Genomic DNA, 55,094 nt, shown 5'->3' with positions numbered 1-55,094 from the left:
CGCACCATGCAGGAGAACCTGGAAAACGTGGTGTCGGGCGTGCGCAGCAACGCCGAGGGCGTGGCCAGTGCCAGCGCCGAGATTGCCCAAGGCAATGTGGACCTGAGCATGCGTACCGAAGAGCAGGCCTCGTCGCTGGACGAAACCACCTCTTCGATGCAGCAGCTGCAGGCCACCGTGCAGCAAAACGCCTCCAACGCCCAACGTGCCAGCGAGCTGGCCAAGAGCGGCGCATCGGTGGCCCAGCGCGGTGGCGACGTGGTAACGCAGATGGTGACGGTGGTTCAGGGCATTCAAGACAGCTCACGCCGCATTTCCGACATCATCGGCGTCATCGACAGCATCGCGTTTCAGACCAACATCCTGGCGCTCAATGCTGCCGTGGAAGCAGCACGCGCCGGCGAGCAAGGACGCGGCTTTGCCGTGGTGGCCAGCGAGGTGCGCAACCTGGCCACCCGCAGTGCCAGCGCCGCGCGCGAGATCAAGGCGCTGATCCAGACCAGCGTGGAGCGCGTGCAGGCCGGCTCTGACCTCGCCCGCAACGCGGGCAGCACCATGGGTGAAGTCGTCTCGTCCATCCAGGGCGTGAGCGCGCTCATGGACGAAATCAGCCAGGCGAGCGCGGCCCAGACCTCCGACATGCTTCGCGTCACCCAGGCCATCGTGCGCATGGATGAAACCACCCAGCAAAACGCTGCCCTGGTGGAAGAAAGCGCCGCCGCCGCCGGCAGTCTGAGCGGCCAGGCCCGCCAGCTGGTGGAGGCCGTGGAGGTGTTCCGCCTGCGCCACCAGAAGCCGCAGCTTCAGAACCTTCACCACCACCCGGCAGGGCAGCGCGCCCTGACGGCACCGCAGGGTTGATGAATCGCTATAAAAAACATAGCTACCAGCGCTTGTCAAATAAGCGCTAGCGTCCAAAAATATTCAAATTGCGGCTTGGCCGAGCGCAGCCTGACCCGGCAGACGACCTCATGCGGGGCGACGGCGCGTTACGCCCTTCGGGCAACCGCACCCCACACGGCAGCCCCGCGTCAATCCATCGTCACGTTGGCGTTTTTCACGACCTGCGCCATGCGCGCCACCTCGGATCGAAAGAACGCGGCTGCTGGCTCCGGAGGGGTGAGCTTGATTTCGTAGCCCTGGGCGATGAGCGCATCGCGCGCCTCGGGCATTTCCATCGCGGCTTTGAAGGCGGCATACAGGCGTTGCAGCTCGGCCTTGGGCAGGCCGGCAGGCCCCACCGGGGCGATCCAGCCGTCGAGCTCGTAGCCCGGCAAGCCCTGCTCCGCAATGGCAGGCACACCGGGCAACGACGGCACGCGGCTGGCCGTGGTCACGCCCAGGGCCCGCAACGCTCCCGACTTGATGTGCGCTGCCGCAGGCGCTACCGCCACCACGGCCAACTGCACCTGGCCGCCCAGCACATCGTTCATGAGCGGGCCCATGCCCTTGTAGGGAATGTGCTGAATCGACACCTTGGCCTGGTCCACGAACATGGCTGCGGCCAGATGCAGGATGGTGCCGTTGCCCGACGAGCCGTAGTTGAGCACGCCCGGTTTCGCCTTGGCCAGCGCAACCAGCTCTTGCACCGTCTTGGCGGGCACCGAGGGGTGGGCCACCAGCACGAAGGGCGTGGCGCCAATGATGGTGATGGGCGTGATGTCGACGAGCGAGTCGAACGGAATGTTTTTGTACACACTGGGGTTGACCACGTGGTTGTTGGACACCACGCCGATCACCGAGCCGTCCTTGGGCGCCCGCACGATCTGCGTGGTGCCGGTGATGCCGCCCGCGCCCGGCAGGTTCTCGATGACCACGGGCTGGCCCAGCGCCTTGGCCAGGCTGGTGCTGATGGCACGGATGGCGCCGTCGGCCCCCGAGCCCGCCGACAGCGGCAGGATCACGCGCAGCGGCTTGCCATCACCCTGGGCACGGGCCAGGCGGGGCAGGCCCCAGGCGGCGGCGCCCAGCGCGGCCGCGCCGGTTGCCAGCGCCTGGCGGCGCGTGAGCACGCCATGGCCGGCGGGCGAGATGCGGTGCATGTCAAAAGCAGGGGTGGGCTGGGGCACGGTTGTCTCCGGTAGTGGGGTTGGAATCCGGGGCCTGCGGTCTGCGCCGCGTGGGTTGCCCCGGTCGTCAAGGAAAAATCAGGCAATGGCCCCGGTGGCCTGCAGCGCGGTCACCTCATCGGCCGTGTAGCCCAGACCCTGCAGCAGCTCTGCCGTGTGCTGGCCCAGGCGCGGCGGGTCGCAGCGCACATCGAGCCGCTGGCCGTCCATGCGCAGCGGCATCAGCGTGATCTGCGCAGTCTGCCCGGCACGTTCGCCATCGGGCAGCGTGATGTCGGCCAGTCCGCCCGTGGCTTGCAGGTGCGGGTCGTCAAACAGTTCTTCGGGCCGGCGGATGGGTGCAAACGGCAGGCCGTGGCGTTCGAAGATGGCCGCCAGTTCGTCGGCCGTGTGCTGCGCCAGCCGCTCGCGCAGCACGGGCATCAGCGTGGGGCGGGCGCGTACGCGGTCGTTGTTGGTGGCCAGGCCGGTGTCGGCCTTCAGGTCGGCATAGCCCATGGCGTCGCAAAAGGTCTGCCACTGCGCATCGCTCACGGCGGCCAAAAAGATCTGCCCGCTGTCCTTCACGCTGAACACGTCGTACACGGCCCAGGACGAAATGCGGTCGGGCATGGGCGCCGCCGGTTTGCCGGTAACGGCGTACTGCATCATGTGCTGGCCGACCAGGAAGACGTTGTTCTCGAACAGGGCCGAGTCCACCTCTTGCCCCCGCCCGGTGATGCCGCGCTGCATCAGCGCCGCCATCGCGCCAATCGCGCCGAACATGCCACCCATGATGTCGTTCACGCTGCTGCCCGCGCGCAGCGGGTCGCCGGGGCGGCCGGTCATGTAGGCCAGGCCGCCCATCATCTGCACCACTTCGTCGAGCGCTGTGCGGTGCTCGTACGGGCCGGGCAAAAAGCCGGTGTGGTTGACGTAGATGAGGCGCGGGTTGAGCTGGCTCAGCGCCGCGTAGTCCAGGCCGTATTTGGTCATCACGCCGGGCTTGAAGTTCTGCGCCACCACATCGGCCGATGCCGCGAGCTTGCGCGCTGCCGCCAGGCCCTCGGGGCTGCGCAGGTCGAGCGCGATGCTCTTCTTGTTGCGGTTGAACATGGGGAAAAAGCCCGCGCCCGCGCCCAGCAGGTGGCGCGTGCGGTCGCCGTCCACCGGCTCGACCTTGATGACCTCGGCGCCCAGGTCGGCAAGCACCATGCCGCAGGTGGGGCCCATGACCATGTGGGTGAACTCCACCACGCGCAGGCCTTCCAGCGGCAGGCGGGGGGATGGTGGGGTGGCGGGTGTGTCGTCGTTCATGTTCAGGGCGTTCCGAAAAGGGGTTCAGGCGGTTGCTGCTTCGTGCAGCGCGGCAGGTGCGGCATTCTGCGGCAGCCCTGCCTGCCACAGCGTGCCATGCAGGGTCTCGCCCGCCAGCCATCCGGCCACGCGCTGGCGCAGTGCGAGCAGCGCAGTCACGTCGATGCCAGTGGCGATGCCCATGCGATCCAGCATGAACACCAGGTCTTCGGTGGTGACGTTGCCACTGGCGCCCGGCGCGTGGGGGCAGCCGCCAATGCCGGCCAGGCAGGCGTCAAAGCGGGTGATGCCCGCCTGCCAGGCGGCATAGACGTTGGCCAGGCCCATGCCACGCGTGTCGTGGAAGTGGGCACAGCAGAGGCGGTCCCCCACCAGGGCCCGCGCTTTTTCAAACAGGCGGGCCACGGCGGCAGGGTCGGCATAGCCCACGGTGTCGGCCAGGCTCACGCGGTCGGCGCCCGCATCCAGCAGCGCTTGCATCAGGCGCAGTACTTCGCTCTCGGCCACCTCGCCCTGCAAGGTGCAACCAAAGGCCGTGCCCACGCCACCTTCGATCAATGTGCGGGTGCCGCTGGCGTCGCGCAGTGCGCGGATGCGGGCCACCTCGGCCACCACCTCGTCGGGGGTCTTGCGCAGGTTGGCTAGGCTGTGTGCGTGGCTGGCGGACAGGGGCACCACCATCAGGTCAGCGCCGCATTCCAGCGCACGCTCTGCCCCCTTGAAGTTGGGCACCAGCACCGAGGCCACCAGGCCCGGCAGGGTTTTGGCGTGGGCCAGCACCTCGGCCGTATCGGCCAGCTGGGGCAGCAGCCGGGCGGGCACGAAGGAGCCCACCTCGATCTCGCGCTGGCCAGCGGCGTAGGCGGCGTTGATCCATTCGATCTTGTGCGCGGTGGAGACCACGGTGGCAATGCTTTGCAGGCCGTCGCGCAGACCCACTTCGCGGACGGTGGCACGCGCCGGGGTGGTGGAAGCGATAGAGGGGGTAAGCACTGCGTTGTCTCCGGCGGGTGGTGTTCTGCCGTCGATTCTAGAAATTCCCAACAGAATCAGAAAATACATTTTGGAAGCCATATGATTCCAAGCAGGAATATCAAACACCTGGAGTCAAGCCCATGCGCGATCTGGACCTGCAGACCCTGCGCCTGTTTGCCGCCGTGTGCGAGCAGCGCAGCATCGCGCGCGTGGCCGAGCAGGAGTCCATCGTGGGCTCGGCCATCAGCAAGCGGCTGGCGCAGCTGGAAGACACGGTGGGCACGGCGCTGCTACTGCGCAAACGCCGTGGCGTGGTGCCCACCCCGGCGGGCGAAACCCTGCTGGAGCACGCGCGCACCATGCTGGCCAGCGTGGGCCAGATTGAACGCGACATGGCGGCCTATGCCACCGGCACGCGGGGCCATGTGCGCATGCTGGTCACGGCCTCGGTGATGGCCGAATCACTGGCAGACGACGTGGCCGCTTTTCTGCAAGACCCGGCGCACCGCGACATCCAGGTAAGCCTGGAGGAGCGCGTGAGCCCGGACGTCGTACAGGGCATCCGTGACGGCAGTGCCTCCATCGGCATCTGCTGGGACGCGGCCGACCTGACAGGCCTGGAAACCTGCGGCTACCGTACCGACCACCTGGCCGTGGTGGCACATGCGCTGCACCCGGTGGCCCAGCACCAGAGCGTGCGTTTTGCCGACGTGCTGGACCATGAATTCGTCAGCATGCCCGCACTGAGCGCCGTGCAGGTGTTGCTGGCGCGCGCTGCGGCCGTGGAGGGAAAGATGCTGGCGCACCGGGTGCTGGTGTCCAACTTCGATGCGGCACTTCGGGTGGTGCGGGCCAACCTGGCCATCAGTGTCGTGCCGCGCGAAGTGGCCCTGCCTTTTGCCCAGACTGCGCCCATCCGGGTGGTTCCACTGAGCGACCCTTGGGCCCGACGGCGCTTCGCCATCTGTTACCGCAGCGCCCAGATGCTGGCCCCGGCCGCACAGTTGCTGGTCAGCCACCTGGCAGGGCTGGGCCGTCAGGAATGACCGTCTAGGAGCCTGTCAGGCTTGGCGAATGGACCGCAGCGGTCCATTTTTGGCTTCGCCGCTCTTCGAGAACACCGCCTTTTTTGCCCCATAGCCGGGCTATGGGGCTGCAAATCCGGCAAAAACTGTCCTCGCTGGGGCCAGTTTTCGCTTTCGACGCTCCAAGTCCTACAGGCTCCCAGAACCGTGGCCCTACCGCAACAGTTTGACTTGTAACACAGGTTTTTCGGGGTGTAGCGCATGTGTGGTGTGCGTTCTGAGCTACCAAACTTGTAGCAAAATGGGTTCCGCGCTATAGTCTCAGCGCATCACCGGGCCCGGCATTCGCCCACCCGAATGAATATTTGATCCAACACTTGCGCGAGGAGAAGCGTCCATGAGCTCCAAAGAAAATGCCGCCATCAACCAGTTGTTCGAGCGGCTCGAATGCCGTTACGCACTGCGCGTGCTGTGGGCCCTGAAGGACGGTCACCCCCAGACCTTCCGCCTGCTGCAGGACAGCGTGGGGGGCATCACCCCCAACACGCTCAACACCCGCATCAAGGAACTGCGCGAAGCCGGTTTTGTAGACCACGGCAGCGACGGCTACACCGTCACCCCCTCGGGCGCCGACCTGCTCAAGCGCCTGTCGGACGTGCAGGCCTTCGCCACCCGCTGGGTCGCTGGCCGCGCCAAAAAAGCCTGACGCCAAACAGCCCCCCCCGCCCCACTCAGGGAAAAGCCCCGCCGGACCTCCGCGCGGGGCTTTCGTTAAAATAGGGGTCAAAAATGCTGCTAGCGCTTAACCATCAAGCGCCAATAGCTCTTTTTTTAATAGCAAACAAGGAATTTCACCCATGGCACTGACCACCACCGCATCCGGCCTGCAATACGAAGACACCACCGTGGGCGAAGGCACCGAAGCCACCAAGGGCCAGAACGTGTCGGTGCACTACACCGGCTGGCTCTACAACAACGGCGAGCAAGGTGCTAAGTTCGACTCCAGCCGCGACCGCAACGACCCCTTCGAGTTCTCGCTGGGCGCGGGCATGGTCATCAAGGGCTGGGACGAAGGCGTGCAAGGCATGAAGATCGGTGGCCAGCGCACCTTGATCATTCCTGCCGCCCTCGGCTACGGCGCACGCGGCGCGGGCGGCGTGATTCCACCGAACGCCACGCTCAAGTTCGATGTGGAACTGCTCAAGGTCGGCCGCTGAGCACTGCGCCCTGTGACGCACTAAACACAAAGCGGCCTGGGGCCGCTTTTTTTGTGCCAACACTTCACGCATGAACCTGGTGCGCCTCTCGGGGGAGAGGATCCGGGCGCCTCAATCAAAAAGCGCTTCGTCCAGCCGCTTGAATTTGGCGTCACCCACCGCCTCGCGGATCTTGGGTGCCAGCGCCGCCAGATCCTCGAAGCTGCCCGCCCCTTCCACCGCCAGATTCAACCGGAACCCACGCAGCCCCAGCCCCGCTGTCAGTTCGGTGGCGATCGGGTAGGCCGCCTGGTAACGCTCCTTGGGTGAGCGCCCGGAGCCCTCCAGCGGCGACGCCACCGTCCCCAGATCGGTGGCCGGTGCAGGCTCTGCCGTCGCATCATGCGGGGTGGCAAAAGCTGCAGGCAGAGACTGCCCCGGCAGCGGAGCCAGCAGTCCCTGCGCAATCATGGCCTGGACATCCTCCTGCGTGATCCCCATGGCTGCCGTGGCCGCCAGTATTTCGCCCGTAGAGCGCTTTCCGTCAAAAAGAATAAAAGCCGAGCGCTGGCGTGAGCTGAGGCTACCGCGCCGATCCTTGAGCGCTTCCTGCCCTGCCTGCGTTTTGACGAGAACCATGAATCTCCTTGAGCTGAACCATTGTGGCGTGACCGAAGCTCACCCCGACAGGTAAGCTTTTACGCTCCAGATTCTCACGTTTGCGCAGGCTTGGTAATCGGGGTTTACGCATAACCCATTAGCAGGCGCAGGGACAGGGCACTCCAGCCTGCCAACCCAAGTCCCCCTACATCTCGGACCGGATGCGCGGCAGCGCCGGGGCAGGCCGGGTCAACCAGCTCACCACCACCGTCGCTACCAAGCCGGTGGGCACGCCAAACACCCCGGCAGAGACGGGCTGAATACCAAACCACAGCCCGTCTGCCAGCATCCAGCTGGGCAGCGCGCGCATGGCGGGCACATGCGACAGCAGGTAGTACACCGCCACGCCAAGCCCTGCCAGCATGCCCGCCACCGCCCCCTGCCGCGTGGTGCCGCGCCAGAAGATGCCCAGCACCATCACCGGCACAAAGGCCGAAGCCGCCAACGAGAACGACGCCGACACCATCGGCAGAATCTCAGAGGGTTTGAGCGCCGCTACAAATGCCGCCGACAAGGCCACGGACAGCAAGGCAAACTTGCTCAGAATCACACGCTGCTCCGGCGACGCCTGGCGCTTTGCGTCCTGAAAATACAGGTCGCGCACCAGGGCGTTGCTGATGGTGAGCAGCAGCCCGTCAGCGGTAGACAGCGCCGCCGCCAGCCCGCCAGCCGCCACCAGGCCCGACACCACATAGGGCAAGCCCCCCAGCTCCGGCGTGGCCAACATGATGAGGTCGGCCCCCAGCCGGATCTCTCCAAACTGCACGATGCCGTCAGCGTTCACGTCTTCCACCGACAACAGCGAGCTGTCCACCCGCGCCCATTGGGCCATCCAGGTGGGCAAAGCCTCGAAACTGCTGCCCACCAGGTTTTGCATGACCTCGAATTTCACCAGCACCGCCAACGCGGGCGCACTCAGGTACAGCAAGGCGATGAAAAACAGCGACCACGCCACCGATGCCCGCGCCGCCGACACCGTGGGCGAGGTGTAGTAGCGCGTGAGCAGGTGCGGCAAGCCTGCCGTGCCCACCATCAGGCAGAACATGAGTGCCAGGAAGTTGCGGCGCGTCAGCTCGTAGTCGCGTTGCTCGTCGGGCGTGCCCTGCGGGTCACCCACATACGCCTGGCTGTGCAGGGGCAAGCCGCCCAGGGGACGCGCACGCTCGTAGTTCTCGCGCATTTCGCGGGTCCAGCGTTCGCGCGCCGCTGCGGCATCGCGCGGCAGGGCCGCCAGCTCGCGGCTGGCCGTGACGATCAAACCTACATCAGCGTTCTGGGTGCGCAGCGCGCGAATGCGCTCCCGCCCTTTCTCGCGCTCACGCTCCAGGGCGCCTTCCACATCACGCAGCCGCGCCTCAAAATCCTGGGCGCGCCGCAGGTAGGTCTGCACCACCTGATGCTCTGCGGGGGAATCGAGCAGCTGCGCTTCCAGGTCGGCGATCTTGCTGATCTGCGCGCCATAGACTGCGGGCGCCAACGGGTTGCCCAATTGTTTGTACGCCAGCCAGGACACCGGGATCAGGAACGCCAGCAGCACCACCACATACTGCGCCACCTGCGTCCAGGTGATGGCGCGCATGCCACCGAGGAAGGAGCACAGCAGCACCCCGCCCAGGCCCAGCATGATGCCGATCTCGAACTGCACACCGGTCAGGCGCGAAGCGATCAGCCCCACACCGTAAATCTGCGCCACCACGTATGTGAACGAACAGAGCACCGCCGCCAGCGCCGCAATCACACGCGGCCACCGGCCGCCAAAACGCACATGGAAAAAATCGGGCACGGTGTACAGGCCCATGGCGCGCAGGTGCGGTGCGATCAGCATCGCCACCAGGCAAAAGCCTCCCGTCCACCCCAGCAGATAGGCCAGCCCCCCGGCCTGCCCCGGTGTGCCGGAAAAACCCTGCAGGTAAAGCGCCCCCGACAGACTGATGAACGATGCGGCACTCATCCAGTCTGCCGCTGCCGCCATGCCGTTGTACATGGGCGGAATGCGCCGACCCGCCACGTAGTATTCCTCGGGGTCGGTGGTACGGCCATAGACACCGATGCCCGCGTAGACCATCACCGTGAGGAACAGAAAAATCGGCCCGATCCAGTGCCGCGAAAGCCCCTGGTGCTCTGCCCAGGTCATCAGCGCCAGAAAGGCCAGCACACCGGTCACATACAGCGCCAGGATGCGGTGCAACCGCCACAGATAGGCCCGATCGGTGTCGGAAGAATTGTTTTCAGCCATGGTCAGCCGTGGGGGCGGTTCGCGTCGTCCGAAAGGGCTGCTGCATCCGCTGCGAGGCGCTCCGCATCCTGCCGTTCGAAGCGGTTCATGGCCCAGCCATAGACCACCACGATGCCAATGAACACCAGCACAGCCCCCTGCGCTGCGATCCAGTAGCCCAGGGGCCAGCCGCCAAATACCAGCACCTGCAGGTCCCGGGCGAAGTAAGTGGCACCAAACGACACCAGCGCCCACAGCAGCAGCAAGCCGGCCTTGAGCTTCAGGTGCCGCACATCGTGCAGATCGGGCGGAAAAGGCCCCGCCAACTCGATGTCGGCAGAACGCGGGGGCTGCTGCGGGGGCTGCATCACAGGCACGGCATCAGGGACGCAGTGGCGGGTGGTGCAGTCGGCACATGGCAGCCCGGTCGGAGCGTCAGCCTGCCAGTTGCTGCCAGGTGGCGATCACGCTGTCGGGGTTGAGCGAGATCGACGAGATGCCTTCCTTGGCCAGCCACTGCGCAAAGTCAGGGTGGTCGCTGGGGCCCTGGCCGCAGATGCCGATGTACTTGCCCTGGGCCAGGCAGGCCTTGATGGCCTGATGGATCAGTGCTTCGACAGCAGGGTCACGCTCATCAAAGTCCTGCGCCAGCAGCTCCAGGCCCGAGTCGCGGTCCAGGCCCAGCGTGAGCTGGGTCAGGTCGTTGGAGCCTATGGAGAAGCCGTCGAAGAACTCCAGGAAGCGCTCGGCCAGGATGGCATTGCTAGGCACCTCGCACATCATGATGACCTTGAGGTCGTCCTTGCCGCGCTGAAGGCCATGGGTGGCCAGCAGCTTGGTCACGCGCTCGGCCTGGCCCAGCGTGCGCACAAACGGCACCATCACCTGCACGTTGGTCAGGCCCATGTCGTTGCGCACGCGCTTGAGCGCCTCGCACTCCATGGCAAAGGCTTCACCGAAGTCTTCGCTGATGTAGCGGGCTGCGCCACGGAAGCCGAGCATCGGGTTTTCTTCCTCGGGCTCGTAGCGGCTGCCGCCGATCAGCTTGCGGTATTCGTTGGACTTGAAGTCCGACAGGCGCACGATGACGGGCTTGGGCCAGAAGGCGGCGGCAATAGTGGCCACGCCTTCGGCGACCTTGTCCACATAGAACGCCCTGGGGCTGGCATGGCCACGGGCCACGGACTCCACGGCCTTCTTCAGGTCGGCATCGATCTGGGGGTAGTCCAGGATGGCCTTGGGGTGCACGCCAATGTTGTTGTTGATGATGAACTCCAGCCGGGCCAGACCCACGCCTTCATTGGGCAGCTGGCAGAAGTCAAAGGCCAGCTGGGGGTTGCCCACGTTCATCATGATCTTGGTCTTGATGGGGGGCATCGCACCGCGCTGCACTTCGGTCACCTCGGTTTCAAGCAGGCCGTCATAGATCTTGCCCGTGTCGCCCTCGGAGCAGCTCACCGTGACCAGCGTGCCGTCCTTCAGGCGCTCGGTCGCGTCGCCGCAGCCGACCACGGCCGGGATGCCCAGCTCGCGCGCAATGATGGCGGCGTGGCAGGTGCGGCCGCCGCGGTTGGTGACGATGGCGCTGGCGCGCTTCATCACGGGCTCCCAGTTGGGGTCGGTCATGTCGGTCACGAGCACATCGCCGGGCTGGACCTTGTCCATCTCGGAGATGTTGTGCACCAGGCGCACCGGGCCGGTGCCGATCTTCTGGCCAATGGCGCGGCCCTCGGCCAGCACGGTGCCGTGGCCCTTGAGCTTGTAGCGCAGCTCGGCCTGGCCCTTGGCCTGGCTTTTCACCGTCTCGGGGCGGGCCTGCAGGATGTAAAGCTGGCCGTCGGTGCCGTCCTTGCCCCACTCGATGTCCATGGGGCGGCCGTAGTGCTGCTCGATCACCAGCGCGTAGCGGGCCAGTTGCTCCACATCAGCGTCGGTCAGCGAGTAGCGGTTGCGCTGCTCGGTGGGCACGTCCACGGTCTTGACCAGCTTGCCGCTGGCGGCTTTTTCTTCCGCGCTGGAGAACACCATCTGGATCAGCTTGCTGCCCAGGTTGCGGCGGATCAGCGCCTTCTTGCCGGCCTGGAGCATGGGCTTGTGCACGTAGAACTCGTCGGGGTTCACGGCGCCCTGCACCACGGTTTCGCCCAGGCCGTAGCTGCTGGTGATGAAGACCACGTCTTCAAAGCCGGATTCGGTGTCGATCGTGAACATCACGCCGGCAGCGCCCAGGTCGGAGCGCACCATGCGCTGCACACCGGCCGACAGGGCCACCACATCGTGCTCGAAGCCCTTGTGCACCCGGTAGGAAATGGCGCGGTCGTTGTACAGCGACGCGAACACTTCCTTCATCTTGTGCATGACTTCGTCGATGCCCACTACGTTCAGGAAGGTTTCCTGCTGGCCTGCAAACGAAGCGTCGGGCAGGTCCTCTGCCGTGGCCGACGAGCGCACGGCAAACGAGGCGGCGGGGTTGCCAGCGCTCAGCTTGGCAAATTCATCAGCAATGGCCTTTTGCAGGTCGGCCGGGAAGGGCTGGGCCTCGACCATGGCGCGGATTTCTGCACCGACTTGTGCAAGCGCGCGCACGTCTTCGGTGTCCAGGCTCTTGAGCTTGGCGCTAATGCGGTCGGCCAGGCCGTCGTAGGCCAGGAACTCGCGGAACGCGTGGGCGGTGGTGGCAAAGCCCGTGGGCACACGCACGCCCTGCGGCAGCTGGGAGATCATCTCGCCGAGGCTGGCGTTTTTACCGCCAACGACCTCGACATCGGTCATTCTCAGGTTTTCAAACGGTACGACCAGGGCGGTCGGGCTGAAAAGTGCAGACATGGGAAAGCTCCAGAAGTTGAAACCGGGTCTGCGTGCCGGGCCCTGGATGGCTCCTGACAGGCGGCCATGCACGGCCTGAGGCTTTGTCGTTGTGGTTGTGGGCCGACGCGGTGCATGGTGAGAATTGGATAATTGTGACAATTGTAGGCCCGAGCATCTGGCAGCGGGCTGACGCTTTCACGCGACTGACGCAAAACGGGGGTGCCTCCACTTTTTCGTGGTGTCCACCCGTCTGGCGCAAACCGCATCAAAAAAGGGCCTCCATGCACTCGCGCACCGTATTTTTTGTCTCTGACGGCACCGGCATCACTGCCGAAACCTTCGGCAACGCCATCCTGGCCCAGTTCGAGATGAAGCCGCGCCATGTGCGCCTGCCCTTCATCGACACGGTGGACAAGGCCCACCAGGCCGTGCGGCAGATCAACCACACCGGCGAAGTCGAGGGCAAAAAGCCCATCGTCTTCACCACGCTGGTCAACATGGAAGTGCTCAAGGTCATCCAGGACGGCTGCAAGGGCATGCTGCTCGATATGTTTGGCACCTTCGTCCACCCGCTGGAGCAGGAGCTGGGCATCAAGTCGCACCACCGCGTGGGCCGCTTCAGCGACGTCAGCCGCAGCAAGGAATACACAGACCGCATCGAAGCCATCAACTTCAGCCTGGCCCATGACGACGGCCAGAGCAACCGCGACCTGGCCGGTGCCGACGTAATCCTGGTGGGCGTGAGCCGCAGCGGCAAGACCCCCACCAGCCTGTACCTGGCCATGCAGTGCGGCCTGAAAGCCGCCAACTACCCCCTCATCCCCGAGGATTTCGAGCGCCGCCAGCTGCCCCCCGCCCTGGTGCCGTTTCGCAGCAAGATCTTTGGCCTGACCATCAGCCCCGACCGCCTGGCCGAGATCCGCGCCGAGCGCCGCCCCAATTCGCGCTATGCCAGTCTGGAGAACTGCCGCATGGAGGTCTCCGAAGCCGAGGCCATGATGCGCCGCGCAGGCATCCGGTGGTTGTCCACCACCACCAAGTCGATTGAAGAGATTGCGACGACCATCCTGCAGGAGATTCGGCCGGAGAGGCTGGTGTATTGAGCAGCGTTGCATGGCAAGTACGGCCCAACCTCCCTCGGGGGCCATGGCGGATTCATGCAAAAACAGGCTCTACCGCCCTACTGACAAGCGCAACACGCTATAAATAATATAGCAATGTTCTCTCAGGACCGGCGGTGCAGTCTGGCTTGCGCCGCAGACCCCACCCACCGATCACGCCAAACCACCGCCAGCGGGGCCATCGCCCCCAAACAATTCAAACACCATGCTGCGCAGCCATTGGTTCACCGGCTCGCGGTGCACCTTGGCATGCCAAAACACGCTGATGGGCGCGTCAGGCAGTTTGACGGGGTGCGTGCGCAGCACCAGGCCAAAGGGCTCGACCAGCTTGAGCGCCAGCCGCTCGGGCACCGTCGCCACCAGCGCCGTGCTTTGGAGGATGTGGCCCACGCTCACAAAGTGCGGCACGCTCAGCCGCACCAGGCGGTCGATGCCGGCCTTCTGGATCAATTCATCCACCTTGCCGTGCCCCGTGCCCGCCGACACGATCACCAGATGCTCTGCCGCCTTGTAGTCCGACAGCAGCAGCTTGGGCCGGTCCAGCGCATGGCCCTTGCGGAACAGGCACACATAACGCTGGCGGAACAAGCGCCGCTGGAAAAATCCCGCTTTCAGCTGCGGCAGCAGGCCGATGGCCAAGTCCACCTTGCCAGCCTCCATGTCTTCGCGCAGATGGGCCGCGTTGTTGCGCACGGTGTTCAGCGTGACGCCCGGCGCCTCCCGCCCCAGGCGCTCCAGCAGCGCGGGCAGAAAGACGATCTCGCCAATGTCTGTCATGCCGATGGTGATGGTGCGCTTGAGCGTTGCGGGCGTGAACTGTGTGCGCTGGTTCAGCCCGCTGTGGATCATGCCCAGCGCATAGCCCACGGATTCGCCCAGTTGCTCGGCAAAAGGCGTGGGCACCATGCCGCCCGAGGTGCGCAAGAACAACTCGTCTCCAAAAATGCGCCGAAGCTTGGCCAGCGCGTTGCTGACCGCAGGCTGAGTCAGCCCCAGGTTGTCGGCCACCTTCGACACGCGCCGTTCGACCATGAGTTGCTGAAACAGCACCAGCAGGTTCAGGTCGATATCCGATAGCTCCATCGCCACTCCATCAGCTCGGGTGATATGAAGTGGCGATGGTATTGCAGCCAGTGATTCGCAGGCGCTTTCGTGGGCACAATGGGCTGGATGAAATCGACCGCAGCCCGCCATGGACATCCTCGTTCAGCCGCTTAACCGCGTGATCCGCGCCGAGCCCGGCGTGAACCTGCTCGACGCCCTGCGCGCAGCGCAGGTTCCGATGTCGTATTCATGCCTGTCGGGCCGCTGCGGAATCTGCCGCTGCCGGGTGCTGTCTGGTGAGGTGCTCGATGGCGGGCGCGAGCAGCAGCGCCCGCTGGACGGCGTGGACGGTGCCGTGCTGGCCTGCCAGACCTATGTGACCGAGCCCTGCACCATCGAAGTGCCAGCCCCCGGCGAAGCCGTGGTGCACCGTGCGCGCGTGGCCAAGGCCACCGTGGTGGCCATCGAGCCGCTGGCGGCAGACATCCGGCGCCTGCTGCTCAAGGTGGCAAAACCGATTGCGTTTTCACCGGGGCAGTACATGCAACTGGGGTTCACACCGACGCACGTGCGCCCCTACTCCATGGCAAACCTGCCGGGCGAGCAGCTGCTGGAGTTTCATGTGCAACTCATGCCCCAGGGCCGGGTCAGCGGCTACATCGCCGGGCAGCTCAAGGTGGGGGACAAGGTCAAGGTCAGCGGGCCGCTGGGTGCGGCGTATCTGCGCCAACAGCACACGGGGCCCATGCTGTGCGTGGCTGGGGGCACCGGGCTGGCATCGGTGCTGTCGGTGGTGCGCGGCGCAGTGGCTGCCGGAATGCGCAACCCCATTCACCTGTACTTCGGCCTGCGCTCGCCGCGCGAGCTGTATGGCCTGGCATGGCTGGACCATTTGCGCAGCGTGCACCCTGCCCTGCAGGTGCATGTGGTGGTGGCCTCGGGTGCCGACTCTGCCACGCAGCGGCGCGGGCTGGTGACCCAGGCCATCGAGCAGGACCACGCGAGCCTGCAAGGCTGGCAGGCGTATCTGTGCGGCTCGCCGCCGATGGTGGAAACCACCACACTGCTGGCGCTGGGCAAAGGCCTGGAGGTGGCCCACCTCCATGCCGAGGCCTTTTACATGCAGGGCGACTGAGGGGTAAGTTCCTTCAGGCGCAGCCCGCATCCGGCTGCGCGCTCGGCGCCGCCTTGCGAAACGCTTCCAGCTGCGCGCAGGCCGCGTCCACTGCCTGCAACAGCGGCCAGCGCGACAAGTCCACCTTGAAGCGGCGCGCGCTCTCCACCTGCGGCACCAGGTACACATCGGCCAGCGTGGGGCTGCTGCCAAAGCAGAAGTCACCGCGCTGCGGGTCCTTCGACAGCAGCGCCTCGATGGCGTCAAAGCCCGCGCTGATCCAGGTGCCGCACCAGTCGTTCACGGCAGCCTCGTCGGCACCAAAGCGATGGCGCAGCGCCTCCAGAATGCGGCGGTTGTTGATGGGATGGATGTCGCAGCCCACGATGGCAGCCAGAGCGCGCACCTGGGCGCGATCGCCTGCATCGCCGGGCAGCAGCGGTGGGGTGGGATAGCGCTCTTCGAGCCACTCGATGATGGCGGGCGACTGGATCATCAGGCGCTCGTCGGCCTCCAGCACGGGCACGAACTGCTGCGGGTTGATGGCCTTGAAGGTATCGCCCAGATGTTCCTCACGCCGCAAATCGACCGCAACCTGTTCGTAGGCCAGCCCCTTGAGGTTGAGCGCGATGCGCAAGCGGTGGGATGTTCCGCTGCGGAAGAAGGAATAGAGCTTCATGGTCAGTCCAGGGCAATCTTGGCGCGCTTGACGACTTCACCAAACGTGCGCGAATCGCGTTCGATGGCCTTGGTGAGTTCGGCGGGCGGGCCGATGTAGGGCTCAAACCCGAAGGTCGCCAGGCGCTCCTTGACCTCCGAGGTGGCCAGCACCTTGCCCACGTCGGCATTGATCTTCTCGATGGCGGCCTTCGGCGTGCCAGCAGGCGCGAACAGGCCCACCCAGGTCTTCACTTCAAACCCGGCCGGGCCGCCCGCTTCGCCCATGGTCGGAATGTCGGTGAAGCCCGCCAGACGCTGGGGTGCGGCCAGGGCCAGAAACTTCACCTTCTTGGCCTGGTACATCGGTCCGGCCGTCGCCGCCGTGCCAAACGCCCACTTGATGTCGCCCGTGGCCACAGAGGTGTAGACGCTGCCCATGTCCTTGTACGGCACATGCATCATCTTCGTGCCCGTTGCTGCCTCCAGACTCGCCGCGCCCACATGGGCCACGCTGCCGATGCCCCAGGAGCCGTAGGTGATGTCGCCTGGCGCCGCCTTGGCCGCCTTGATCAGATCGCCCACATCCTTCCAGGGCGAGTTGGCCGCCACCACCACAAAGAAGTTCGTGAAATACACCGGCGCCACGGGCTCAAAGTCCTTCAACGGGTCATAGGGCAGTTGCTTGAACACATGCGGCTGCAAAGCCATGTGGGTGTTGTCCACCTGCAGCAGCGTGTAGCCGTCTGGCGTTGCGCGCTTGGCATCGCCGATGGCGATGAAACCGTTGGCCCCTGGTTTGTTGTCGATGACAAGTTGCTGCCCCCAGTTGCGCGACAAGCGCTCACTGAGGATGCGCATCACCGCATCGGGGCCACTGCCGGGCGAATACGGCGCGACGGAGCGAACGGGTTTGGCGGGGAAGGTCTGCGCCACGGCGTCGGGCACGCTCGCGGCGGCCACAAGGGCCAGCGCGCAGAGCGCCAGGGCAGGTCTCAAAATCTGTGAACGAATGGCGGTCAGCATGGGGGGTGTCTCCTTGGTTTTATGAAAGCCGAATCCGGCTGGTGAGTGATGGATCAAACAGTGACTTGCGCACGGTGGCTGTGCAGCGCCTCAAAAATCGGCGCATCGCTGAAGCGGAACAGGTCGAGCGCGCCAGCGGCCGATGCCTGGGCCGAGAACGGTTGCCACGACGGCACCACAAACAAGTCGCCCCGCGCCACCTGCCAGGTGCGCTCACCCACCGTGACGGTGCCGCTGCCGTCAAACACCTGGAACACGGACGAACCCACCTCGCGGTGCACCCGCGTCGCGCCGCCCGCGCGCACGCGGTGCATTTCGGTCCGCATCGTGGGCAACACATCGGCGCCGGTGGTGGGGTTGGTAAAGCGCACCGCCGCATGCCCGGGGCTCAGCGTGCCCGCCTGGCCTTCGTCTTCCAGCGCGAGCTGATCGGCCAGCGCACGGTCTGTGTCCACCCAGCGGTAGGCCAGCAGGGGCGTGGCGGGCTGCGCCTGCACCATCGATACCGGGCGCAGGCCCGGGTGGCCCCACAGCCTTTCGGAATAAGAACGCTCGGCGGTGGTGCGCTCGGCAGGCGGGAGCTTCTCGCGCCCCACTTCGAAGAACTGGCTCTCGGTGTAGTACGAGAACGGAATGTCCAGGCCATCGATCCAGGCCATGGGCTCGGTGGCAGCGTTGTGGTGGGCATGCCAGTTCCAGCCGGCCTGGGGCAGAAAGTCGCCCCGCGACATGCGCACGGCATCGCCATTCACCACGGTCCACACGCCCTCGCCTTCCACCACAAAACGAAACGCGTGCTGCGTGTGCCGGTGCTCGGGGGCGTCTTCGCCAGGCATCAGGTACTGAATGGCGGCCCACAGCGCGGGCGTGGCAAACGGGCGCCCACCCAGCGCAGGGTTGGCCAGCGCAATCGCACGGCGCTCGCCGCCACGGCCCACAGGCACGATGGCGCCCGCCTGTGCGGCCAGGGCCTTCAAGCGGTCCCAGCGCCACAGATGGGGCACGGCCTTGGATTGGGGCTGTCGGGGCATCAGGTCGCCGATCTGCGTCCAGAGCGGTACCAGCAGCTCTTGCTCAAAGCCCCGGTACAGCTGCTCCAGCTCGGGCGTCGGATCGGGCTGGCCATTGCCCGCAACGGCGTGCAGCCGCACGGGGGAAGGCGTGAGGTCGGTGGTCATGGTGGCTTGTCTCCTGGATGTGGCTTTTTTTCTTATTCCGCCGGGCCAACGTGGAGCACGATGCTGCCCACGCCTTCAATGTGGCCTTCAATGCGGTCGCCTGCCAGCACGGGGCCTACGCCCTCGGGCGTGCCGGTGAAGATCAGGTCACCCGGCTGCAGGTGGTAGAACTTGGACAGGTCGGCAACTAGCTCGGGGATGTTCCAGATCAGCTTGGACAGGTCGGACTTCTGGCGCACAGCGCCGTTGACCGACAGCTCCAGGTCGCCCTGGCCCAGCACCACCTGCGGCATGGGCACGATCTCGGAGACCACGGACGACTGCTCCACATCCTTGCCCAGGTCCCAAGGCCGGCCCTTATCCCGCGCCACCAGTTGCAGGTCGCGGCGCGTCATGTCCAGGCCGCAGGCATAGCCATAGACAAGGCGGGGCGCATCGGCCTCGCTCACGCGAAAACCGGGCGCACCAATGGCCAGCACCAGTTCCATTTCGTGGTGGTAGTTCTGTGTGCCGGGTGGGTAGGCCACGGTCGCGCCAGACTCGACCAGCGTGGACGGCGCCTTGGTGAAGTAAAACGGCACTTCCACCGCCTTGTCCACCGGGCGCCCCATCTCAACCGCATGCGCGTGGTAGTTGCGGCCCACAAAGAACAGCCGGTGGATGGGCAGGTGCTCGCTGCGGCCACGCACAGGCAGCGAATAGACGGGGGGCGGGGTCCAGAGGTAAGTGGTTGACGTGGTTACGGTCATCGGCGGTTTCCTTAGCGGGTTGTCGTGTTCGGTTCTGGTGAGCTTGGGTGCGGGTGCGGGCTTCTGTGCTGCGTGGCATCCATGCGGGTTCACAGCTTTGCCATCGGCGTGTTCAGGTCGGCCAACCGCTCGGCATCCACCGGCTCGCGCTGCTCGATCAGCCTGCGGGCAAAGCGCAGGTCGCGCGCTGCGTTGGCCCCTACGGCGGCCTGCACCACATCGCCCGCCAGGTAAAACAACACAAAGCTGCCGCTGGCCGGGTCGCCGCGCTGCACCACGCGTTGCGCAGGCGTGGGCATGCCGTAGATCTGCAGGTTCATGCCGTACTGGTCGGACCAGAACCATGGCAGCGGTTGGTAGTCCACGGCCTGGCCCAGGGCGGAGCGCGCAGCGGCCATGCCCTGCTCCTGCGCGTTCTGCCACGACTCCAGCCGCAGGCTGCGGCCCGCCCAGGGGTTGGGTGCCACGGCCACATCGCCTGCGGCCAGGATGTGGGGGTCGGACGTTCGGCATTGGGCATCGACCAGCACACCACCTTCGCAAGCCAGGCCCGCCTCACGCGCCAGCTCGTCGTTGGGCACCAGGCCAACACCCAGCACGATGGTGTCGCACGCCAGCGCGCTGCCATCGGCCAGCAAGACCTCCGAGCGGCCATCTGCAGCGCGGGCAAAGCCCCGCACCCCCGCGCCCAGCAGCACGCGCACACCCTGGGCGCGGTGCAGCGCCAGCAGATACGCCGACACCTCGGCGGGCACGGTGCGTTCACACAAGCGGCTTTGCGTCTCCACCACCACTACTGCCGCGCCCTGCTGGCGTGCGGTGGCTGCCACTTCCAGGCCGATCCAGCCGCCGCCCACCACCACCACGCTGCGGCCAGGCCGAAGGGCCGGGGCCAGCGCATGCGCATCTTCAATGGTGCGCAGCGTGTGCAGCGGCACCTGGTCTGCCCCCGGCAAGGCAAGCCGCCGGGCGCGCCCCCCGGTGCACAGGATGAGCTTGTCGTAGGGCTGTGCTGTGCCATCCGACAGCAGCACCTGCTTGGCAGCGCGGTCAATGCGGTGCACCTGCACGCCGGGCCGCCATTGCACCGCCAGGGCGTCAAAGGCCTCGGGCTTCATGAGGCGCGTGCTCTCCGGCGCTGCTGCGCCCGAGAGCACCGCCTTCGACAGCGGTGGCCGCTCGTGCGGCGGATGGGCTTCGTCACCGATCAGCACCACGCGGCCCGCAAAGCCTTCGCTGCGCAGCGCCTGCGCCGCCCAGCCGCCCGCCTGGCCCGCACCGACGATCACGATGGTGTGGGCCGAGTGGGCGTTAGCGCCTTCATGCGGCAATGCAGCAGCCTCGACCTCAAGTCGTTCGGCAGTCATGGGGGTCTCCTTGAAAGGGGTTGCTGCGCTCAGAGACTCTCAGTCCAGGGCCAGCCACACTCGGCCGCCCTCGATCTTCACGGGGTAGCTGCGCAGCGGCTCGGTCACCGGCGCGCAGGTGGGCTGGCCTGATCGCACATCAAATTTGCCCTGGTGCAAAGGGCATTCGATCTCGTGCCCCTCCAGAAACCCATCGCACAGGCGCGCATGGCCGTGGGTGCAGATGTTGTCGGTGGCAAACACCTCGCCGCCCACGCCATACAGCGCAATGTCGCGCCCGGCCACGGCCAGGCCCATCACGTCATCCTCTGGCACATCGTCCCGCGCTGCGGCGTCAATCCAGTTTGTCGTCATCGTCGTCATGGCGGCTCCTCAGATGGGGTAGATCAGCGAGTTGGGGATCATCTCGCTGTCGTAGACGACGAGGCGCGATGCGAACTTCAGGCCCTCGGGCGTCGGCACCACCTCATCGAGCGTGCGCCCCACGTTGAACACCGTCGACTCCTTCGACAAGCGCGTGCGCAGCACCGCATAGTTGGCCTCGCAGTGGATGCGGCCATCTGCATCCACCTTATGCACCAGCGGCGCACCCACCACATGGCGCTGGTAGTAGGGGTCGTGGAACAGCGTCTCGCGGATGCCGTAGACGCGGTCTTTCAGCATGCCCTTGCTGTCAAACGCCAGTGTGGCCAGCGGAAACCCGCGCTCGTGGTTCTCGCGCGGCTGCAGCTTGTACACGCAGTGGTCGATGAAAAATTCAGGCCACGCCTCCCAGTCCGCTGCGTCAAGTGCGCGGGCGTAGCGGGCGTAGAGCTGGTTCAGTTCAAAGTAGGTCTGGAAGTCCATCATGGTCAAGCCTCCGCCTCCATCACCTTGCGCCAGTATTCGTACATGCCCCGGATCAGCGTCTCGGTCACCATGTGGTCTGTATCGCCCACATCGCGCCCGCCCAGCTCGGCCAGCGTGCGGTGCGCGGGCTTGGTCTCAAAGCCTTCTTGCGACCACTCGATCACCTCTCCATCGTCGGCCGACACAAAGCCCGCCGGGCCGAACAGATTGGCCTGGCGCAGGCGGCGCTGCGTCATCTCTTCGCTGTCATCTTCAAAGCCAAAGTGCGTCCACACAAAATCGAACGCGCCCTTGCCATCGGGCTGGATGTGGCGCGTGGACACGCTGTTGACCTGCTGCTGAAAGATCACGCTGGGGAACACAGTCATCATCACCGCCGTTGGCACCGACGCCCCCGCGCTCGGCGCCGCAGCGCCCTCCCCGCTGGCTGCGGGGGCCGGGCCCGCCCACCAGTCCTCCTGCGCAATGTCGAGAAAGCGCGGGTCGTTCAGCTCCATGCCCGCCTTGAAGCTGGACACCTGCGTCACATCCGCCGCCTTGCCCGCCGCGCCACGGGTCGAGACCATCGCCGCATGGCGGTGCTGCGCGTCCATCAGCAGTTGCGACTTGTTGTCCGCACGCCAGAGCCCAAAGGTAACGAACCAGGTGTGCAGCAAGCCGGGGTGGTACGGGTCCTTGATGTTCTCTTGCATCAGCTTCCAGTTGCCTGGAATGCGCTGGCGGTTGTAGCCCAGGATGGTGAGCTTGCGGCCATTGAACAGCCGGTCAAAGTAACCCAGGATGGTGGGGCCCAAGAATTCCTCCAGCGGCTCCACGCTGTGGTCAAACGACGCAAACACCACGCCGCCACGCGTGGCCACCTTGAGCTTGGTCAGCCCATGCTCGGCCGGGTTGAATTCCGCAGGCATGCCGCCATTGACCTTGCCATCCTGCTTCACGCCACGCCGAAACGGCACACCCTGCAAGTCACCCGACAGGCTGTAGTTCCACTGGTGGTACGGGCAGGTCAGGCTCTCGCGGTTGCCATGCCGCTCGCGGCAAAACGCCATGCCCCGGTGGGCGCAGACGTTTTCCACCACATGGATCGAAGCATCCTTGTCTCGCACCAGCAGCACCGAACGTTCGCCGATCACGGTGCGCTTGAAATCCCCCGCGTTGGGAATCTCCGCCTCCAGGCCGACATAACACCAGTGCCCGTTGTAGAACAAACGGTCCAGCTCCTTGCGGTACAGCGCCTCATCGGTGTAGGCCTGAAAGGGAATGCGGCTGGTGCCGTCCGTCTCCCAGCGGATCTGCTGCGGGAACACGGTCACGGGGCATTCATGCATGGGCGTCTCCTTTGTTTTTGTCATTGCGAGTCGATCAATCAGTCTGTGGGGTCGATGCGAATGCACCCAGCGCCTGGGGACCGATCATTCGCGCTGTAGCAATATCAGTCAATGGAACGCTGGTGATGTTTCACATCACTGGCGTGAATATGACTTTGACGGCGGTGCGGGAGATTGCAGGGCCATGGGGCGGTGCAAGGCGCGCGAGGCCGCGCCGCACGCAGGTTGCGTGAGCGGGACAAACGGGAGCGGGTACGGGGGCGGTCGGCCGAGAACCATCTACCGATGGGTCTGGGCCGGGCGGACAACCTGCGTGGCAGGGAGGCCGTTGAGGACAATGCTCAGCCGATGGGTGGCTGGGCCATGCGAGGGCATTTCAAATCAGCTCAGATCAGCAGGGGCTGCTTTGCAGCGATTGCTGTCGGTCACGACAAGATTTTGGTCGACCGCTACCTGGCTAGGAGCTGACAGAGAAACCGCATGGAGCAGCGCGCCCTACTCATGACGGGTACCTTTACATGGCTGCAGCGTTTTAGGCGGAACTTTCCCCGCTGATCTTGTTCATTGAAGGTTCTATGGCTAGCGCCTCCATTTTTGCTGCAGCGACAAGCCAATGCCCCCTCGCCGTCTTTCTTCCCCCCTTCGCGGCAATCACTCAAGCTGGCTCGTAGATCCATCTACTTTTGAACAGCCGTCGCGGGGCAGGCTCCGGCGAAGGCGGCTGGCGCTGCTAGTGGTACTGCTGCTGTCTATGCTCGCAGTGTTGGCTTGGTGGAGGCTACCCTTCACCCCCGCTTCGCGACCTCCAGACGCTTCACACGCTAACACCCAGGCACACCCCGTGCGGCCACCTGCGCCTGTGAAAGAGGACTCCCCCGTCGCGCCGGACGACGGACCGATGCCGCAAGCCAATCTTCCAGCGTTTCTGAGCGACAACACCAATCTTTCGTTCGCACGGCGCGCAGGCCTGCACCGCGCTGAAAACCCGCTGGGACTCACTGCCACTGCCGTGATTGCAATCGATGCACAGACAGGGGAAACACTCTTCTCGCGCAATGCCACGGTAGCCCTACCCATTGCCTCGCTGAGCAAGCTCCTGACGGCTATGGTGCTGCTCGACTCTGGCGTCCCGCTCAGTGCACGGATCGCAATCACCAGCGACGATGTGGATAGACTGAGAAACAGCCGATCACGCCTGCAAGTCGGCACCCGCCTCTCCCGCTCCGAGGCGCTGCGTCTGGCACTGATGTCCAGCGATAACCGTGCCGCGCATGCGCTTGCCCGGACCCACCCCGACGGGATCGACGAATTCGTACAGCGGATGAACGTGAAGGCACAGAATGTCGGGGCAGTTCAGGCGACTTTTACCGATCCCACCGGACTTTCAAATGCCAACCGCGCCACCGCGCGCGACGTCGCAGCTCTCGTCGCGGCCGCGGCGAAGTATCCTCTTCTACGGCAGTTCACAACCACCTCAAAGTATCTGGCTCGGTTCGGCAAGCGACGGTTGACCTACCTGAACTCGAACCGGCTAGTACGCCTCGCCCGATGGCCGATAAGGTTGCAGAAGACTGGGTACATTGTGGAGGCAGGTTGGTGCTTGGCAATGACGTTGCGTGTATCGCGCCGGTCTATCAACGTGGTGCTGCTCGATTCTGGCAGCGTTGCCCAGCGTGATGAGGACGCCCGAAAGCTGCGGCGCTGGCTTAAAACGCAAGCAAGTAGAAAGTAGGGGTGGCCGCCGTTGTGCAACCAGCTCACCGAAGCTTGACTTCGTCATGCAAGCAATGGCCGTTGCTACTCCTATTCCGCCAACAGTGCGCGGTAGGCAGAGCAACACTCTTTCCATGCAGACGCGAGCAGAACTCTTGGTGAGAAGCACGTAAAGTGAAGCATCGCTGCGAATCGAAGCTCCATTAGCGTGAAAGACCCGAAGAAACAATTTCGCGCGAAACGTTCGTCCAAGCCAGCATCATTGTTCTTGTAGTGCTTGCGGCGATGCTGCTGCTGCATGCAGCGGAGGCATTTCTCGCAATTTTTCGGGGAATCCTCTTCGCACTTCTGTTCAACAGCGCCGCTCGCTGGACTCGAGTTAAGACCGGCCTGCCCTACAGTGGCGTGCTCGCCTTTTCAATCATTGCTCCCCTGACCGTTCTTAGCCGTGGAGTCTGGTTAGCTGCGCCGGCAGTTTCGGAACAAACGGCGCGGCTTGTCGAACGTGTGCCCGAGGCACTGCGACAACTTCAAGGACAGCTGCGGGAATGGACATGGACCAAACAGGCTCCACGGAACAGGGCGATTCATTTTTTTTCGGCCGCTCGGCATTGATGCAAGCGTCAGCTGCCGAAGCTTTCAGGCATTTGAATGGCCACCACTTCACCGCGTGCCGTGGCCACGTCACCCGCAAACACCGTGGTCTCAATCACCACCTTGCGGCCCTTGATCTCCTTCACGCGTCCGCGGATCACCAGTTCGCCATCGATGGGCGTGGGCTTCAAAAAATCCACGTGCAGCGATCCCGTCACGAAGCGGAACGCGGGCAGCGAGTCCATGTCGCGCCCGGCCTGCCGGTACATCGCGGCTGCAGCGGTCCCGGTGCTGTGGCAGTCGATCAGCGATGCGATCAGGCCACCGTAGGCGAAGCCGGGCACCGAGGTGTGAAAGGGCTCGGGCTTAAAGCGGGTGACGGTCTCATCGCCGTCCCAGAAGGTCTTGATCTGGTGGCCGTGCGGGTTGTGGCTGCCGCAGCCGTAGCAGTGCGACACGTTGTCGGGGTAGTGGTCTTGAAAAGCGTCCATGGGGTCTCCGGTGGTTTTAGAACCTGTTCTTACAGTCCCAGCGCGCTGCGCAGCTGGGCGTCAGTCTTGAGATATTCGAAGTGCGTCACGCGGCCGCCTTCGAGGCGAATTAGCGTGACGGCGTCGTTCTGGCGCGGCCAGTCGGCGAGCTGCTGCTCGTCTAGCGAGACACCCACGTCGAAAGGCTGCTCGCGCAATGAGGGCAGCGCGAAGGTGCGGGTGATGAAGCCCGGCATCTTGCTCATGTCGGCCAGATAGACCGCCTGGCGCGCAGCAAGAAAGCCCTTGGGCTGGGTGCCCAGCACCGACAGCATCAGGTTGGAGGCCTTGCGCCCTGCCGCGAAGAGCACGGTGCGCGTATCTGCAGGGATTTGCCATTCCTGATCGTGCTGGTTTTTTAGCGTGAGCCGGGGCAGGAAATGCCCTGGCTCCACGGGGGCCGCCAGGCTGGCGAGCGGGAACGCCAGCAACAGGGCGAGGGCGAGCTTCTTCATCGGTCGGGCTTTCAGTAGGATGGTAGAACGGTGCGCCAGGCTCAGGCAGCGCAGGCCTGGCCGCCGGTTTCGGCGTGGCCGCCGCCACAGCCTGCGCGGTCCCCGGTGTTGACCATGTGGTCGGCCATTTGCGCGAAGGTGTGGATCAGGCCGTCGCGCAGTTTCTCGTCGGCCACCTGCTCGGTGAGCGCGGTGCGCATGCACAGCATCCATTCGTCGCGCTCGGTGGGCCCGATCGCGTAGGCCACATGGCGCATGCGCAGGCGCGGGTGGCCCTTCTTTTCGATGTAGAGATTGGGGCCGCCGAACCATCCGGAGAGGTACTCGAACAAGCGTTCGTTCGCGCCAACCAGGCTCTCTGGGTGAATGCGGCGCGCCGCGTAGGCCTCAGGCAGCTCGTCCATGAGTTCATAGAAGCGGTCCACGAGCCGGTGCAGCGCGGGCGCGCCGCCCAGGGCGTCGTAGGGTGTGACAGCGATATCGGAGGTCATCGGTACTTTCTCAGATAGGTGTGTTCAAAGAAGCGCTTGGCCCAGTGAAACAGGCGGGTGGACGGCAGGATGATCTGGCGCTGCGGGTTGCGGAACACCAGCGTGCCGTGGTCGATGGCGTCAATGATGCAAATGAGCTCAACCTTGAAGGTGGCGCTCGGCGTCTTTCCGCGCAAACCTGCTACCAGGTTCTCGGCCGCAGCGGCGGCCTGCAGGTCAGCCATGTGGGCCTGCTTGGGCATCCAATCGGGCCCCGGAAAGCTGCCCGAATCGCCCACCACGTACACGTGCTGGCTGCCTTGCACTCGGCACTGGGCATCGGCCTTGAGCAGGCCGCCGGGGGAACGGGCCAGATCGGTCTGGTCGAACCAGGCGTTGCCTGTCATGCCTGGCATGAACAAAATGAGGTCGGCGGGGAACTCGCCGCCTTCGGTCACCACGCGGTCGGCCTCGAACCGGACCATCTTGTGACCCAGGTGCGTCTCTATGCCGCGGCGCTCCATCTCGGCCAGCAGGTGCTTTACCGCCTTCGGGCCCAGCCGGTTGCCTGGTTCGGCCGAGGGGTTGAAGAACACGAGTTTGAAGCGGTCGCGCCGGCCTTCGCGTTTGAGCTGCTCGTCGATCCCAAACAGGAACTCGAACATCGGCCCGCCGCGCACTGCGCTGGGCTCGTTCGGGTTGCCGGCGAAGCCCACGGCAATGGTGCCGCCGTTCAGGGTGCTCAAGCGGTCTCGGATCTTTTCCGCCGCAGCGATGCCTTCGCAGGGGGTGATCGCGTGCTCGATGCCCGGCAACTTCTTGATGAAGCGCCCGCCGCTGGCGATCACCAGCGCGTCGTTCGTCTCTTCGCCCGCCGTGGTGTCCACCACGCGGCCGCCCTCGCGCAGACCCGTGACTTCGCCTGTGACATGGCGCACGTTCATGCGCCGGAAGAAGTTGGCCAGCGGCACGATCAGCTGCTCGCGCGTGCGCAGGCCGCAAGGGATCCAGATGATGCCGGGCAGGTAGTGCAGCTCGGCACGCGGTGCGATCAGCGTGATCTCGGCATGGTGGTCGCGCTGCCGGATTTCACGCACAGTGGACAGGGCGCCAAAGCCGGAGCCGATGACGGTGATGCGGTGGGGGGTACTCATACTGCGTAGGGCTCCTGGTGAGTGGCGGCGTGAAGGCTGGCGACACGGGCCAGAAATCCGTCGCGTGTTTGGCGAGCAAAAAACGGGTGCCAGCGGCGCTGCTCCAGCACCGTGCTCACCGCGCGTGCCTGCCGCTCGTGGCCGGCGAACAGCAGGGTTTCGTCGGGCAGGGTGAAGATGCGCCCGGTCACGCTGTCCCACAGCGCGGCCGGTTCGGCGGGGACGGGCTGGTGCGGGCAGGCGTCTACCGCGAGCAGGCCGCCGCAGAACACGCGGTCGCGCCAGACGAAGCTCAGGCAGGCGGCGGTGTGGCCGGGCGTGGAGAGCACGCGCACGCGCTCGTGGCCAAAGGGCAATTGGGCGCCTTCGGCCACCGCCAGTGCGCCCTCGCGGGCTTCGCCCTGCACCAGCGGCGCGCCCAGTCGGCCCAGCAGGGAAAACTCCATGGGGTGCAGATGATCGTGCTGGTGGGTGCGCAGCACCCAGCGCAGACGCAGCCCGCGCTCGTCCAGCAGGGCCAGCAACACCGGCAGGTCGCGGCTGTGGGGGTCCACCAGTACGGCCTCGCACGCATCGGTGTCGGCCAGCAGATAGCTCAGCTCGCCGCTGCGTTCGTCGTGCAGGATGCGAAACAGCACCTCAGGCTCCCCAGCGCAGCCAGGCCGCCAGCAGCAGTCCAGCCGCGCAGGCCCAGCCCGAAAAGAGCCAGCGCCACACCCCGAAGCGCGGCACGAAACCGACACCACGCACCAGCCCCGCGCTCATGGCCCAGAACAGGGCCATGGCCAGGCCGTGGTCGGCTTTGCCTGCGGCATCAGCGAAAAGCAGCGGGTAGACGCTGCCCACCAGCATGATGGCCAGCGCAGCCAGCAGGCTGGGGAGGTGCACACGGCTGGTCGTTGGCACGGCCGCCGCGCTGAGCGGCGCTGCAGGGGGTGCGGAGGCGGGAGTCATACGTCGCTGCCGTTCGGTTGCGTGCGGGCCTGCTCGTGTTCACCCCACAGGGCGTTGAGGATGGCGAGCAACACCGCGAACCCAACACCGAGCATCCAGGCGAAATACCACATACGGTTCTCCAGTCAATAAAAAATTCAGGCGGCGCCGCTGTCGTCCTCGCCGATCAGCAGGCTGCCGTCGGCGAGGTACTGGTGCGGCGGCACAACCAGGTTGGTGGGCGCGGGCTTGTTGTTGAACACGCGGCCCGCGAAGTCGAAGGTGGAGCCATGGCAGGGGCAGAAGAAGCCGCCCTTCCAGTCGGCTGGCACGCTGGGGTTGCTGGTGCCCTGGTTCAGTGTCACCGGCGAACAGCCCAGGTGGGTGCAGATGCCCACCGTCACGAACAGCTCGGGTTTGATGGAGCGGTGGGTGTTGGTGGCGTAGTGGGGTTGCTGCGGTTTGTGGGATGCGGGGTCGGCCAGATCGCTCATGCCTTCCAGGCTGGCGAGCATCTCGGGGGTGCGCCGCATTACCCACACCGGCTGGCCACGCCACTCCACCGTCCTGACCTCGCCGGCCGCGACACTGGCTGGGTCCATGGTCACGGCCGCGCCCTGCGCCTTCGCGCGCTCGCTGGGTGCAAAGCTGGCCACAAAGGGCACGGCGACGGCAGCGGTCGCGGTGACACCCATCGCGCCGGAGGCGAGCAGCCATGTGCGGCGATCGGGGTCCATGCCGGACTCGGGAGGCAAAGGCAATGCGGGGGCGTGTGACATGGTGGGTCTCCTCAAAGGCCTTGCGGCGGGTGGGGTGCGTGTCTGCAGTGCCAGGCTGCGTGCAACGGGCAGAGCAAGCCCGCACCCCCGATCAGCGGCGAGACCATGGTCCCCAGGCCGAGTCTGGCCAGGCGCAGCACAGGTTGCCCTTTCAGGCGAACCGGCGCAAAGCGGCACAGGCGGACCATCTCAATAGGCCCCGTGCTCGTTCTCGCGGATGTAGGCCGCCGTGACTTTGCCGCGCATGACGCGGTAGGCCCACGACGTGTACACCACGATGAGCGGCATGAAGAGCATCGTGGCCCAGAACATGATCCCCAGCGTGAGGTGGCTGGAGACGCTGTCCCACACCGTGAGGCTGGCCGCAGGCATGGTGCTCGACGGCATGATGAAGGGGAACATGCTGGCCCCTGCGGTGCCAATGACGCCGGTGGTGGCGAGTGACGAGGCCACGAAGGCGGTGAGCGTGCGGCCCCTGCGCATGAGCACAACGGCGGCCAGCGCGCCGACCACTCCGATGGCGGGCAGGAGCCACAGCAGCGGAAGGGCGGTGTAGTTCGCCATCCAGGCGCCGGCTTCGCGCACCACGGTCTTTTCCAGGGGGTTGGGCAGGGCGGCGGGGTCGATCAGCGAGCTGATGCGGTAGCCGTCGATGGACTGCAGCCAGACACCAGCGGCGATGAAGCCGATGACCATGAGCAGCCCGGCGCCCGTGCCAGCGGTGACCGTGCGCTTGTGCACCACCCCTTCGGTGCGGTGCGCCAGGTAGGTTGCGCCCTGCAGGGTGATCATGGCGCTGCTCACCACACCGGCCAACAGGGCAAAGGGGTTGAGCAGTTGCCAGAAGCTGCCGGTGTAGGTGGAGATGAGGTAGCTGTCGAACTGAAACGGCACGCCCTGCAGCAGGTTGCCAAAGGCCACGCCGAAGATCACTGGCGGCACGAACCCCCCGATGAACAGGCCCCAGTCCCAGGTGCTGCGCCAGGTGGCGTTTTGGATCTTGCTGCGGTAGTCAAAGCCCACCGGGCGGAAGAACAGCGCCCACAACACGGCCAGCATGGCCCAGTAAAACCCGCTGAACGCGGTGGCATAGACCAGCGGCCAAGCCGCGAAGATCGCGCCGCCGCCGGTGATGAACCAGACCTGGTTGCCGTCCCAGTGCGGGCCGACGGTGTTGATGACGACGCGGCGCTCGATGTCGCTGCGGCCGACGAATGGCAGCAGGGTGCCCACGCCCATGTCATGGCCGTCCATGATGGCGAAGCCAATGAGCAAAACGCCCACCAGCAACCACCAGATGATCTTGAGGGTTTCGTAGTCGAACATGGTGCTCCTTTAGGCGTGCTGCACAGCGTGATGAATGGGTTCGTGCTCGTAGCGGCCTGTGCCCAGGCTGCCGGGGCCGATGCGCGCGAACTTCACCATCAAATACATTTCGACGATCAGCAGCAGCGTGTAGAAGCCGATAAAGCCGGCCAGCGAGCCATAGAGGCTGTTCACGCTGAGCGTGGACACTGAGAGGTGCGTGGGCAGCACGCCGTAGATGGTCCAGGGCTGGCGGCCGTATTCGGCGACGAACCAGCCGAGCTCGCAGGCAATCCAGGGTGCGGGCAGCATCCACAGTGCCCACTTGAGCAGCCAGGGGCGCTTGCCGCATTCGAGCTTGAGTGAGCTCCAAAAGGCCATGCCGAACAGCGCGAGCATCAGAAAGCCCAGCCCGACCATGATGCGGAAGGCCCAGAACATGGGCGCCACGCGCGGCACAGTGCTGTCCACCGCTTTCTGGACCATTTCGGGCGTGGCCTGGCGCACATCGACCACGTATTTCTTCAGCAGCAGACCGAAGCCCAGGTCGGCCTTGTGTTGCTCGAACAGGGCCTTGGCCGCTGCGTCATTCCGATTAGCGCGCAGGGCTTCGAGCGCGGTCACGGCGTGGATGCCGCTTTCAATGCGTTCGCGGTTCTTGATCTTGATCTCGTGGATGCCGGGAATCTGTTTGTCCACCGAGCGCGTGCCAATCAGGCCCATCACCCAGGGGATCTCGATCTCCCAGTCGTTCTTCTGCTCTGCCTCGTTGATGCTGGCCACCAGCTTGAGGCCTGCCGGTGCGGGCTCGGTTTCCCACATGGCTTCGAGCGCGGCCATCTTGGTTTGCTGCGCCTCGCCCACGGTGTAGCCCGATTCGTCGCCGAGCACGATCACGCTGCACACGCTGGCCAGGCCGAAGGCTGCGGCCACGCGAAAGCTGCGTTTGGCGAATTCGGTGTCGCGGCCCTTGAGCAGGTACCAGCTGGAGATAGAGAGCACAAACATCGCGCCGGTCACATAACCTGCCGAGACGGTGTGCACGAACTTGGCCTGCGCATCCGGGTTGAAGAGAACGGCCCAGAAATCGGTCATCTCCATGCGCATGGTGACGTAGCTGAATTCCGCTCCCACCGGGTTCTGCATCCAGCCGTTGGCGATCAGTATCCAAAGTGCGGAGAGGTTGGTGCCGACCGCCATCAGGATGGTGACCATCAGGTGCTGGGTCTTCGAGAGCCGGTCCCAGCCAAAGAAGAACAGGCCGATCATGGTCGATTCGAGAAAGAAGGCCATCAGGCCCTCGATGGCCAGCGGGGCTCCGAAGATGTCGCCCACGTAGTGCGAGTAGTAGGCCCAGTTGGTGCCGAACTGGAATTCCAGCGTGATGCCGGTGGTCACACCGAGCGCGAAATTGATGCCAAAGAGCTTGCCCCAGAAGCGGGTCATGTCCTTCCAGATGACGTTGCCCGTCATCACATAGACGCTCTCCATGATGACCAGCAGCCACACCATGCCCAGCGTCAGCGGCACGAAAAGAAAGTGGTACATGGCCGTCGCGGCGAACTGCAGGCGCGAGAGGTCAACCAGTTGTTCGGATATCAAGCTTCACTCCTGATGGGTGGTCGGCGCCGGGCGGCTGCCCAGCATCTGCGTGGCTGCGCTGTCGGTGTCTACCGGCACGCGCTGATCCCGCACGAATCCCCACCACAGGCCTGTGAGCACGGCCAGCTTGATTACCAGCACAACGGCCAGCTTGCGCACCAGAAGACGGTCTCTAAGGTCCATGGGATGTAGGGGGTTGGCATACCAGTACCCAAGAAGCGTGCCAGGCGACCACCGGTGAAAAAGTGTCTTTAAATCAACAACTTGTGGATTGCTAGTATTGATGGACTGCCATCAGTAGGCCCTGTAACTGCCAAATCTGGCAGATAATGGCAGTCCCTGTCGCCGCATATAACGGGAGCTCGCTTGAAACCCCTGCCCGAACTCGCGGCCTTCCTTGAAGGTCTGCCTGAGCCGCACATCCTGTTCGACACGCAGTACCGCATCCTGGCCGCCAACGCCGCCTACCGGCGCCAGCACAGCCCCGAGCGCAGCGTGGTGGGTCGCCATTGCTACGAGGTGTCGCACCACTTCGCCGTACCCTGCGACCAGGCGGGTGAGACCTGTCCGCTGGCGCAGTCGCTCCTCTCGGGCCAGCGCGAGCGTGTGCTGCATCTGCACCACACGCCGCAGGGCGAGGAGTACGTGAACATCGAGCTTTCGCCCCTGCCCGGCCCCGACGGTCGGCCTGCCTTTTTTGTGGAAAAGATGGAGCCACTGCGCGTGGCCCAGGGACAGCCGGGGGCGCAGGGCCTGATCGGCCGCTCAGAGGCCTTTCAGCGCATGCTGGCGTTGATGGCGCGCGTGGCGCCTTCACGTGCGAGCGTGCTGCTGCTGGGCGAGTCGGGCACCGGCAAGGAGCTGGTGGCGCGTGCCATCCACGAGGCCAGCCCGCGCGCGGGCAAGCCGCTGGTGGCGGTGGACTGCTCCAGCCTGCCCGACACGCTGTTTGAGTCCGAGCTGTTCGGCCACGAGCGGGGCGCCTTCACCGGCGCCAGCGCCAGCAAGGCGGGGTTGGTTGAGTCGGCCAGCGGCGGCACCCTGTTTCTGGACGAGGTGGGCGACATCCCGCTTCCCATGCAGGTCAAGCTGCTGCGCCTGCTGGAAACCGGCACCTACCGCCGCGTGGGCAGCACCGAGCTCAGGCACGCCGACATTCGCGTGGTGGCAGCCACCCACCGCGACCTGGAGCAGCGGGTGCAAGACGGCAGCTTTCGTGAAGACTTGTATTACCGCCTGTGCACCTTTCCCATCCTGCTGCCTGCGCTGCGCGAGCGGCTGGGGGACGTGGCCCTGCTGGCCCCGGCCCTGCTGGAGCGCGTGGCCGCGCCGCGCCGGCTGGCGATCTCCGCACCCGCGCTGGCCCTGCTCGCGGTCCAGGCTTACCCCGGCAACGTGCGCGAGCTGCGCAACCTGCTGGAGCGCACCGCCCTGCTGTGCGACGGCGATCTGATCGAGCCCGACCACGTGCGCCAGGCCATCGCCACCGGCCGGCGCAGTACTGCACCACCGGCGTCCGTACAGCTGCCGGCCCTCGCCCGCGCGCCCAGCACGGCCACGAGCGACCTCAAGGCGCTGGAGCGCGACGTGCTTCGCAATACCGTGGCACGGCACACGGGCAGCCGCGCCGAGCTTGCGCAGCATCTGGGCATCAGCGAGCGCTCGCTGTACCGCAAGCTCAAGGCGCTGGGGCTGGGGCAGGGGCAGGGAGACGGCAACAGCGCAACCTGACAACCGCCAAAGGTTGAAAAAACCGTGCTGCTGTATCGATGGCGATGTTGGTATGAGACGGCTTGAGGGGAGATGCATTAGGGCCCCGCGCTTGTTGCAGCGCGTTCTGCACGCGGAGCAATCGCTCCCCCGCATCGTTCGCCACGGGCCCGACGGCGGCATTGTCGGTCAGTTGGACGATGATCTGCGGGTCTAGGAACCCCTCTACGATCCGGTAGGCCGCCGTTTCCCGCACGGTGGCATTGCTATGCCCAGTGGCGGATTGCAAGCGCTAAAGATGCACAGACTGGAATGTCATTGCCCAGCTTCTGCTTCAGCGCTGGCTGGATGTTGATGTGAGGACACCGGAGCCTTCTGCCTTGAGGGCAGTCTGAACACGCTCAACCGTCTAGCGACGGACCGGTGATTCCAATGTGGTGTCCGTTCATGGGTGACACCTTGTAACTTCGATCGAGTGCCCTCGCGGGCGGTGTCTGTTTTTGGGGTTCAAAAAAACGCCCAGTAAGTTCTTAACTGTCTGCTGTGGATCGCAGCAGCCGTTAAACGGCTGAATGTCGAGAGACAGCAACCAGCCTAAAACAGCCAGACACTCCGCCCAAAAAAATCTGCCTATTCCCGCCCACGGAAGCTCAGCACCTCGCGCCCAGCATCAACCACCTCACTACCAATTTGATAGCTATAAGCGCTTGATAGACAGGCGGTACAGCCCGATTTTCTTCAAATTTCAGCACACCGCATCACTGAAACCACGCGCACACCCACCTCGCCGGTGCTCAAGGCGCACTGCCACTGAGACAGACAACACACCGCCACGCCAGCAGAAGCCAGCGCAGCGGCGCGTGATGCACAACGCTTTCTTTCTCTCTCCGGCAGCGGCTTACTTCACCGCAAACCGCACATTCGCCGCCTTCTTGCCCGGCAGTGTCACCAGCGCCACCACCTTGGTGCCTGCTGCGACCTTGAAGATGCCTTTGGTTTCGAGTCTGCCCTCGCCGGCCGGTACAAGCACGGCCTCGGATTTTTCGGTGCCGTTGAGCAGGGTGAGCTTGGCGCTCACGCCCTCGGTCTTGGCGGGTTTGCCGTGGTCGCGCAGGTGCAGGGTGAGGGTGTCGGGTTTGGCGACCAGTTCGTAGTCCATGTCGTTGGCTTCGGCCACGATGCCGCCGTGCTGGGGCTTGTGGTCGTGGCCTGCGCCGTGGTCGCCAGCGGCGTAAGCGGCGGTGGTGGCCACAGCTGCGAGGGCCAGGGCGGCGAAAAGTTGGCGGGTGGTTTTCATGAGAGTCCTTTCAAAGGGTAAATGAAAAAGCAAACGAACAAATAAAGAGAACAAATACAAAACAAGAAAAGCTCAGAACGCCTCGGCGTTCTTGTCGTCCAGCAGGCGTTCGGCGTCTTTGCGGCCAAACAGCCAGAACAGGGCCGGGGTGAGGAAGGTGTCGAGCAGCGTGGAGCTGATGAGGCCGCTGAAGATGACCACGGCCACCGGGTGCAGGATTTCGGTGCCGGGGCGTTCGGCCTCCAGCAGCAGCGGGGCCAGGGCAAAGGCGGTGACCAGGGCGGTCATCAGCACGGGGCTTAAGCGCTCCAGCGAGCCGCGCACGATCATGGCGGTGTCAAAGCGCTCGCCTTCCACGCGCATCAGGTTGAGGTAGTGGCTCACCTTCAAAATGCCGTTGCGCACCGAGATGCCCGCCAGCGTGATAAAGCCGATCAGCGCCGCCACCGACAGCGGCTGGCCCGACACCCACAGCCCCAGCACCGCGCCCACCAGCGCCAGCGGGATGTTGGCCATGATGAGTGCCGACAGCGTGGCCGAGCGGTAGCGGGTGTAGAGCACCACAAACATCAGCACCAGCGAGACGATGGCCAGCAGGCCCACCAGGCGGCTGGCTTCTTCCTGCGCCTGGAACTGGCCGCCCAGGGTGATGAAGTAGCCCTCGGGCAGGCGCGTTTCAGCCACGGCCTGGCGGATGTCGGCCACCACGTCGGACAGTGCCCTGCCCTGCGCGTTGGCCGACAGCACGATGCGGCGCTTGCCATCGTCGCGGCTGATCTGGTTGGGGCCGTCGCCCTCTTCGATGGTGGCCAGGCGCGACAGGGGCACGGGGCCACGTGGCGTGTCGATCAGCACACGCGCCAGACCGTCGATGGAGCGTGCGCTGTCGGGCAGGCGCACCACCAGCGCAAAGCGGCGGCTGCCCTCCACCACCTGGGCCACTTTCTCGCCCTCCACCAGCGTCTGCAGCGCGGCCAGCACCTGGGGTGCGGGCACGCCCATTTGCGCAGCGGCGGCGTAGTCCACGCGCACGGTGATCTGCGGCGCCAGCACCTGCTTTTCCACCTCCAGGTCGGCCAGGCCGGGGATGCCCGCCAGCCGTGCGCGCAGGGCCTCGGCCTGGCCGCGCAGCGTGTCCAGGTCGTCGCCAAAGAGCTTGATGGCGATCTGCGAGCGCACGCCCGAGAGCATGTGGTCGATGCGGTGCGAGATGGGCTGGCCGATGGCGATGGCGGCAGGCAGGTGCGCGAGGCGGCTGCGGATGTCGGCCTGCACCTCGGCCATGCTGCGCTTGAGCTCCGCCGCAGGCAGCAGGCCCACATCCAGCTCGCTCACGTGCACGCCTTCGGCATGTTCGTCCAGCTCGGCCCGGCCACTGCGCCGGCCCACGTGCGTGACCTCGGGCACCTGGCGCACCAGCACCTCGGCCTGGCGGGCCAGCGCGCTCGATTCGGCCAGCGTGACGCCGGGGTTGAGCCGCATGCCGACGAGCAGCGTGCCTTCGTTGAACGGGGGCAGGAAGGTCGTGGGGAAAAACGGCACCGCCGCTGCCGACAGCGCCACCGCCGCCGCGCTCACGGCCAGGGCCGTGCGCGGGCGCGCCAGCACGGCCACAAGCCCGTTGCGGTAGCGCGCTTTGAGCCAGGCCACCACGCGCGTGTCGCCGTGGTCCAGGTTCTTCATGCGCGGCAGCAAGTAGAACGCCAGCACCGGCGTGACGGTGACCGACACCAGCAGCGATGCCAGCGTGGACACGATGAACGCAATGCCCAGCGGCACAAACAGCCGCCCCTCGATGCCCGGCAGCGCAAACAGCGGCAAAAACACCAGCACGATGATGGCCGTGGCGTACAGGATGCCGGAGCGCACTTCCATCGACGCGAGTTTGACCACCTCGATGGGGTGCAGGCGGTGGTGGGGGTGCTTGGCGCGGTCCATCTTGAGGCGGCGCAACACGTTTTCCACATCGACCACCGCGTCGTCCACCAGGCCGCCGATGGCAATGGCCAGGCCGCCCAGCGTCATGGTGTTGATCGACAGACCGAAATACTTGAACACCAGCGCCGTGATGAAGATGGACACCGGGATGGCCGTGAGCGCAATCACCGTGGGCCGGAGCGTGCCGAGGAACACGAACAGGATTACCGCCACAAACACCGAGGCGCCCATGAGCTTGCCCTGCAAGGTGGTGACCGAGGCCTCGATGAAGCTTGCCTGGCGGAAGGTGACGCGCGGCGCCTCCATGCCTGCGGGCAGCGAGTTCTTCAGGTCCACCAGCGCGGCCTCGATGCTGCGCGTGAGCCCGATGGTGTCGGCCGTGGGCTGCTTCTGGATGCCCAGGATGACGGCGCCCTGCCCTTCGAAGCCTGCGTCACCACGTTTGGTGGCTGCGGCAAAAGTCGCGTCTGCCACCTGGCGCAGCAGCACGCTCTGGCCGTTTTTGGCGGTGAGTGCCAGGTTCTGCAGGTCTTCGAGCCGCGACGTGCGGCCCAGGTGGCGGATGAGGTATTCGCGCCCGCCCAGCTCCAGAAACCCGCCCGAGGTGTTGGCCGCAAAGCCCTTGAGCGCGCCCGTGAGCTGGTCGTGCGTGATGCCCAGCGCCGCCATGCGCGCCGTGTCGGGCAGCACCTGGAACTGGCGCACCTCGCCACCGATGGGGATCACCTGCGCCACACCGGGGATGGCCATGAGGCGCGGGCGCAGCACCCAGTCGGCGTACTCGCGCACGGCCATGGGCGTGGTCTTGCCCGCGTCGATGGGGATGGCCACCTGCATGATCTCGCCCATGATGGAGCTGATGGGCCCCATGCGCGGCGCGATGCCGCTGGGCAGGCCTTCTTCCATGGACGACAGGCGTTCGGACACCATCTGGCGCGCGCGGTAGATGTCGGTGCTCCAGTCGAAGGTGACGTAGATGAACGACAGGCCCGCGCTGGAGGTGGAGCGCACGCTCTCCACACCGGGCAGGCCGTTCATGGTGGTCTCCAGCGGGAAGGTGATGAGCTGCTCCACCTCTTCAGCGGCCATGCCGCCCGCCTCGGTCATGAGGGTGACGGTGGGTTTGTTGAGGTCGGGGAACACGTCCACCGGCGTGCGTGAGAGCGTGAAGGCGCCATAGGCCATGAGCACGGCGGCGGCGATGAGCACCAGCAGCCGGTTGACCAGGCTGTTTTCGAGAAGCCACTTGAACATAGCGACTCCTTAGCGGACCTGGTTGATGAGCGTGGCGCCCTGCGTGGCCACGCGGTCGCCGGGCTGGAGGCCCGAGGTCACGGCCACCGAGGTGCCATCGAGCGGCACCGCAGTGACCACCCGGGGCACAAAGCGCTCGGGCGACTCCTTGACCCACACGATGGTCTGGTTGGCCGGGTTGCGCAGCAGCGCGGCAGCGGGCACCTGCACGCCATCGACCTTGTCGGTGGACTGCACGAACACGCGCACCGGCTGGCCCAGGGCCAAGGTGCCAAGCGCAGACGAGTCGCCCGCAAACTGCAGCGGCTGCGCCTGATCACGCAGGCTGCGCGCCGCGCCCAGAAAGCGCAGTGGCACACGCTGCCCGGCCACGGCCAGCGTGGCACCGGCCACGCTCTGGGCCTGCGCCGGGTCGTAAGCCAGGGCCTCGATGCGCAGGCGCGATGGGTCTACCACCTCAAACACCAGTTCGCGCGCATCCACCACCTGCCCCGCCACGGCATTGGCCGAGGCGATCACGCCCGAAACGGGGGCCACCAGCGCATCGCGTGTGGCCAGGCCCGCGCCCACGACGCCCAGGCGCTGGGTGAGGCTGTGCAGCTCGCTCTCGGCGGCCTCGATGTCCTTGCGCGGCACGGTGTCTGCCAGCTCTGCCAAGCGCGCCACGCGCCGTGCAGCGAGGTCGCGGGCAGCACGCAGCTCGGCCTGCTGGGCCAGTTGGTTGGAGCGCTCGATGGCGCCCGCCGTGGGCACCACATAGGCCAGCACCTCGCCCTTGCGCACCGCCTGGCCCACGCCAGGCAGGCCCTTGGGCCCGGCCTCCAGTCGGCCTGCCAGCACGGCCTGCACCTTGCCGCCCGCGTTGGGGTCCATCACCACGGTGCCCGCCAGTTCAAAAGCCTTGGCGTGCTGCCCGGTGGCTGCCACCAGAGTGCGCACGCCCAGTTGGCGCTGCGCGGGTTTGGGCAGAAACACGCTGCCATCGGGCTGGCGGCTGGGGCCGTTGCCGGTGGGCGCAGGTGGCGCGTCGCCATGGTCGTGGCCGGGGCCTGCCAGGGCTGGCAGGGGGGCACTGAGCGCGGCGGCCATCAGCAGGGCCAGCAAGGAAGGCATGGGGTGGAAGCGCTTCATGCTGCACCTCCCACGCGCTGGGAGTTGCCCATGCGGGCAGCACGGCCCCGGCGCAGTCCCCAAACGGCTAACAGCGCCAACAGCACGGCGGCCACGGCGCCTGCAATCAGCACAGTGCGGCGGGCCAGCCCTACCGGTGCAGCATCGGTGTGGGCGGCGGGGTGTAGGTCGATCTCGCCTGCGAGCAGGTCGGTGTCAGTGCCTGCGGCCACGGTGGCGGTGACAGGGCTCACGCCCTCGGCCAGCGGGGCGGCCAGAGTGGCCTGGAACTCGCCCTCGGCCACGCGGGTGACGGGCACGCTGGTGCCCGCGATGTCCAGCTCCAGCCGGGCGTCCTTCACGGGGCTGTTGTCGCCCGCGTGGTCCAGGTAGAGCGCGATTTTTTGCCCGTCGAGCACGCCCACCAGTTCAAACAGGTCGGAGGTGGCGGCAAAGCGCGGCAGGGCCGTGCCCGTTGCTGCGGCGGGGGTTTCGCCATGGTCGTGGCCAGCACCGGCCAGCGCGGTCGGCGGTAGCAAGCCCAGCAGCAGGGCCAGGCCCAGTGTGGAGAAAGTGGAAGAGAGTTTCATGGTGTTCAGCAAAAGTGGTGAGGGCCTCAAGGGCGTCATTGCGGCAGCAGGCCCAGGGCTTGGCGCAGGTGGGAGATGGCGGCCGCTGCGTCGATGCGGGCGCGGGCCAACTGGCGTTCGGCCTGAGCGGCCTCCAGCTCCACACGCAGGCGCGTGGGGCCATCGGCCTCGCCCAGGCGGAAGGCCTTGTCGATAAAGCCGCGTGTGCCCTGCGCCAGCGCCGCGTGCCGTGCCAGCGCATCGCGCTGGGCCTGCGTGGCCTTCACGCGGGCCACGGCGGCGGCGATGTCGGCGGCCAGGCGCCTCTGCTCCACGGCAGCACGCGCCTCGGCATCGATGACATCGGCGCGTGCTGTAGCCTGTTTTGCCTGCGCACGGTCGCCCCCGCCTAGGGGTATGCGCAGACCCACGGTGAAGGTCTGCTGGTAGCGGTCGCCCGCCTGCTCGCGGCCGCGCGTGGCGGCCACCGTCAGCTCGGGGTTGGCACGGGTTTGCACGGCGGCCAGGTCGGCGGCGCGGCGCGCCACCTCGGCCTGGTCCTGCCAGTCGGTCGCCGCAGGGTGCTGGGCAGCGGCTGCCGCGGCATCGGGCACGGCGGGCTCGGGCTCCGCCCCGTCGGCCAGCGCCAGGGTGGGCGCGGCCTGCACGCCCCAGGCGGCCAGTGCGGCCTGCGCTGCGTCCCGCGCGCCCTGGGCCTCGGCCATGGCGGCTTCGGCCTGGGCCACGGCGCCGTCGGCCTGCGCCTGGTCCGCGCGCGACAGGTCGCCCGCACGCACGCGGCGCGCCACGTCGGCAGCCAGGCGCTGCGCGTTCAGCAGCTGGTCTTGCGCCAGTGCCTGATCGGCCTGCGCGCGCTGCGCGGCCCACCACGCTTCGCGCACGGTGGCGGCCAGTTGCAGCTGCGCGGCGCGCTGGCGGCTGTCCAGCGCCTGCACTTCCGCATCGGCCAGCGCGGCCTTGCGGGCGCGCTCGCCGGGCAGCCACAGCGGCAGGGCCAGGCCCACTTCGGCTTCGCGGCTGCCCTGGTTGCTGCCGGGGCGGTCGGTTTTGGTGGACAGCTCCAGTGCTATGGGCTCGGCCGTCCAGGCTGCCGCCGCGCTGCGTGTGGCCTGCGCGGCCTCGCGCCGCAAGGCAGCAGACTGCGCTTCGGGCTGGCGCTGCCAGGCCTGCTCGAACAGGGCCTGGAGCGTGAGCGGCGCTGTGCCGGGGTTGGAGGTCTGGGCCTGTGCGGCACTGCCCAGCAGTGCCCAGCCCAGCGCCATCACCACCAGCGCGGCGATGGGCGTGTGTTGTCGTTGTTTCGTTGGTTGCATCCGATTCCTCTGCAGTGGCCGGGGCCACAGGTTGAAATCGGCGAGGCCCGATGCACGGAGGGGACGTCAGAGGGGCACGCGTGCCAACAGCAAGACGAGCACCGCTACTGCCTGGGAAGGCAGGTCTCCAACAGCATCAGGAAAAGAAACGGAGCCACCCAAGCCCCCGCCTCGCCGCTCAGGCGAAGAAGGACCAGTTGGGGCGTTCGGGCCGCGTAAGGGGTGCGGGTGGCCAGGCGGGTGCGGCCTGGCCCGGCGGGTGCGCGACGGACACCACGATGGCCTGGGCGCTGGCACTGTGCGCCAGGCCGCCGCCTGTTCCATGGCAGGCATGGCAGTCCATGTCGGCCAGGGTACTGGGGGAGCCCCCCGGGACCGAGTGGTCGGCACCTTCGTCGCCATGGTGCTCGTGCACATGGTGACCAAAGTGCGAAGCCTGCGGCGCTGACTCGTGCCCGCAATAGGGCGAGGCCGCCGCCCAGATGGACTGGAGCGGCATGAACACCAACAGAAAGACGAGCAGCAAGCGGCGCATGGGCAGCGGGATTCTAAGCAGGCCGCACCACTCGCCCCGCCAGATAGCCTGACGGGTTGAGGGGCCTAGCCCCGTGGGTTGCACAGGCACACCATGCAGATGCTTCACTTTTTATAGCAAACTTTGAGACCCATAGCGCGGCAGAGGCCATTTTGACTACAGAAATGCCATTCACTACGCCGCCACCAGATACTGCGGCACCCCGTCGGCCGCCAGCACTGGCGTGCTGTTCACGCCCCACACCTGCGCGATGGTGGCGGGGGTGAGCAGGTGGGCCGTGGCGTGCACGCTGCGCGGGCCTGCCAGGCCCGGGGCGAGCAGCAGGCTGTCGTGGGCGTAGCGCAGGGCCAGATTCAGGTCGTGCAGCACCACGACCACGCCCACGCCCTGCTCCACCGCCCAGCGGCGCACCAGGGCCAGCGTGTGGTGCTGGTGCGCCAGGTCGAGCGCGGCGGTGGGCTCGTCCAGCAGCAGCCAGCGTGTTGCACCTTCGGGCAGAGGCTCCCAGATCTGGGCCAGCGCGCGGGCCAGGTGGCTGCGGGCGCGCTCGCCGCCCGACAAGGTGTTGATGCTGCGCCCGGTCAGGTGGGCTACGCCGGTGGCCTGCATCGCCTCGGTCACGATGCGCGCCTCGTGGCGGCTGGGCTGCTGGCGGTGGGGAAAGCGCCCCATCTCCACCACTTCCTGCACCGTGAAGTCGAAGGCCACGGCCGTGTCCTGCGGCAGCACGGCGCGCTGCCGGGCCAGGGCCTGGGTGCCTTTGCCGGACACCGGCTGCCCGCCCATCCACACATGGCCCGAGCGCGGCGCGCGCTGGCCCGAAAGCATGGCCAGCAGGGTGGACTTGCCCGCGCCGTTGGGGCCCAGGATGGCCGTGACGCGCTCGGGCACGAACTGCGTATGCACGGTGGCCAGCAAGGGCCTGCCGGACACGCCCACACCCAGCTGGTCGCACACCAGCAGATCGGCGGTGGTGGTGACCGGGGATGCGACGGCGGCATTCATACCTTGCTCCGGAACTGGCGCAGCATGGCCAGAAACAGCGGCACGCCGATGAAGGCCGTGAGCACGCCCAGCGGCAGCTCTGCGGGCTGCACGATGGTGCGCGCCACGCCGTCGGCTGCGAGCACCAGTGCAGCGCCCAGCAGGGCCGAGCCCGGCAGCACCACGCGGTGGTCCGGCCCCGCCACCAGGCGCACCCAGTGCGGTGCCACCAGGCCGATGAAGCCAATGATGCCGGTGGCCGCCGTCACCGCGCCCACGGCCAGCGCGGTGACCAGGACCGCCAGGCGCTTGGTGCGCTCCACCGGCACGCCCAGCAGCGCAGCCTGCGCCTCGCCCAGCGCAATCGCGTTGAGCGGGCGCGCCAGCGCCAGGCCCAGGCCGCAGGCGACGGCCACGATGGCGCCCACCAGCGCCACGGCGCTCCAGCGCGCGCCGCCCAGGCTGCCCAGCAGCCACATCTGGAGGTTGCGCAGCTGCTCGTCGGTAGAGATGAAATTGAGGTAGCCCAGCCCCGCCAGCGCCAGCGCATTGACCGCCACACCGGCCAGCAGCATGAGCCCCATGCGCGTGCCGCCATCGGCCTGCGCCAGTGCATAGATCAGCGCCGTGACCAGCAGGCCGCCACCAAAGGCCATGCCCACCAGTGTCCAGCTGCCCAGGGTGCGCGGCAGGTCGGGCAGCCAGTGGCTGCCCAGCACGATGGTGATGGCCGCCGCCAGCGCGGCCCCGCTGCTCACGCCCACCAGCCCGGGGTCGGCCAGCGGGTTGCGAAACAGCCCCTGCATCAGCGCACCGGCCAGCCCCAGGCCCGCGCCTGCGGCCACGCCCATCAGCAGGCGGGGCAGCCGGATGTTGATGAACACCAGGTATTCGGGTGCCTGTTCAGCAGAAGGCGCTGCGCCCACAGCCTGCAGCAGCACCTGCCACAGCTGGGCGGGTGCAATGGCGTAGGCGCCCCGCGTGCTGGCCCAGACCAAGGCCAGCACGACCAGCACTGCCCCTACACCTATCGCCGTGCGGGGAGACAGGCGCCCGGGACTCCAGCGCGCACCCGGCTGCGCCACGGCCACGCTGCTCACGCGGTGATCGCCTGGGTGCGGGTGTGCAGCTCGCGCACGGCAGCGGGCAGGCGCGGGCCAAAGCCCAGCAGGTGGCTGGCTTCCATGGCCACCAGGGCCTTGCGGCGAAAGGCGGGCGTGAGCGCCAGCTCAGGCCGCTGCCAGAAAGCGGCCTCGCCGCCTAGTGCCTCGATGCCCTGCGTGCTGTTGAGCAGCACCTCGGGCGCCGCGCTGGCCATGGCCTCGGCTGTGAGGGGCCGGTAGCCTGCGAACTGCGTGATGGCATTGGTGGCACCCGCAAAGCGAATCAGCGCATCGGCCGCCGTGCCGGTGCCTGCCACCATGGGGCTGCCGCCGTGCGACAGGATGAAGATGGCGCGCGGGCGCCGCGTGGCGGCCGCCACCTGCTTTTGCACCGCCGCCCACTGCGCATCCAGGTCCGACTGCAGGGCCTGGGCCTCGCGCTCGCGGCCCGCCACGCGGCCCACGGTGGCAACCTTGCGGCGCACTTCGTCCCAGGTGTGGTCGGCCTGCACCAGCTCCACGCGCACACCGGCGCTGCGCACCTGGTCCAGCACCACGGGCGGCCCGGCCTCGGTGGTGCCCACCACAGCGTCGGGCTTGAGGGAAAGCAGACCCTCGGCCGAGAGCTGGCGCATGTAGCCGACCTTGGCGGTCTTGAGCGCGGCCTCGGGGAACAGGCTGGTGGTGTCAGTACCCACCAGCTGGCCCTGGGCGCCCAGCAGGTAGACCACCTCGGTCAGCGCGCCGCCCAGCGAGACGATGCGCGCAGGGCGGGCTGCCCAGGCGGCCCCAGATCCCATCGCAGACAACCAAGGCAAAGCCGCCACACCGCGCAGCAGCCGCCGACGCGTGCCGCCTTGCCCCCAGCTTTGCACGGCCATCGGATCACGCAGCATGGGCCAGCTCCTGCACGCCAGGCAAGCGTGCCACCAGGTCGCGCCAGCCCTGCAATTCGGGCTTGCCGGGTTTGCGTGCACCGAAGAACATGACCATCAGCTCGCCCGCGTGGTCAAACGCCTCGACCGAGGTGACAACACCATCGGCCGTGGGCTTCTCCACCACCCACACGCTTGCAATCATGTCGGTGCGCAGGTGCAGGTTGAAGCCTTCGTCCAGCACATTGATCCACTGCGCACGCGGCGTGTCGAGCGGCTGGATATTGCGCACCGGCCCGGTGTGGATCTGGATGCAGCCGCCGCTGCCCACAAACACCATGATGGGCAGGCCGTCCACCGCCGCCTCGTCCAGCAGGCGCGCCACTGCCTGCGGTGCAGCGCGCCAGGCAAACTGGCCTTCGACCAGGCGAAAGCTCTGCTGTCGCTCCACGCCGAATTTCTTGGTCAGCCCGAAGAATTCGTGGGTGTCCTGCATGGCAGCCCAGGCCTCGCGCAGGCCCTGGGCGTCGATGTCGGCGTCAGGCAGCACGGCCGCTGGCGCGGGCTCTGGACCAAACACGTAACCCGCGCTGGGTTGCACGAAGCGGCTCACCACTGCGTCGAATGCAGCCAGGTCGGTGGCTTCGCGCGTGAAGATCTTGTGCACCGCACGGCCATGCGCGTTGTAGAACTGCAGGCTGCGCGATGGCGGCTTGGTGGGGTCCTGGGCGGCGTCATGCGCCAGCTCGGTCACCGCAAAGCCCGCATGCCACTGCGCAAAGAACAGGCGCAGGTCGATGTCTTCGCCCAGCGCGATGCCCACCGGCCCGGTGGCCGACACGTGCCGGTACACACCGGTCTTCTCGTGCACCGTGCCTTCGTTGCGCGTGAGCGCCATCATCGGGCCGCAGGCTTCGAGCGCCTGCAGCAGTTCCAGCCACGAGCCCTGCAGCGGCTGGGCCTTGAGCGGGTGGCCGTGCTCGCCCGCATGGGCGGCCACGGCGGCGCCTTCCGACAGCCCGAGGCTCTCGGCGGCGTCCTTGGCACGCTTGCCCGCTGCGCGGGCTGCGGCGAACCGCTCACGGATGTGGGGGGCGGCCTGCGGCGGATGGGCCGGAGCGCTTGGGGGGTTCGTCACAGCGGCATTCATTGCACGGCCTCCGGCGCGATGTGCCACAGCACGCGGCGTTGTTCGGCAGCCACCATCGCGGCGCTGGCGGCCACGTCCTGGCGCGCCTTGCATTGCTGGTCCCAGCGGCCTTGCAGGCTCCAGACCACGGTGCGGAAGTGTGGCGTGAAGCCCTGGGCGTCGGCCAGCATCTGCAGGTTGGCCGCGATCTTGCTGCCCATGGCGTCGCGGTGGCTGTCGCAGCAGGCTTGCACATAGCCCGTCATCAGGGCCAGGGTGCCCGCCAGCAGCGCCTCGGCGCAGGGCAGGCTGTATTCCTCGTCGGCGTGGCTGCCCGCGTTGGGCTGGTGTGGAGCGTGGCTCATGGTGATCTCCTTGGGTGGATGCCTGGGGATAGAAAAGCAGGGAACGGGCGCTCAGAAATCCGCCACCAGCGAGACACGCACGGAGCGACCAGGCTGGCTGTAGGCGTCGATGAAGCTGGCGTTCGCGGCCAGGCCGCGCACGTCGGCCCAGCGCCAGTGCTTTTTGTCGGTGAGGTTGTAGATGCCCGCGTTCAGGCGCAGGTCCTTGCGGATGCGCCACTGGGCCGCCAGGTCCAGCACCGTGTACGACGGCGTGAGGAACTGCGTGCTGCCCGTGGCCACGCTCACGTCGCTGGCCTTCTTGGCGGCGGCATGGGTCATGTCCAGCCGCGCCATCCAGCCGCCGCTGTCGTAGCGCAGGCCCGCCGTCAGGCGCGATGGGTCCACGGTGTTCACCGGTTTGCCGGTGGCGGTGTCGCGGCCGCGCGTCTGGCCGTAGGAAAACGGAGAACTCCACTGCCCGCCCGCCCACTGGCCCCAGCGCATGTCGCCCTTGACCTCGAAGCCGCTCAGCTTGACGCGGCCGATGTTGACCGACTGGAACACCAGCGGGTTGCCCGGTGCGCCCGTGCCGCTGACCTGGCGCAGGTCTTCGATGAAGTCCTTGTAGCGGCCCGTGAACGCGGCGGCTTCGATGGACAAACGCTCCATGCGCCCGCGCACGCCCAGCTCGAAGTTCTGGCTCTTCTCGGGCTTGAGGTTGGCGTTGGGCACTGTGCGGTAGTTGCCCACCGGATTCTCAAAGAAGGCGTTGACCTGCCCCGCATTGGGCGCACGGAAGCCCGCCGCGTAGTTGCCAAACACGCTCCACTGCTCGCTGGCACGGTACAGCACGCCGAACTTGGGCGAGGTGGCATTGCCCGACAGCGACACCGCCTGTGCGCCAAAGCCCGCCTGGTCGGCCTTGATGCGGAAGGTGTCAAAGCGCACGCCGGGCGTGATGCTCCAGGGGCCGGTCACGAACTCGTCCTGCACATACAGGGCCGTGCTGGTCTCGGTGGTGTCGGGGAAGCGCTTGAGCGGGAAGGTCTCGCCCGTGGGCGGCGTCACTCCGGTCTGCAGGTTCTCGACTTTGGCCGCCGTGTAGTCCAGCCCGTAGGTGATCTTCTGCACCCATGGCCCGCCATTGCGCAGCACCTTGCTGCCCTGCAGGTTGGCCTGCCAGGTGCGCTCGTCGTAGGTCACGTCGCGCACGCGGTCGGCGGCGGTGTTGCGGTCTTCGGTGATGTACTCGCGCGAATGGGCGTCCTGCCAGCTCAGCGTGGCCTTCACATCATCGGCAAACGCGGTGTTCACGAGCCAGTTGCCTTCCCACGTCGCACGGCTGCGCTGCATGTCGGTGAACGAGGTAGAGCCCAGCACAGACGTGGCGGCCAGCGGCGGCTTGGAGCGTGCGGTGAGCAGCTCGTAGTCGGACGTTTTGTCCACCTGCTCCAGCGTGAACACATGGCGCTGGCCACCGCCCGGCGTCAGCACCACCTTGCCCAGCAAAGCGCCGCTTCTGTCCTTTTGCGGATTGGGCTTGGTGCGGTCGGCATTGGCCGCATCGTTGGTGCCCATGTTGTCCAGCTCGCTGGCGCGCGTGACGTTGCCGCCCAGCAGCCACTGCACCGTGTCGCCCGCCTTGCCCGCCACCGTGGCGCCCACGCGCTTGCCGTGCTCGTCGCCGTCGTAGCCCAGGCTCACGCGGCCGCCGATGCGCTTGTCGCCGTCAAGGAATGCCGCAGGGTCTGCCGTGATGAAGTTGACCAGGCCCGCCATGCCATCGGAGCCATACAGCGCCGACGTGGCGCCGCGCACCACCTCGATGCGCTGCAGCAGCCCGATGTCCAGGTAGTCGCGCCCGAAGGCATTGGCGCTGAAGACATAACTGCGCGGCAGGCGAATGCCATCCACCATCATCAACACGCGGTTACCGTCCAGCCCCCGGATGTTGAAGCCCGCGTTCTGCTCGCGCCCCGTAGAGCCACTGGCCAGCGTGAAGCGTGCGGGCGACCGTGTGACCGACACGTTGGGCAACTCGCGCGCCACGTCGCGGATGTCGCGCACCTGGCCTTCCTCGATGGCCTGCGCATTGATCACGTCGATGCTCATGGGCAGCTCGTCGCGATCCTGCTCGCTGCGCGAGCCGCTGATGACCACTTCTTTGAGCTGCGGCGCTGCAGCCACCAACTGGGCCGCATCTTGCGCATGCGCGCTGCCAATCGCCACACATGCACAGGCCACCAGCCATGCAAGCGGCCGCAGACGGCCTTGCAGCCATTGATCGGAGGGGTGCGCCAGCGCGCGCCGGGGAGAAAACGAAGGGGAACGGAATGCCTGCGCCACGGAGGGGAGTCCTTCTCTGAAACGACAACGAATACAGAGCTGGCTCCATGCAGACGGCCTTGGCTTCTGCGCGCAGAAGATCGGGCGGTTGTGGCTGGCTGATGGGATGAAATTATATGAGAATAATTCTCAATAGCAACAATTTAAAACCCCATGCGGCAACTCTTAACAAGCCCGATGTGGCGTGCGCGGCGTGTGGCAACATCTCGCTGCAACCCTTGGCGTGCGCACGAGCGATCTCCTGGACGCCGCAATCGTCATACCCAAACAACTCAAAAGAGGAGTGCATGGAAGTTCGCCGAATTGACCCCTCGGAATTAAACAGCCTCCTGGACTTGTATCAACACCTTCACAAAGATGACGACCCATTGCCGGGAGCATCAACGGTTGAAGCCATCTGGCGAGAACTACAGAGCAACCCACGCTACCGATATTTCGGGGTCTACGTGGCTGACAAGCTCATCTGCAGCTGCACCATCACCGTGGTTCCGAATCTGACCCGTGGCTGCAAGCCCTATGGTTTGATCGAAAACGTCGTGACCCATACAGCACATCGCAATCGTGGGTATGGCAAGGCAGTACTCGCTGAGGCTCTGTCGTTTGCTTGGTCGCAAGGCTGCTACAAGGTCATGCTGATGACCGGCAGGAAGGATGAGGCGACCTTCCAGTTTTATGAATCGGCGGGCTTCAATCGCCATGACAAGCAGGCGTTTACAGCAAAGGAAAGCAAGTGCCAGTCAATATGATCCTTGTCGAGGTCCATCGGGTCAGCAACAGCCCGTCTATGGCCGATTGAGCCTGCGTCATCTATGTGTCAAGCAAAGCCTCCAGGCATGGCAGGCTACCGGGCTGTTCTTTTCGACATGAATGGCACCTTCATGTTCGGAGGGGATCGGTTCGACCCGCAGCAGGACTACTACACCAGCTATCGTGCGGTCGGTGGCGGGAGCCTGTCGTTCGCTGACGTGCAATCGGCTGTAAGCGCATGCTACGCAGCCTTTCTGCGCGACTATGAGGATCCCCGGCTGGTGGAGTGCTTCCCCTCCTTGGCCGACTTCATCACCACCCACTCCGGGGTTCCCGCCAGCGAGCATGAAGCGATCGCCATGACGATTGCCAGGCACGAAGTCGGCAAAGTGCCAGCTTGGGCCGCTCTTGCACTGCGCTCTGTCGCAGAACAAAGTGCTGTCGCCATTGTCAGCAACGTGTGGGCGCCGTCGCATTGTTGGAAGGAAGAACTGATAGCGAGTGGTGTTGCCCCCATCCTTGCCGCCGCCATCTTCTCCACAGAGGTTGGCGCCATCAAGCCATCCGCGCGGCCGTTTCTTGCGGCGCTCGACGCGGTAGGAGCCTTCCCAGATGAAGTGCTGTTTGTGGGTGACAGCCTGGAGCGCGACATCCTACCGGCCAGAAAGTTGGGCATGACCACCTGCTTGGTAGGCACCAGCACGCCTGGCGTAGCCGCAGACTTTCACATTCAGTCCATTGCCGAGCTTGCGAGGTGATGTGAGCAACGGCCGCACTGTAGCAAACTATCGCGAGCTCCGACGAAAGTGGATGAGAACCCTCTCCACCGTGCCACTGACTTGACGATTCCATGCCTCCATGATCGGCACCAAAAGCAAAGCGACCGGATGCTGAAACATCCAGTCGCTCTTGTTTTGATAGCTACTAGCGCTTTACTAGCAAGCGCCAGGGTCCGATTTGCTTGAGATGCCCCCTGCATGACTCCCTCTCCCCTCGCGGGAGAGGGTTGGCGAGAGGGGGCAAACTGGCGCGGAGGGAATGCGCCCCCCCTCTCCCCCGGCCCCTCTCCCACGAGGGGAGAGGGGAGTTGGGGTGTGCCTCGAAAGCACTGGCCCTAACCAGCTCGCCCCCGCCGCCCTGCCCCGTCCTACGCTGCCACGGCTTCGCGCTGCGCTTCGGGAGCCTTGGCGCCTTCGGCCGCAGCCACCACCGGCATGCGGATCAAGTGGTCAAACGCGCTCAGCGCCGCCTTCGATCCGTCGCCCGCAGCAATCACGATCTGCTTGAACGGCACCGTGGTGCAGTCGCCCGCTGCGAACACGCCGGGGATGTTGGTGCGGCCGTGCGAGTCGACGATGATTTCGCCGAACTTGGACAGCTCCACCGTGCCCTTGAGCCACTCGGTGTTGGGCACCAGGCCGATCTGCACGAACACGCCTTCGAGCGGCACCAGGTGCTCCACGTTGGTGGCGCGGTCCTTGTACTTGAGGCCGTTGACCTTGCCGTCGGCACCGGTGATTTCGGTGGTCTGCGCGTTGGTGTGGATGGTCACGTTGGGCAGGCTCTTGAGCTTGTTGACGAGCACGGCGTCGGCCTTGAGCTGGTCGGCAAACTCGATGAGCGTGACGTGGGCCACGATGCCAGCCAGATCGATGGCAGCCTCGACACCCGAGTTGCCGCCGCCGATGACCGCCGTGCGCTTGCCCTTGAACAGCGGGCCGTCGCAGTGCGGGCAGTAGGCCACGCCCTTGTTCTTGTACTCGGCTTCGCCGGGCACGTTGACATTGCGCCAGCGGGCGCCGGTGGACAGGATCACCGTCTTGGACTGCAGCGTGGCGCCGTTGGCCATATGCACGCTGATGAGGCCACCTGGCTCGGCCGCGGGGATGAGCTTGTCGGCGCGTTGCAGGTTCATGATGTCCACGCCGTAGGCGCGGGTGTGGGCTTCGAGTGCGGCGGCAAACTTGGGGCCGTCGGTTTCGAGCACCGAGATGTAGTTTTCAATCGCCAGCGTGTCATTGACCTGGCCGCCGAAGCGCTCGGCCGCCACACCGGTGCGGATGCCTTTGCGGGCGGCGTACACAGCGGCCGCGGCGCCTGCTGGGCCACCGCCGACGATGAGCACGTCGTACGGTGCCTTGGCGCTGAGCTTGGCGGCTTCGCGGGCGGCGGCGCCGGTGTCGAGCTTGGCGACGATTTCTTCAATCGACATGCGGCCGGAGCCGAAGACCTGGCCGTTCAAAAACACCATGGGCACGGCCATGATTTCGCGCTCGGTCACTTCCTGCTGGAAGGCGCCGCCTTCGATCACAGTGGTCTTGACCTTGGGGTTGACGATGGCCATCAGCGACAGCGCCTGCACCACGTCCGGGCAGTTGTGGCAGGTCAGGCTCATGTAGACCTCGAAGTTGAAGTCGCCATCCAGCGCTTTGATGGAGTCGATCACGTCCTGCTCGACTTTGGGAGGGTGGCCGCCGGTCCACAGCAGGGCCAGCACCAGCGAGGTGAATTCATGGCCCAGAGGCAGGCCGGCAAAACGCAGGCTGTTGGTAGCGCCTACGCGCTGCAGGCTGAAGGATGGCTTGCGCGCATCGTTGCCATCGGTGCGCAGGGTGATCTTGTCGCTGCGCAGCGATTGAATAGTCGTCAGCAGCTCGCGCATGTCGCGCGCTGTCTCGCTGTCGTCCAGGGATGCCACCAGCTCAAACGGCTGCTGCACGCGCTCCAGGTAGGCGGCGAGTTGGGTCTTGAGTTGTTCGTCGAGCATGGTGGTGTCCTTTGAATTTGGAGTTGTATGTGGGGAGCGTGATGGCAAGCGTGGTTCGGATCAAGCCTGCGGGTCAAACTCCGGGCGTAAAAAAGCCGGACGGCATGGCGCACAGGCGCCATGACGCTGTCCGGCTTTAGGGGCCGAGATAAGAAAACTTAAATCTTGCCAACCAGGTCCAGCGAAGGGGTCAGCGTCTTGGCGCCTTCCTTCCACTTGGCGGGGCAGACTTGGCCAGGGTTGGCGGCGGTGAACTGGGCAGCCTTGAGCTTGCGCAGGGTTTCCGACACGTCACGGGCGATTTCGTTGGAGTGGATTTCCAGGGTCTTGATCACGCCATCGGGGTTGATCACGAAGGTGCCGCGCAGTGCCAGGCCTTCTTCAGCGATGTGCACGCCGAAAGCGTTGGTCAGTTGGTGCGTTGGGTCGCCAACCAGGGGGAATTTGGCCTTGCCCACGGCGTCCGATGTTTCGTGCCACACCTTGTGCGAGAAGTGGGTGTCGGTGGTCACGATGTAGACCTCGGCGCCGGCCTTCTGGAACTCAGCGTAGTTGTCGGCAGCGTCTTCGATTTCGGTGGGGCAGTTGAAGGTGAAAGCTGCGGGCATGAAGATCAGCACGGACCACTTGCCCTTGAGGGACTGCTCGGTCACTTCGATGAATTCACCCTTGCCGTCACGGTTGACGAAAGCGGTGGTCTTGAAGGGCTGAACTTGCGTATTGATCAGGGACATTGCTGTTTCCTTAGTGGTTGGTTAACTGAACAGGACTGAAGTCTAGGCCTTTCGAGACCATCAATCCAATTAATTGATTTGATTGGATCAATTGCCTGTGACTATACAGTGACACCCTGCCCTCAGGCCGGGGCGGGCATTTTGCCCCCTTTTAAACCCCCAAAGACCGCAAGGAAGCCGCTGCAAGAACCACCGCCCACCCGGTCAACCCTTGCGGCATATCAAACATTCAAATACAACTGATTCGCGTTTAGTTTTATCATCTACTGCACTGCAGCAACGCCGCCCAGGCCACTTTGCTGCAGTGGGCCAGCCAAAGCTCGACGCCTCTGAAATATTGGTCAAAACGGCCTGCAGCGCTTTATTGATAAGCGCAAGCAGCTCATAAATTTATAGCAAAGACCTCAAACACCATGTTCCAAACACTTCTGATCTGTTTCCGCGAAGGGCTGGAAGCCCTGCTGGTGGTGGCGATTGCCACCCTGTACCTGCGCAAGACCGGGCGCCTGCACCTGTTGCTGCCACTGCGCGCGGGCGTGGGCGTGGCAGCCCTGCTCTCGCTGGTGCTGGGCTGGGTGCTCTCGCAGGTGGGTGCGCTGTCGCCCGCAGCCGAGGGTGGCATGGCGCTGGTGGCTGCCGCCACCGTGGCCTGGTGCGTGGTGCACATGCGCCGTGCGGGCCAAGGCATGGGCCAGGACATTGCCCAGCGCATGGACCGCGCCAGTGTGCTGGAAGGCCCGCGCGCCTGGGTGGCGGTGTTCCTGTTTGCCCTCTTCATGGTGGGCCGCGAAGGTGTGGAAACCGCCACCATGCTCGCCGCCCTGGCCCGCAGCGCCGAGCTGGGCTACATGGCCTGGGGCGGCCTGGCGGGCCTGGCGCTGGCCATTGCCATCGCCTGGGCCTGGACGCGCTACGGCCGCGCGGTGAACCTTGCGCGGTTCTTCCGCGTCACGTCGTGGTTCATGGCGGTGTTTGCGGTGCAACTGGTGGTGTATGCGTTCCATGAGTTCACCGAAGGCGCAGCGATACCCGGCATCGACAACGCTTACTGGCATGCGGCCACCGAAGACCTGGCCGAAGGCACCATTGCCCAGGCCATCTCGCTGGCCCTGGTGCTGGTGCCCACGGTATGGCTGGGCCTGGCGCACTGGCGTGAGCGGCGCACGGCGCCATCGTCTGCAGCCGCAACCGCCATGGGCACACAGGCCGCCGCGCCACGCGCCGCACAATAGCCCCGCGCACGGCCTGCGCAGCCCCATCGGGCCTACCGGGCCGGATGGGGTCAGCCGGGGTGAACGCGAACGCCTATCAACCTCACACGCAGCCAGCGCGCTCTAGCAGGGATATGCCTTGCGCGTGTTGATATGGCTCACGACAATCGAAGCCGAATCAACACAACACAACAAGGAGTCCCCATGAAAGGTGACGCACAGGTCATTGGCCATCTGCAGGCCCAGCTCAAGAACGAACTCACGGCCATCAACCAGTACTTCCTGCACTACCGCATGCTCAAGCACTGGGGCTTCGACAAGCTGGCCAAGAAGGAGTATTCGGAATCCATCGGCGAGATGAAGCATGCCGACTGGCTCATGGACCGCATCTTCACGCTGGATGGCCTGCCCAACCTGCAGGACCTGGCCAAGATCCAGGTCGGCGAAGACGTACCAGAGATCCTGGCCTGCGACCTGCGCGCCGAACAAGGCGCCCAGGCCACCATCAAGGATGGCATCGCCCACTGTGAAACGGTGCGTGACTATGTCTCGCGCGACCTGCTGCAAAAGATCCTAGACGACACCGAAGAGCACATCGACTTCCTGGAAACCCAGATCGATCTGATCGGCAAGGTGGGCCTGCAGAACTACCTGCAATCGCAGATGGGTGACGTGGAGTAACGCCAAGACTGCACCAGAGCGCTCCACGAAAAGTACCAAGAAGAACAACAAAAAACGGGCCGAGGCCCGTTTTTTTGTGCCCACGCCATCACCAAGTTCCGCCGATTGCACGGGGCTGCGAAGCACAGCCCTACCCCCATGTCACAAGCTGTTGCAAGCACACATCAAACCAGTGCAAATAGCATTTTTATAAATGCGAATGCTTCTCAAC

At 65.8% G+C, this 55,094-nt stretch carries 54 protein-coding genes (1 of these 54 only partly in view); 13 read left to right on the top strand and 41 right to left on the bottom strand.

What is annotated here, in order from left to right:
* Positions 1-861 carry the 3' portion of a methyl-accepting chemotaxis protein gene (locus ACQ4MJ_RS04615; RefSeq protein ID WP_431149740.1) on the top strand. The gene continues 753 nt to the left of window position 1, outside the view, so 861 of the gene's 1,614 nt are visible here — the last part of the coding sequence; the start codon falls outside the window, past its left edge; it ends in the stop codon at positions 859-861.
* Between the two features lie 170 nt (positions 862-1,031).
* Here the strand turns inward: ACQ4MJ_RS04615 and ACQ4MJ_RS04610 are convergent, their stop codons facing one another.
* From ACQ4MJ_RS04610 to ACQ4MJ_RS04600, 3 genes are all read right to left on the bottom strand, one after another.
* Complete coding sequence (locus tag ACQ4MJ_RS04610; protein ID WP_431153115.1) at positions 1,032-2,042, bottom strand: tripartite tricarboxylate transporter substrate binding protein; 1,011 nt, start codon at positions 2,040-2,042, stop codon at positions 1,032-1,034.
* Between the two features lie 105 nt (positions 2,043-2,147).
* Entirely contained in the window at positions 2,148-3,365 is a 1,218-nt protein-coding gene (locus ACQ4MJ_RS04605) for a CaiB/BaiF CoA transferase family protein (protein WP_431149741.1), read from the bottom strand.
* Positions 3,366-3,389: 24 nt separating this feature from the next.
* Complete coding sequence (locus ACQ4MJ_RS04600) at positions 3,390-4,358, bottom strand: hydroxymethylglutaryl-CoA lyase (protein WP_431149742.1); 969 nt, start codon at positions 4,356-4,358, stop codon at positions 3,390-3,392.
* A 122-nt stretch (positions 4,359-4,480) separates the two neighbouring features.
* On the opposite strand from ACQ4MJ_RS04600, the gene ACQ4MJ_RS04595 reads away from it, so the two are divergent.
* From ACQ4MJ_RS04595 to ACQ4MJ_RS04585, 3 genes are all read left to right on the top strand, one after another.
* Complete coding sequence (locus ACQ4MJ_RS04595; protein ID WP_121420622.1) at positions 4,481-5,386, top strand: LysR family transcriptional regulator; 906 nt, start codon at positions 4,481-4,483, stop codon at positions 5,384-5,386.
* A gap of 376 nt (positions 5,387-5,762) precedes the next feature.
* The gene (locus tag ACQ4MJ_RS04590; RefSeq protein ID WP_010464095.1) at positions 5,763-6,071 is read left to right on the top strand and encodes a winged helix-turn-helix transcriptional regulator; all 309 of its coding nucleotides are present in this window, start codon (positions 5,763-5,765) and stop codon (positions 6,069-6,071) included.
* A gap of 151 nt (positions 6,072-6,222) precedes the next feature.
* Positions 6,223-6,582: an FKBP-type peptidyl-prolyl cis-trans isomerase gene (locus ACQ4MJ_RS04585; RefSeq protein ID WP_121420623.1), complete on the top strand. Its 360-nt coding sequence runs from the start codon at positions 6,223-6,225 to the stop codon at positions 6,580-6,582.
* Between the two features lie 111 nt (positions 6,583-6,693).
* Here the strand turns inward: ACQ4MJ_RS04585 and ACQ4MJ_RS04580 are convergent, their stop codons facing one another.
* From ACQ4MJ_RS04580 to ppsA, 4 genes are all read right to left on the bottom strand, one after another.
* Positions 6,694-7,200 (bottom strand): hypothetical protein, encoded by a 507-nt coding sequence (locus tag ACQ4MJ_RS04580; RefSeq protein WP_055398686.1) that lies wholly within the window; start codon positions 7,198-7,200, stop codon positions 6,694-6,696.
* Positions 7,201-7,366: 166 nt separating this feature from the next.
* Positions 7,367-9,457, bottom strand: coding sequence for a VC_2705 family sodium/solute symporter (locus ACQ4MJ_RS04575; protein ID WP_431149743.1), 2,091 nt, complete (start codon positions 9,455-9,457; stop codon positions 7,367-7,369).
* Positions 9,458-9,459: 2 nt separating this feature from the next.
* Positions 9,460-9,804, bottom strand: a complete 345-nt coding sequence (locus ACQ4MJ_RS04570; RefSeq protein WP_431149744.1) for a DUF4212 domain-containing protein — start codon at positions 9,802-9,804, stop codon at positions 9,460-9,462.
* 67 nt (positions 9,805-9,871) lie between these two features.
* Positions 9,872-12,262 carry a phosphoenolpyruvate synthase gene (ppsA, locus tag ACQ4MJ_RS04565; protein WP_431149746.1) on the bottom strand — a complete coding sequence of 797 codons (2,391 nt, stop codon included), beginning with the start codon at positions 12,260-12,262 and terminating at the stop codon, positions 9,872-9,874.
* 263 nt (positions 12,263-12,525) lie between these two features.
* Between ppsA and ppsR the strand changes: the two genes are divergently transcribed.
* Positions 12,526-13,347 carry a posphoenolpyruvate synthetase regulatory kinase/phosphorylase PpsR gene (gene ppsR / locus ACQ4MJ_RS04560; protein ID WP_055398690.1) on the top strand — a complete coding sequence of 274 codons (822 nt, stop codon included), beginning with the start codon at positions 12,526-12,528 and terminating at the stop codon, positions 13,345-13,347.
* Between the two features lie 171 nt (positions 13,348-13,518).
* On the opposite strand, the gene ACQ4MJ_RS04555 is transcribed toward ppsR, so the two are convergent.
* Positions 13,519-14,448 (bottom strand): LysR family transcriptional regulator, encoded by a 930-nt coding sequence (locus tag ACQ4MJ_RS04555; protein WP_431149747.1) that lies wholly within the window; start codon positions 14,446-14,448, stop codon positions 13,519-13,521.
* A 109-nt stretch (positions 14,449-14,557) separates the two neighbouring features.
* Here ACQ4MJ_RS04555 and ACQ4MJ_RS04550 point away from each other — a divergent pair, with 109 nt between their 5' ends.
* Positions 14,558-15,544, top strand: coding sequence for a 2Fe-2S iron-sulfur cluster-binding protein (locus tag ACQ4MJ_RS04550; protein ID WP_431149748.1), 987 nt, complete (start codon positions 14,558-14,560; stop codon positions 15,542-15,544).
* A gap of 13 nt (positions 15,545-15,557) precedes the next feature.
* On the opposite strand, the gene maiA is transcribed toward ACQ4MJ_RS04550, so the two are convergent.
* The 8 genes from maiA to ACQ4MJ_RS04510 all read right to left on the bottom strand — a co-directional run bounded on the left by maiA (position 15,558) and on the right by ACQ4MJ_RS04510 (position 22,677).
* Positions 15,558-16,202, bottom strand: a complete 645-nt coding sequence (gene maiA / locus ACQ4MJ_RS04545) for a maleylacetoacetate isomerase (RefSeq protein WP_431149749.1) — start codon at positions 16,200-16,202, stop codon at positions 15,558-15,560.
* 2 nt (positions 16,203-16,204) lie between these two features.
* Positions 16,205-17,206 (bottom strand): Bug family tripartite tricarboxylate transporter substrate binding protein, encoded by a 1,002-nt coding sequence (locus ACQ4MJ_RS04540; protein WP_431149750.1) that lies wholly within the window; start codon positions 17,204-17,206, stop codon positions 16,205-16,207.
* A 53-nt stretch (positions 17,207-17,259) separates the two neighbouring features.
* Entirely contained in the window at positions 17,260-18,384 is a 1,125-nt protein-coding gene (locus ACQ4MJ_RS04535) for a cupin domain-containing protein (RefSeq protein ID WP_431149751.1), read from the bottom strand.
* Positions 18,385-18,416: 32 nt separating this feature from the next.
* On the bottom strand, positions 18,417-19,133 hold the full coding sequence (locus ACQ4MJ_RS04530) for a fumarylacetoacetate hydrolase family protein (protein ID WP_431149752.1): 717 nt from the start codon (positions 19,131-19,133) through the stop codon (positions 18,417-18,419).
* A gap of 89 nt (positions 19,134-19,222) precedes the next feature.
* On the bottom strand, positions 19,223-20,500 hold the full coding sequence (locus ACQ4MJ_RS04525) for an NAD(P)/FAD-dependent oxidoreductase (RefSeq protein ID WP_431149753.1): 1,278 nt from the start codon (positions 20,498-20,500) through the stop codon (positions 19,223-19,225).
* Between the two features lie 39 nt (positions 20,501-20,539).
* Positions 20,540-20,863 carry a non-heme iron oxygenase ferredoxin subunit gene (locus tag ACQ4MJ_RS04520; protein WP_274108926.1) on the bottom strand — a complete coding sequence of 108 codons (324 nt, stop codon included), beginning with the start codon at positions 20,861-20,863 and terminating at the stop codon, positions 20,540-20,542.
* 9 nt (positions 20,864-20,872) lie between these two features.
* Entirely contained in the window at positions 20,873-21,346 is a 474-nt protein-coding gene (locus ACQ4MJ_RS04515) for an aromatic-ring-hydroxylating dioxygenase subunit beta (protein ID WP_108499844.1), read from the bottom strand.
* A 5-nt stretch (positions 21,347-21,351) separates the two neighbouring features.
* Positions 21,352-22,677: an aromatic ring-hydroxylating dioxygenase subunit alpha gene (locus ACQ4MJ_RS04510; protein WP_431149754.1), complete on the bottom strand. Its 1,326-nt coding sequence runs from the start codon at positions 22,675-22,677 to the stop codon at positions 21,352-21,354.
* A gap of 859 nt (positions 22,678-23,536) precedes the next feature.
* Between ACQ4MJ_RS04510 and ACQ4MJ_RS04505 the strand changes: the two genes are divergently transcribed.
* Entirely contained in the window at positions 23,537-24,409 is an 873-nt protein-coding gene (locus tag ACQ4MJ_RS04505) for a serine hydrolase (protein ID WP_431149755.1), read from the top strand.
* Between the two features lie 266 nt (positions 24,410-24,675).
* A complete protein-coding gene (locus ACQ4MJ_RS04500; RefSeq protein WP_431173692.1) occupies positions 24,676-25,005 on the top strand; it encodes a hypothetical protein in 330 nt (109 codons plus the stop codon).
* Positions 25,006-25,013: 8 nt separating this feature from the next.
* On the opposite strand, the gene ACQ4MJ_RS04495 is transcribed toward ACQ4MJ_RS04500, so the two are convergent.
* The 11 genes from ACQ4MJ_RS04495 to cydP form a co-directional block, all read right to left on the bottom strand.
* Positions 25,014-25,475, bottom strand: a complete 462-nt coding sequence (locus ACQ4MJ_RS04495) for a PaaI family thioesterase (RefSeq protein WP_431149756.1) — start codon at positions 25,473-25,475, stop codon at positions 25,014-25,016.
* 29 nt (positions 25,476-25,504) lie between these two features.
* Positions 25,505-25,969, bottom strand: coding sequence for a hypothetical protein (locus ACQ4MJ_RS04490; RefSeq protein WP_431149757.1), 465 nt, complete (start codon positions 25,967-25,969; stop codon positions 25,505-25,507).
* 41 nt (positions 25,970-26,010) lie between these two features.
* Positions 26,011-26,460: a group II truncated hemoglobin gene (locus tag ACQ4MJ_RS04485; protein WP_431149758.1), complete on the bottom strand. Its 450-nt coding sequence runs from the start codon at positions 26,458-26,460 to the stop codon at positions 26,011-26,013.
* A complete protein-coding gene (locus ACQ4MJ_RS04480) occupies positions 26,457-27,593 on the bottom strand; it encodes an NAD(P)/FAD-dependent oxidoreductase (RefSeq protein WP_431149759.1) in 1,137 nt (378 codons plus the stop codon). The genes ACQ4MJ_RS04485 and ACQ4MJ_RS04480 overlap by 4 nt, the downstream gene beginning before the upstream one ends.
* Positions 27,590-28,231: a hypothetical protein gene (locus ACQ4MJ_RS04475; RefSeq protein WP_431149761.1), complete on the bottom strand. Its 642-nt coding sequence runs from the start codon at positions 28,229-28,231 to the stop codon at positions 27,590-27,592. The genes ACQ4MJ_RS04480 and ACQ4MJ_RS04475 overlap by 4 nt, the downstream gene beginning before the upstream one ends.
* A 1-nt stretch (position 28,232) precedes the next feature.
* The gene (locus tag ACQ4MJ_RS04470; RefSeq protein ID WP_431149762.1) at positions 28,233-28,547 is read right to left on the bottom strand and encodes a cyd operon YbgE family protein; all 315 of its coding nucleotides are present in this window, start codon (positions 28,545-28,547) and stop codon (positions 28,233-28,235) included.
* Positions 28,544-28,660, bottom strand: coding sequence for a cytochrome bd-I oxidase subunit CydX (cydX, locus tag ACQ4MJ_RS04465; protein WP_431149764.1), 117 nt, complete (start codon positions 28,658-28,660; stop codon positions 28,544-28,546). Before cydX ends, ACQ4MJ_RS04470 begins: the two co-directional genes overlap by 4 nt.
* A 24-nt stretch (positions 28,661-28,684) precedes the next feature.
* Positions 28,685-29,305 carry a ubiquinol-cytochrome c reductase iron-sulfur subunit gene (gene petA, locus ACQ4MJ_RS04460; RefSeq protein ID WP_431149766.1) on the bottom strand — a complete coding sequence of 207 codons (621 nt, stop codon included), beginning with the start codon at positions 29,303-29,305 and terminating at the stop codon, positions 28,685-28,687.
* A gap of 189 nt (positions 29,306-29,494) precedes the next feature.
* Positions 29,495-30,631 (bottom strand): cytochrome d ubiquinol oxidase subunit II, encoded by a 1,137-nt coding sequence (gene cydB / locus ACQ4MJ_RS04455; RefSeq protein WP_431149767.1) that lies wholly within the window; start codon positions 30,629-30,631, stop codon positions 29,495-29,497.
* 9 nt (positions 30,632-30,640) lie between these two features.
* Positions 30,641-32,212, bottom strand: a complete 1,572-nt coding sequence (locus ACQ4MJ_RS04450) for a cytochrome ubiquinol oxidase subunit I (protein WP_431149768.1) — start codon at positions 32,210-32,212, stop codon at positions 30,641-30,643.
* Between the two features lie 3 nt (positions 32,213-32,215).
* Complete coding sequence (cydP, locus tag ACQ4MJ_RS04445) at positions 32,216-32,395, bottom strand: cytochrome oxidase putative small subunit CydP (protein WP_431149769.1); 180 nt, start codon at positions 32,393-32,395, stop codon at positions 32,216-32,218.
* Between the two features lie 183 nt (positions 32,396-32,578).
* On the opposite strand from cydP, the gene ACQ4MJ_RS04440 reads away from it, so the two are divergent.
* A complete protein-coding gene (locus ACQ4MJ_RS04440) occupies positions 32,579-33,943 on the top strand; it encodes a sigma-54 interaction domain-containing protein (protein WP_431149770.1) in 1,365 nt (454 codons plus the stop codon).
* 877 nt (positions 33,944-34,820) lie between these two features.
* Here the strand turns inward: ACQ4MJ_RS04440 and ACQ4MJ_RS04435 are convergent.
* The 12 genes from ACQ4MJ_RS04435 to ACQ4MJ_RS04380 form a co-directional block, all read right to left on the bottom strand.
* A complete protein-coding gene (locus ACQ4MJ_RS04435) occupies positions 34,821-35,219 on the bottom strand; it encodes a hypothetical protein (RefSeq protein WP_431149771.1) in 399 nt (132 codons plus the stop codon).
* A 72-nt stretch (positions 35,220-35,291) separates the two neighbouring features.
* Positions 35,292-38,411 carry an efflux RND transporter permease subunit gene (locus ACQ4MJ_RS04430; RefSeq protein WP_431149772.1) on the bottom strand — a complete coding sequence of 1,040 codons (3,120 nt, stop codon included), beginning with the start codon at positions 38,409-38,411 and terminating at the stop codon, positions 35,292-35,294.
* Positions 38,412-38,420: 9 nt separating this feature from the next.
* Positions 38,421-39,542: an efflux RND transporter periplasmic adaptor subunit gene (locus ACQ4MJ_RS04425; RefSeq protein ID WP_431149773.1), complete on the bottom strand. Its 1,122-nt coding sequence runs from the start codon at positions 39,540-39,542 to the stop codon at positions 38,421-38,423.
* Positions 39,539-40,111, bottom strand: coding sequence for a hypothetical protein (locus tag ACQ4MJ_RS04420; protein WP_431149774.1), 573 nt, complete (start codon positions 40,109-40,111; stop codon positions 39,539-39,541). The genes ACQ4MJ_RS04425 and ACQ4MJ_RS04420 overlap by 4 nt, the downstream gene beginning before the upstream one ends.
* Before the next feature lie 35 nt (positions 40,112-40,146).
* Positions 40,147-41,424, bottom strand: a complete 1,278-nt coding sequence (locus ACQ4MJ_RS04415) for a TolC family protein (RefSeq protein ID WP_431149775.1) — start codon at positions 41,422-41,424, stop codon at positions 40,147-40,149.
* A 178-nt stretch (positions 41,425-41,602) separates the two neighbouring features.
* Entirely contained in the window at positions 41,603-41,959 is a 357-nt protein-coding gene (locus ACQ4MJ_RS04410) for a hypothetical protein (RefSeq protein WP_431149776.1), read from the bottom strand.
* Between the two features lie 174 nt (positions 41,960-42,133).
* A complete protein-coding gene (locus ACQ4MJ_RS04405) occupies positions 42,134-42,964 on the bottom strand; it encodes a heme ABC transporter ATP-binding protein (protein ID WP_431149778.1) in 831 nt (276 codons plus the stop codon).
* On the bottom strand, positions 42,961-44,043 hold the full coding sequence (locus ACQ4MJ_RS04400) for a FecCD family ABC transporter permease (RefSeq protein ID WP_431149780.1): 1,083 nt from the start codon (positions 44,041-44,043) through the stop codon (positions 42,961-42,963). Before ACQ4MJ_RS04400 ends, ACQ4MJ_RS04405 begins: the two co-directional genes overlap by 4 nt.
* The gene (locus ACQ4MJ_RS04395) at positions 44,040-44,846 is read right to left on the bottom strand and encodes a heme/hemin ABC transporter substrate-binding protein (RefSeq protein ID WP_431153116.1); all 807 of its coding nucleotides are present in this window, start codon (positions 44,844-44,846) and stop codon (positions 44,040-44,042) included. Before ACQ4MJ_RS04395 ends, ACQ4MJ_RS04400 begins: the two co-directional genes overlap by 4 nt.
* A gap of 85 nt (positions 44,847-44,931) precedes the next feature.
* The gene (locus tag ACQ4MJ_RS04390; protein ID WP_431149781.1) at positions 44,932-46,071 is read right to left on the bottom strand and encodes a hemin-degrading factor; all 1,140 of its coding nucleotides are present in this window, start codon (positions 46,069-46,071) and stop codon (positions 44,932-44,934) included.
* Positions 46,068-46,415, bottom strand: coding sequence for a hypothetical protein (locus ACQ4MJ_RS04385; protein ID WP_431149783.1), 348 nt, complete (start codon positions 46,413-46,415; stop codon positions 46,068-46,070). The genes ACQ4MJ_RS04390 and ACQ4MJ_RS04385 overlap by 4 nt, the downstream gene beginning before the upstream one ends.
* 51 nt (positions 46,416-46,466) lie before the next feature.
* Positions 46,467-48,698, bottom strand: a complete 2,232-nt coding sequence (locus ACQ4MJ_RS04380) for a TonB-dependent hemoglobin/transferrin/lactoferrin family receptor (protein WP_431153117.1) — start codon at positions 48,696-48,698, stop codon at positions 46,467-46,469.
* 332 nt (positions 48,699-49,030) lie between these two features.
* On the opposite strand from ACQ4MJ_RS04380, the gene ACQ4MJ_RS04375 reads away from it, so the two are divergent.
* The gene (locus ACQ4MJ_RS04375; protein ID WP_431149785.1) at positions 49,031-49,489 is read left to right on the top strand and encodes a GNAT family N-acetyltransferase; all 459 of its coding nucleotides are present in this window, start codon (positions 49,031-49,033) and stop codon (positions 49,487-49,489) included.
* 87 nt (positions 49,490-49,576) lie between these two features.
* Entirely contained in the window at positions 49,577-50,248 is a 672-nt protein-coding gene (locus ACQ4MJ_RS04370; RefSeq protein WP_431149787.1) for an HAD family hydrolase, read from the top strand.
* Positions 50,249-50,637: 389 nt separating this feature from the next.
* On the opposite strand, the gene ahpF is transcribed toward ACQ4MJ_RS04370, so the two are convergent.
* A complete protein-coding gene (ahpF, locus tag ACQ4MJ_RS04365) occupies positions 50,638-52,257 on the bottom strand; it encodes an alkyl hydroperoxide reductase subunit F (protein ID WP_431149789.1) in 1,620 nt (539 codons plus the stop codon).
* Positions 52,258-52,415: 158 nt separating this feature from the next.
* A complete protein-coding gene (gene ahpC, locus ACQ4MJ_RS04360) occupies positions 52,416-52,991 on the bottom strand; it encodes an alkyl hydroperoxide reductase subunit C (protein ID WP_431149791.1) in 576 nt (191 codons plus the stop codon).
* A gap of 413 nt (positions 52,992-53,404) precedes the next feature.
* On the opposite strand from ahpC, the gene ACQ4MJ_RS04355 reads away from it, so the two are divergent.
* Entirely contained in the window at positions 53,405-54,223 is an 819-nt protein-coding gene (locus ACQ4MJ_RS04355) for an FTR1 family iron permease (RefSeq protein ID WP_228899542.1), read from the top strand.
* A 183-nt stretch (positions 54,224-54,406) separates the two neighbouring features.
* On the top strand, positions 54,407-54,883 hold the full coding sequence (gene bfr / locus ACQ4MJ_RS04350) for a bacterioferritin (protein ID WP_055398627.1): 477 nt from the start codon (positions 54,407-54,409) through the stop codon (positions 54,881-54,883).
* The last annotated feature ends 211 nt before the right edge of the window (positions 54,884-55,094 follow it).

The organism is Acidovorax facilis (assembly GCF_050626955.1).
Lineage (GTDB): Bacteria > Pseudomonadota > Gammaproteobacteria > Burkholderiales > Burkholderiaceae_C > Acidovorax > Acidovorax facilis.
Note: the sequence above shows the minus strand (reverse complement) of the source record. Positions and strands in the feature narration are given on the sequence as shown.

What these genes read in the sequence shown, in the direction of transcription:
- ACQ4MJ_RS04490 (WP_431149757.1), bottom strand. Translation starts at nt 25,969, where the DNA reads ATGAAGAAGCTCGCCCTCGCCCTGTTGCTGGCGTTCCCGCTCGCCAGC.
- ACQ4MJ_RS04480 (WP_431149759.1), bottom strand. Translation starts at nt 27,593, where the DNA reads ATGAGTACCCCCCACCGCATCACCGTCATCGGCTCCGGCTTTGGCGCC.
- ACQ4MJ_RS04530 (WP_431149752.1), bottom strand. Translation starts at nt 19,133, where the DNA reads ATGACCGTAACCACGTCAACCACTTACCTCTGGACCCCGCCCCCCGTC.
- ACQ4MJ_RS04535 (WP_431149751.1), bottom strand. Translation starts at nt 18,384, where the DNA reads ATGACCACCGACCTCACGCCTTCCCCCGTGCGGCTGCACGCCGTTGCG.
- ACQ4MJ_RS04495 (WP_431149756.1), bottom strand. Translation starts at nt 25,475, where the DNA reads ATGGACGCTTTTCAAGACCACTACCCCGACAACGTGTCGCACTGCTAC.
- cydX (WP_431149764.1), bottom strand. Translation starts at nt 28,660, where the DNA reads ATGTGGTATTTCGCCTGGATGCTCGGTGTTGGGTTCGCGGTGTTGCTC.
- cydB (WP_431149767.1), bottom strand. Translation starts at nt 30,631, where the DNA reads ATGTTCGACTACGAAACCCTCAAGATCATCTGGTGGTTGCTGGTGGGC.
- ACQ4MJ_RS04370 (WP_431149787.1), top strand. Translation starts at nt 49,577, where the DNA reads ATGGCAGGCTACCGGGCTGTTCTTTTCGACATGAATGGCACCTTCATG.
- ACQ4MJ_RS04510 (WP_431149754.1), bottom strand. Translation starts at nt 22,677, where the DNA reads ATGCATGAATGCCCCGTGACCGTGTTCCCGCAGCAGATCCGCTGGGAG.
- ACQ4MJ_RS04550 (WP_431149748.1), top strand. Translation starts at nt 14,558, where the DNA reads ATGGACATCCTCGTTCAGCCGCTTAACCGCGTGATCCGCGCCGAGCCC.
- ACQ4MJ_RS04410 (WP_431149776.1), bottom strand. Translation starts at nt 41,959, where the DNA reads ATGCGCCGCTTGCTGCTCGTCTTTCTGTTGGTGTTCATGCCGCTCCAG.
- ACQ4MJ_RS04500 (WP_431173692.1), top strand. Translation starts at nt 24,676, where the DNA reads ATGCTGCTGCTGCATGCAGCGGAGGCATTTCTCGCAATTTTTCGGGGA.
- ACQ4MJ_RS04610 (WP_431153115.1), bottom strand. Translation starts at nt 2,042, where the DNA reads ATGCACCGCATCTCGCCCGCCGGCCATGGCGTGCTCACGCGCCGCCAG.
- ACQ4MJ_RS04605 (WP_431149741.1), bottom strand. Translation starts at nt 3,365, where the DNA reads ATGAACGACGACACACCCGCCACCCCACCATCCCCCCGCCTGCCGCTG.
- petA (WP_431149766.1), bottom strand. Translation starts at nt 29,305, where the DNA reads ATGTCACACGCCCCCGCATTGCCTTTGCCTCCCGAGTCCGGCATGGAC.
- ahpF (WP_431149789.1), bottom strand. Translation starts at nt 52,257, where the DNA reads ATGCTCGACGAACAACTCAAGACCCAACTCGCCGCCTACCTGGAGCGC.
- ACQ4MJ_RS04355 (WP_228899542.1), top strand. Translation starts at nt 53,405, where the DNA reads ATGTTCCAAACACTTCTGATCTGTTTCCGCGAAGGGCTGGAAGCCCTG.
- ACQ4MJ_RS04515 (WP_108499844.1), bottom strand. Translation starts at nt 21,346, where the DNA reads ATGGACTTCCAGACCTACTTTGAACTGAACCAGCTCTACGCCCGCTAC.
- ACQ4MJ_RS04580 (WP_055398686.1), bottom strand. Translation starts at nt 7,200, where the DNA reads ATGGTTCTCGTCAAAACGCAGGCAGGGCAGGAAGCGCTCAAGGATCGG.
- bfr (WP_055398627.1), top strand. Translation starts at nt 54,407, where the DNA reads ATGAAAGGTGACGCACAGGTCATTGGCCATCTGCAGGCCCAGCTCAAG.
- ACQ4MJ_RS04590 (WP_010464095.1), top strand. Translation starts at nt 5,763, where the DNA reads ATGAGCTCCAAAGAAAATGCCGCCATCAACCAGTTGTTCGAGCGGCTC.
- ACQ4MJ_RS04470 (WP_431149762.1), bottom strand. Translation starts at nt 28,547, where the DNA reads ATGACTCCCGCCTCCGCACCCCCTGCAGCGCCGCTCAGCGCGGCGGCC.
- ACQ4MJ_RS04570 (WP_431149744.1), bottom strand. Translation starts at nt 9,804, where the DNA reads ATGCAGCCCCCGCAGCAGCCCCCGCGTTCTGCCGACATCGAGTTGGCG.
- ACQ4MJ_RS04395 (WP_431153116.1), bottom strand. Translation starts at nt 44,846, where the DNA reads ATGGGATCTGGGGCCGCCTGGGCAGCCCGCCCTGCGCGCATCGTCTCG.
- ppsR (WP_055398690.1), top strand. Translation starts at nt 12,526, where the DNA reads ATGCACTCGCGCACCGTATTTTTTGTCTCTGACGGCACCGGCATCACT.
- ACQ4MJ_RS04520 (WP_274108926.1), bottom strand. Translation starts at nt 20,863, where the DNA reads ATGACGACGATGACGACAAACTGGATTGACGCCGCAGCGCGGGACGAT.
- ACQ4MJ_RS04405 (WP_431149778.1), bottom strand. Translation starts at nt 42,964, where the DNA reads ATGAATGCCGCCGTCGCATCCCCGGTCACCACCACCGCCGATCTGCTG.
- ACQ4MJ_RS04595 (WP_121420622.1), top strand. Translation starts at nt 4,481, where the DNA reads ATGCGCGATCTGGACCTGCAGACCCTGCGCCTGTTTGCCGCCGTGTGC.
- ACQ4MJ_RS04485 (WP_431149758.1), bottom strand. Translation starts at nt 26,460, where the DNA reads ATGACCTCCGATATCGCTGTCACACCCTACGACGCCCTGGGCGGCGCG.
- ahpC (WP_431149791.1), bottom strand. Translation starts at nt 52,991, where the DNA reads ATGTCCCTGATCAATACGCAAGTTCAGCCCTTCAAGACCACCGCTTTC.
- ACQ4MJ_RS04385 (WP_431149783.1), bottom strand. Translation starts at nt 46,415, where the DNA reads ATGAGCCACGCTCCACACCAGCCCAACGCGGGCAGCCACGCCGACGAG.
- ACQ4MJ_RS04555 (WP_431149747.1), bottom strand. Translation starts at nt 14,448, where the DNA reads ATGGAGCTATCGGATATCGACCTGAACCTGCTGGTGCTGTTTCAGCAA.
- ACQ4MJ_RS04525 (WP_431149753.1), bottom strand. Translation starts at nt 20,500, where the DNA reads ATGACTGCCGAACGACTTGAGGTCGAGGCTGCTGCATTGCCGCATGAA.
- maiA (WP_431149749.1), bottom strand. Translation starts at nt 16,202, where the DNA reads ATGAAGCTCTATTCCTTCTTCCGCAGCGGAACATCCCACCGCTTGCGC.
- ACQ4MJ_RS04375 (WP_431149785.1), top strand. Translation starts at nt 49,031, where the DNA reads ATGGAAGTTCGCCGAATTGACCCCTCGGAATTAAACAGCCTCCTGGAC.
- ACQ4MJ_RS04420 (WP_431149774.1), bottom strand. Translation starts at nt 40,111, where the DNA reads ATGAAACTCTCTTCCACTTTCTCCACACTGGGCCTGGCCCTGCTGCTG.
- ACQ4MJ_RS04575 (WP_431149743.1), bottom strand. Translation starts at nt 9,457, where the DNA reads ATGGCTGAAAACAATTCTTCCGACACCGATCGGGCCTATCTGTGGCGG.
- ppsA (WP_431149746.1), bottom strand. Translation starts at nt 12,262, where the DNA reads ATGTCTGCACTTTTCAGCCCGACCGCCCTGGTCGTACCGTTTGAAAAC.
- ACQ4MJ_RS04390 (WP_431149781.1), bottom strand. Translation starts at nt 46,071, where the DNA reads ATGAATGCCGCTGTGACGAACCCCCCAAGCGCTCCGGCCCATCCGCCG.
- ACQ4MJ_RS04435 (WP_431149771.1), bottom strand. Translation starts at nt 35,219, where the DNA reads ATGAAAACCACCCGCCAACTTTTCGCCGCCCTGGCCCTCGCAGCTGTG.
- ACQ4MJ_RS04585 (WP_121420623.1), top strand. Translation starts at nt 6,223, where the DNA reads ATGGCACTGACCACCACCGCATCCGGCCTGCAATACGAAGACACCACC.
- cydP (WP_431149769.1), bottom strand. Translation starts at nt 32,395, where the DNA reads ATGGACCTTAGAGACCGTCTTCTGGTGCGCAAGCTGGCCGTTGTGCTG.
- ACQ4MJ_RS04540 (WP_431149750.1), bottom strand. Translation starts at nt 17,206, where the DNA reads ATGCTGACCGCCATTCGTTCACAGATTTTGAGACCTGCCCTGGCGCTC.
- ACQ4MJ_RS04415 (WP_431149775.1), bottom strand. Translation starts at nt 41,424, where the DNA reads ATGCAACCAACGAAACAACGACAACACACGCCCATCGCCGCGCTGGTG.
- ACQ4MJ_RS04430 (WP_431149772.1), bottom strand. Translation starts at nt 38,411, where the DNA reads ATGTTCAAGTGGCTTCTCGAAAACAGCCTGGTCAACCGGCTGCTGGTG.
- ACQ4MJ_RS04425 (WP_431149773.1), bottom strand. Translation starts at nt 39,542, where the DNA reads ATGAAGCGCTTCCACCCCATGCCTTCCTTGCTGGCCCTGCTGATGGCC.